Origin of the sequence: Ascidiaceihabitans sp., assembly GCF_039986515.1 — a bacterium.
Lineage (GTDB): Bacteria > Pseudomonadota > Alphaproteobacteria > Rhodobacterales > Rhodobacteraceae > Ascidiaceihabitans.
In genome coordinates this window covers 1-55,861 of the sequence record NZ_JBDWQO010000003.1, presented here as the reverse complement: position 1 = coordinate 55,861, position 55,861 = coordinate 1, and the positions used below count along the sequence as shown (strand labels likewise).

General features: G+C 55.9%; 57 protein-coding genes, 1 tRNA gene and 2 riboswitches (1 of these 60 cut by a window edge). Of the genes, 26 read left to right on the top strand and 32 right to left on the bottom strand.

Annotation, left to right across the window (positions count from 1 at the left end; translation table 11 throughout):
• Positions 1-333, top strand: the end of a protein-coding gene (gene queG / locus ABJL60_RS00645; RefSeq protein ID WP_348373378.1) for a tRNA epoxyqueuosine(34) reductase QueG. Its footprint begins 711 nt before the window's first position; the window shows 333 of its 1,044 coding nt (coding positions 712-1,044); its start codon lies beyond the left edge, outside the window; the stop codon is at positions 331-333.
• Between the two features lie 34 nt (positions 334-367).
• Positions 368-2,371 (top strand): hydantoinase/oxoprolinase family protein, encoded by a 2,004-nt coding sequence (locus tag ABJL60_RS00640; RefSeq protein WP_348373377.1) that lies wholly within the window; start codon positions 368-370, stop codon positions 2,369-2,371.
• Between the two features lie 137 nt (positions 2,372-2,508).
• Here the strand turns inward: ABJL60_RS00640 and msrA are convergent, their stop codons facing one another.
• Together msrA and msrB are read right to left on the bottom strand one after the other, a co-directional pair.
• Entirely contained in the window at positions 2,509-3,015 is a 507-nt protein-coding gene (msrA, locus tag ABJL60_RS00635; RefSeq protein ID WP_348373376.1) for a peptide-methionine (S)-S-oxide reductase MsrA, read from the bottom strand.
• Entirely contained in the window at positions 3,012-3,461 is a 450-nt protein-coding gene (gene msrB / locus ABJL60_RS00630) for a peptide-methionine (R)-S-oxide reductase MsrB (protein WP_348291624.1), read from the bottom strand. Before msrB ends, msrA begins: the two co-directional genes overlap by 4 nt.
• A 114-nt stretch (positions 3,462-3,575) precedes the next feature.
• Between msrB and ABJL60_RS00625 the strand changes: the two genes are divergently transcribed.
• Entirely contained in the window at positions 3,576-4,109 is a 534-nt protein-coding gene (locus tag ABJL60_RS00625) for a glutathione peroxidase (RefSeq protein ID WP_348373375.1), read from the top strand.
• 80 nt (positions 4,110-4,189) lie between these two features.
• Here the strand turns inward: ABJL60_RS00625 and ABJL60_RS00620 are convergent, their stop codons facing one another.
• The 6 genes from ABJL60_RS00620 to ABJL60_RS00595 all read right to left on the bottom strand — a co-directional run bounded on the left by ABJL60_RS00620 (position 4,190) and on the right by ABJL60_RS00595 (position 11,051).
• Entirely contained in the window at positions 4,190-4,444 is a 255-nt protein-coding gene (locus ABJL60_RS00620; RefSeq protein WP_348291620.1) for a hypothetical protein, read from the bottom strand.
• Between the two features lie 127 nt (positions 4,445-4,571).
• Positions 4,572-5,261, bottom strand: a complete 690-nt coding sequence (locus tag ABJL60_RS00615; RefSeq protein WP_348291618.1) for a YjbF family lipoprotein — start codon at positions 5,259-5,261, stop codon at positions 4,572-4,574.
• A complete protein-coding gene (locus ABJL60_RS00610; protein WP_348373374.1) occupies positions 5,258-7,444 on the bottom strand; it encodes a YjbH domain-containing protein in 2,187 nt (728 codons plus the stop codon). Before ABJL60_RS00610 ends, ABJL60_RS00615 begins: the two co-directional genes overlap by 4 nt.
• Before the next feature lie 120 nt (positions 7,445-7,564).
• Entirely contained in the window at positions 7,565-9,523 is a 1,959-nt protein-coding gene (locus ABJL60_RS00605) for a nucleoside-diphosphate sugar epimerase/dehydratase (protein WP_348373373.1), read from the bottom strand.
• A gap of 68 nt (positions 9,524-9,591) precedes the next feature.
• Complete coding sequence (locus tag ABJL60_RS00600) at positions 9,592-10,212, bottom strand: sugar transferase (RefSeq protein WP_348290812.1); 621 nt, start codon at positions 10,210-10,212, stop codon at positions 9,592-9,594.
• Positions 10,209-11,051 (bottom strand): SDR family oxidoreductase, encoded by an 843-nt coding sequence (locus ABJL60_RS00595; protein ID WP_348373372.1) that lies wholly within the window; start codon positions 11,049-11,051, stop codon positions 10,209-10,211. Before ABJL60_RS00595 ends, ABJL60_RS00600 begins: the two co-directional genes overlap by 4 nt.
• Before the next feature lie 118 nt (positions 11,052-11,169).
• Between ABJL60_RS00595 and ABJL60_RS00590 the strand changes: the two genes are divergently transcribed.
• A complete protein-coding gene (locus ABJL60_RS00590) occupies positions 11,170-12,279 on the top strand; it encodes a polysaccharide biosynthesis/export family protein (protein ID WP_348373371.1) in 1,110 nt (369 codons plus the stop codon).
• A 12-nt stretch (positions 12,280-12,291) separates the two neighbouring features.
• Here the strand turns inward: ABJL60_RS00590 and ABJL60_RS00585 are convergent, their stop codons facing one another.
• The 8 genes from ABJL60_RS00585 to ade form a co-directional block, all read right to left on the bottom strand.
• Complete coding sequence (locus ABJL60_RS00585; RefSeq protein WP_348373370.1) at positions 12,292-12,909, bottom strand: glycoside hydrolase family 25 protein; 618 nt, start codon at positions 12,907-12,909, stop codon at positions 12,292-12,294.
• Between the two features lie 64 nt (positions 12,910-12,973).
• Positions 12,974-14,224, bottom strand: a complete 1,251-nt coding sequence (locus ABJL60_RS00580) for a glycosyltransferase family 4 protein (protein WP_348373369.1) — start codon at positions 14,222-14,224, stop codon at positions 12,974-12,976.
• 59 nt (positions 14,225-14,283) lie between these two features.
• Positions 14,284-15,276, bottom strand: coding sequence for a GlxA family transcriptional regulator (locus tag ABJL60_RS00575; RefSeq protein WP_348290822.1), 993 nt, complete (start codon positions 15,274-15,276; stop codon positions 14,284-14,286).
• Complete coding sequence (locus ABJL60_RS00570) at positions 15,266-15,667, bottom strand: thioredoxin family protein (protein WP_348290824.1); 402 nt, start codon at positions 15,665-15,667, stop codon at positions 15,266-15,268. Before ABJL60_RS00570 ends, ABJL60_RS00575 begins: the two co-directional genes overlap by 11 nt.
• A 71-nt stretch (positions 15,668-15,738) precedes the next feature.
• Positions 15,739-16,608 carry a DMT family transporter gene (locus ABJL60_RS00565; RefSeq protein WP_348373368.1) on the bottom strand — a complete coding sequence of 290 codons (870 nt, stop codon included), beginning with the start codon at positions 16,606-16,608 and terminating at the stop codon, positions 15,739-15,741.
• A gap of 214 nt (positions 16,609-16,822) precedes the next feature.
• On the bottom strand, positions 16,823-17,110 hold the full coding sequence (locus tag ABJL60_RS00560; protein ID WP_108826858.1) for an HU family DNA-binding protein: 288 nt from the start codon (positions 17,108-17,110) through the stop codon (positions 16,823-16,825).
• 130 nt (positions 17,111-17,240) lie between these two features.
• Positions 17,241-18,704: an AMP nucleosidase gene (locus ABJL60_RS00555; RefSeq protein WP_348373367.1), complete on the bottom strand. Its 1,464-nt coding sequence runs from the start codon at positions 18,702-18,704 to the stop codon at positions 17,241-17,243.
• Between the two features lie 11 nt (positions 18,705-18,715).
• Positions 18,716-20,515 carry an adenine deaminase gene (gene ade / locus ABJL60_RS00550; RefSeq protein WP_348373366.1) on the bottom strand — a complete coding sequence of 600 codons (1,800 nt, stop codon included), beginning with the start codon at positions 20,513-20,515 and terminating at the stop codon, positions 18,716-18,718.
• Positions 20,516-20,737: 222 nt separating this feature from the next.
• Here ade and ABJL60_RS00545 point away from each other — a divergent pair, with 222 nt between their 5' ends.
• Positions 20,738-21,400, top strand: a complete 663-nt coding sequence (locus ABJL60_RS00545) for a hypothetical protein (protein WP_348373365.1) — start codon at positions 20,738-20,740, stop codon at positions 21,398-21,400.
• Positions 21,401-21,437: 37 nt separating this feature from the next.
• A complete protein-coding gene (locus ABJL60_RS00540) occupies positions 21,438-21,860 on the top strand; it encodes a glyoxalase (protein ID WP_348290836.1) in 423 nt (140 codons plus the stop codon).
• Here ABJL60_RS00540 and ABJL60_RS00535 read toward each other — a convergent pair.
• Complete coding sequence (locus ABJL60_RS00535; protein WP_348373364.1) at positions 21,830-22,711, bottom strand: LysR substrate-binding domain-containing protein; 882 nt, start codon at positions 22,709-22,711, stop codon at positions 21,830-21,832. The genes ABJL60_RS00540 and ABJL60_RS00535 overlap by 31 nt on opposite strands.
• A 102-nt stretch (positions 22,712-22,813) precedes the next feature.
• Between ABJL60_RS00535 and ABJL60_RS00530 the strand changes: the two genes are divergently transcribed.
• The 6 genes from ABJL60_RS00530 to ABJL60_RS00505 all read left to right on the top strand — a co-directional run bounded on the left by ABJL60_RS00530 (position 22,814) and on the right by ABJL60_RS00505 (position 29,955).
• Positions 22,814-23,557, top strand: coding sequence for a class II aldolase and adducin N-terminal domain-containing protein (locus ABJL60_RS00530; protein WP_348290840.1), 744 nt, complete (start codon positions 22,814-22,816; stop codon positions 23,555-23,557).
• On the top strand, positions 23,547-24,530 hold the full coding sequence (locus ABJL60_RS00525; protein ID WP_348373363.1) for a sterol desaturase family protein: 984 nt from the start codon (positions 23,547-23,549) through the stop codon (positions 24,528-24,530). The genes ABJL60_RS00530 and ABJL60_RS00525 overlap by 11 nt, the downstream gene beginning before the upstream one ends.
• The gene (locus ABJL60_RS00520; RefSeq protein ID WP_348373362.1) at positions 24,527-25,894 is read left to right on the top strand and encodes a sulfatase-like hydrolase/transferase; all 1,368 of its coding nucleotides are present in this window, start codon (positions 24,527-24,529) and stop codon (positions 25,892-25,894) included. The genes ABJL60_RS00525 and ABJL60_RS00520 overlap by 4 nt, the downstream gene beginning before the upstream one ends.
• Before the next feature lie 11 nt (positions 25,895-25,905).
• Positions 25,906-27,066, top strand: coding sequence for an acyl-CoA dehydrogenase family protein (locus ABJL60_RS00515; protein ID WP_348373361.1), 1,161 nt, complete (start codon positions 25,906-25,908; stop codon positions 27,064-27,066).
• A 101-nt stretch (positions 27,067-27,167) separates the two neighbouring features.
• Entirely contained in the window at positions 27,168-29,174 is a 2,007-nt protein-coding gene (locus ABJL60_RS00510) for an acetate--CoA ligase family protein (protein ID WP_348373360.1), read from the top strand.
• Between the two features lies 1 nt (position 29,175).
• Positions 29,176-29,955, top strand: coding sequence for a carnitinyl-CoA dehydratase (locus ABJL60_RS00505; RefSeq protein WP_348285893.1), 780 nt, complete (start codon positions 29,176-29,178; stop codon positions 29,953-29,955).
• Here ABJL60_RS00505 and ABJL60_RS00500 read toward each other — a convergent pair.
• Positions 29,952-30,575 carry a class I SAM-dependent methyltransferase gene (locus ABJL60_RS00500; protein ID WP_348373359.1) on the bottom strand — a complete coding sequence of 208 codons (624 nt, stop codon included), beginning with the start codon at positions 30,573-30,575 and terminating at the stop codon, positions 29,952-29,954. The two genes, ABJL60_RS00505 and ABJL60_RS00500, sit on opposite strands and share 4 nt — an antisense overlap.
• Before the next feature lie 74 nt (positions 30,576-30,649).
• Between ABJL60_RS00500 and ABJL60_RS00495 the strand changes: the two genes are divergently transcribed.
• Complete coding sequence (locus ABJL60_RS00495; RefSeq protein ID WP_348373358.1) at positions 30,650-31,504, top strand: SDR family oxidoreductase; 855 nt, start codon at positions 30,650-30,652, stop codon at positions 31,502-31,504.
• Positions 31,505-31,573: 69 nt separating this feature from the next.
• Positions 31,574-32,389 (top strand): ion transporter, encoded by an 816-nt coding sequence (locus ABJL60_RS00490; protein ID WP_348285896.1) that lies wholly within the window; start codon positions 31,574-31,576, stop codon positions 32,387-32,389.
• On the opposite strand, the gene ABJL60_RS00485 is transcribed toward ABJL60_RS00490, so the two are convergent.
• The 7 genes from ABJL60_RS00485 to ABJL60_RS00455 form a co-directional block, all read right to left on the bottom strand.
• Positions 32,339-32,980 (bottom strand): hypothetical protein, encoded by a 642-nt coding sequence (locus ABJL60_RS00485; RefSeq protein ID WP_348373357.1) that lies wholly within the window; start codon positions 32,978-32,980, stop codon positions 32,339-32,341. The genes ABJL60_RS00490 and ABJL60_RS00485 overlap by 51 nt on opposite strands.
• Before the next feature lie 65 nt (positions 32,981-33,045).
• Entirely contained in the window at positions 33,046-34,986 is a 1,941-nt protein-coding gene (gene dxs / locus ABJL60_RS00480) for a 1-deoxy-D-xylulose-5-phosphate synthase (RefSeq protein ID WP_348373356.1), read from the bottom strand.
• A 10-nt stretch (positions 34,987-34,996) separates the two neighbouring features.
• Positions 34,997-35,863 (bottom strand): polyprenyl synthetase family protein, encoded by an 867-nt coding sequence (locus ABJL60_RS00475; protein WP_348373355.1) that lies wholly within the window; start codon positions 35,861-35,863, stop codon positions 34,997-34,999.
• Positions 35,864-35,869: 6 nt separating this feature from the next.
• A complete protein-coding gene (locus ABJL60_RS00470) occupies positions 35,870-36,112 on the bottom strand; it encodes an exodeoxyribonuclease VII small subunit (RefSeq protein ID WP_348373354.1) in 243 nt (80 codons plus the stop codon).
• The gene (locus ABJL60_RS00465) at positions 36,109-37,035 is read right to left on the bottom strand and encodes a histone deacetylase family protein (RefSeq protein ID WP_348373353.1); all 927 of its coding nucleotides are present in this window, start codon (positions 37,033-37,035) and stop codon (positions 36,109-36,111) included. The genes ABJL60_RS00470 and ABJL60_RS00465 overlap by 4 nt, the downstream gene beginning before the upstream one ends.
• A gap of 74 nt (positions 37,036-37,109) precedes the next feature.
• Positions 37,110-37,811, bottom strand: coding sequence for a response regulator (locus ABJL60_RS00460; protein WP_108826877.1), 702 nt, complete (start codon positions 37,809-37,811; stop codon positions 37,110-37,112).
• The gene (locus ABJL60_RS00455) at positions 37,808-38,308 is read right to left on the bottom strand and encodes a MarR family transcriptional regulator (RefSeq protein WP_348285902.1); all 501 of its coding nucleotides are present in this window, start codon (positions 38,306-38,308) and stop codon (positions 37,808-37,810) included. Before ABJL60_RS00455 ends, ABJL60_RS00460 begins: the two co-directional genes overlap by 4 nt.
• A gap of 153 nt (positions 38,309-38,461) precedes the next feature.
• On the opposite strand from ABJL60_RS00455, the gene ABJL60_RS00450 reads away from it, so the two are divergent.
• On the top strand, positions 38,462-39,331 hold the full coding sequence (locus ABJL60_RS00450; RefSeq protein ID WP_348285903.1) for a branched-chain amino acid aminotransferase: 870 nt from the start codon (positions 38,462-38,464) through the stop codon (positions 39,329-39,331).
• Positions 39,332-39,673, top strand: coding sequence for a nuclear transport factor 2 family protein (locus tag ABJL60_RS00445; protein WP_348285904.1), 342 nt, complete (start codon positions 39,332-39,334; stop codon positions 39,671-39,673).
• 36 nt (positions 39,674-39,709) lie between these two features.
• On the opposite strand, the gene ABJL60_RS00440 is transcribed toward ABJL60_RS00445, so the two are convergent.
• The 3 genes from ABJL60_RS00440 to aroC form a co-directional block, all read right to left on the bottom strand.
• Positions 39,710-40,654 (bottom strand): cyclase family protein, encoded by a 945-nt coding sequence (locus tag ABJL60_RS00440; protein WP_348285905.1) that lies wholly within the window; start codon positions 40,652-40,654, stop codon positions 39,710-39,712.
• Positions 40,655-40,735: 81 nt separating this feature from the next.
• Positions 40,736-41,680, bottom strand: a complete 945-nt coding sequence (locus ABJL60_RS00435; protein WP_348285906.1) for a DMT family transporter — start codon at positions 41,678-41,680, stop codon at positions 40,736-40,738.
• 81 nt (positions 41,681-41,761) lie between these two features.
• On the bottom strand, positions 41,762-42,862 hold the full coding sequence (gene aroC, locus ABJL60_RS00430) for a chorismate synthase (protein WP_348373352.1): 1,101 nt from the start codon (positions 42,860-42,862) through the stop codon (positions 41,762-41,764).
• A gap of 89 nt (positions 42,863-42,951) precedes the next feature.
• A riboswitch (TPP riboswitch) is annotated at positions 42,952-43,055 on the top strand.
• A 33-nt stretch (positions 43,056-43,088) separates the two neighbouring features.
• Between aroC and thiB the strand changes: the two genes are divergently transcribed.
• The 3 genes from thiB to ABJL60_RS00415 are packed head-to-tail and all read left to right on the top strand — an operon-like array spanning position 43,089 to position 46,277.
• Positions 43,089-44,066, top strand: coding sequence for a thiamine ABC transporter substrate binding subunit (gene thiB / locus ABJL60_RS00425; RefSeq protein ID WP_348373351.1), 978 nt, complete (start codon positions 43,089-43,091; stop codon positions 44,064-44,066).
• Complete coding sequence (locus tag ABJL60_RS00420; RefSeq protein ID WP_348373350.1) at positions 44,042-45,601, top strand: thiamine/thiamine pyrophosphate ABC transporter permease ThiP; 1,560 nt, start codon at positions 44,042-44,044, stop codon at positions 45,599-45,601. Before thiB ends, ABJL60_RS00420 begins: the two co-directional genes overlap by 25 nt.
• On the top strand, positions 45,585-46,277 hold the full coding sequence (locus tag ABJL60_RS00415; RefSeq protein WP_348373349.1) for an ATP-binding cassette domain-containing protein: 693 nt from the start codon (positions 45,585-45,587) through the stop codon (positions 46,275-46,277). Before ABJL60_RS00420 ends, ABJL60_RS00415 begins: the two co-directional genes overlap by 17 nt.
• Here the strand turns inward: ABJL60_RS00415 and ABJL60_RS00410 are convergent.
• Entirely contained in the window at positions 46,269-46,700 is a 432-nt protein-coding gene (locus ABJL60_RS00410; RefSeq protein ID WP_348373348.1) for a 6,7-dimethyl-8-ribityllumazine synthase, read from the bottom strand. The genes ABJL60_RS00415 and ABJL60_RS00410 overlap by 9 nt on opposite strands.
• Before the next feature lie 76 nt (positions 46,701-46,776).
• Positions 46,777-46,930, bottom strand: a riboswitch (FMN riboswitch).
• 143 nt (positions 46,931-47,073) lie between these two features.
• On the opposite strand from ABJL60_RS00410, the gene ABJL60_RS00405 reads away from it, so the two are divergent.
• From ABJL60_RS00405 to ABJL60_RS00380, 6 genes are all read left to right on the top strand, one after another.
• Positions 47,074-47,700, top strand: a complete 627-nt coding sequence (locus tag ABJL60_RS00405) for an FMN-binding negative transcriptional regulator (protein ID WP_348373524.1) — start codon at positions 47,074-47,076, stop codon at positions 47,698-47,700.
• Positions 47,701-47,787: 87 nt separating this feature from the next.
• On the top strand, positions 47,788-48,399 hold the full coding sequence (locus ABJL60_RS00400) for a glutathione S-transferase (protein ID WP_348285912.1): 612 nt from the start codon (positions 47,788-47,790) through the stop codon (positions 48,397-48,399).
• Between the two features lie 340 nt (positions 48,400-48,739).
• Positions 48,740-49,297 carry a ubiquinol-cytochrome c reductase iron-sulfur subunit gene (petA, locus tag ABJL60_RS00395; protein ID WP_108826889.1) on the top strand — a complete coding sequence of 186 codons (558 nt, stop codon included), beginning with the start codon at positions 48,740-48,742 and terminating at the stop codon, positions 49,295-49,297.
• Between the two features lie 12 nt (positions 49,298-49,309).
• Entirely contained in the window at positions 49,310-50,650 is a 1,341-nt protein-coding gene (petB, locus tag ABJL60_RS00390) for a cytochrome b (protein ID WP_348285913.1), read from the top strand.
• 12 nt (positions 50,651-50,662) lie between these two features.
• Positions 50,663-51,442, top strand: coding sequence for a cytochrome c1 (locus tag ABJL60_RS00385; protein ID WP_348373347.1), 780 nt, complete (start codon positions 50,663-50,665; stop codon positions 51,440-51,442).
• Positions 51,443-51,515: 73 nt separating this feature from the next.
• Positions 51,516-51,845, top strand: a complete 330-nt coding sequence (locus ABJL60_RS00380) for a thiamine-binding protein (RefSeq protein WP_348285915.1) — start codon at positions 51,516-51,518, stop codon at positions 51,843-51,845.
• Between the two features lie 54 nt (positions 51,846-51,899).
• On the opposite strand, the gene ABJL60_RS00375 is transcribed toward ABJL60_RS00380, so the two are convergent.
• From ABJL60_RS00375 to dapF, 3 genes are all read right to left on the bottom strand, one after another.
• Complete coding sequence (locus ABJL60_RS00375; protein ID WP_348373346.1) at positions 51,900-52,616, bottom strand: class I SAM-dependent methyltransferase; 717 nt, start codon at positions 52,614-52,616, stop codon at positions 51,900-51,902.
• 66 nt (positions 52,617-52,682) lie between these two features.
• Positions 52,683-53,936 (bottom strand): tRNA (N(6)-L-threonylcarbamoyladenosine(37)-C(2))-methylthiotransferase MtaB, encoded by a 1,254-nt coding sequence (gene mtaB / locus ABJL60_RS00370; RefSeq protein ID WP_348373345.1) that lies wholly within the window; start codon positions 53,934-53,936, stop codon positions 52,683-52,685.
• Complete coding sequence (dapF, locus tag ABJL60_RS00365) at positions 53,933-54,775, bottom strand: diaminopimelate epimerase (protein WP_348373344.1); 843 nt, start codon at positions 54,773-54,775, stop codon at positions 53,933-53,935. Before dapF ends, mtaB begins: the two co-directional genes overlap by 4 nt.
• A gap of 97 nt (positions 54,776-54,872) precedes the next feature.
• On the opposite strand from dapF, the gene ABJL60_RS00360 reads away from it, so the two are divergent.
• Positions 54,873-54,948, top strand: a tRNA-Lys gene (locus tag ABJL60_RS00360).
• The last annotated feature ends 913 nt before the right edge of the window (positions 54,949-55,861 follow it).

Below are 55,861 nucleotides of genomic sequence, written 5' to 3'. Positions count from 1 at the left end.
GGATGTGATGATTGTCTGGCAGCTTGCCCGTGGAACAAGTTTGCTGTTGCAGCGTCGGACATCCGGTACGCCGCCCGTGATGATTTGGCGGCCCCCGATTTGGCGGATCTTGTTGCTTTGGATGATGCCGCGTTCCGGGCCAAGTTTTCCGGATCACCGGTGAAACGCATCGGGCGGGATCGATTTGTTCGCAATGTTTTATACGCCATCGGAAATTCCGGGGTGTTGACGTTCCGCGATGCGGCACACGCTTTGTGTGAGGACCCCGATGCCACCGTATCTGACGCAGCGCGTTGGGCTGTGACGCAACTGGACAAGACGTGTCGCACTTAACCGTTATGCCGGTTTAAAGAATAAGAGGCAGACCATGGCGATACTTTTGGGCGTAGACACCGGCGGCACATACACTGATGCTGTTTTAATCAGGGATGAGCGCGAGATTATTGCGTCTGCCAAGGCGTTGACCACACGCCATGATTTGGCGATTGGCGTAGGAGGGGCTGTTGGATCGGTTTTGCAGCAATCCGGTGTAGATCCTGCCGACGTGTCCATGGCGTCTTTGTCCACGACTTTAGCCACCAATGCACTGGTGGAAGGCCAGGGTGGCCGAGTTGCCTTGATTTACATCGGCTTTCGCGCTCAGGACCTGGACAAGCATGGTCTGACAGATGCGTTAAAAGGCGATCCTGCGATAGTTTTGGCGGGCGGTCACAATCATGCCGGCGGTGAGGCAGCCGCCCTTGATGAAACTGCGCTTATTGCCTTTGTAGAGACGCATAAAGCGGCCGTCAGCGGCTTTGCAGTTGCAAGTCAATTTGCCACCCGCAACCCCGCGCACGAGTTGAAAGCGGCGGCTCTGATTGCGCAAATGTCAGGTCTGCCTGTATCTTCGTCGCATCAATTGTCGGCCAAATTGAATGGTCCGAAACGCGCTTTGACCGCCTTGCTGAATGCGCGTCTTATCGGAATGATCGAACGGTTGATTGGCCGCGCCGAAGACACATTGAAGGACCTTGGTATTTCGGCACCCATGATGGTTGTGCGTGGTGATGGCGCGTTGATCTCAGCCGTTCAGGCGCGGTCCCGTCCCATTGAAACAATTCTGTCCGGCCCTGCCGCGTCCATCGTGGGTGCACGCTGGATGACGGGCGCAGATCATGCGCTGGTGTCCGACATAGGTGGCACCACCACGGATGTTGCGATTTTGCGAGACGGACGCCCTGCCATTGATCCGGGCGGCGCACGTGTTGGCCCCTACCGCACTATGGTCGAGGCTGTCGCCATGCGTACCACAGGCCTGGGTGGTGACAGCGAAGTGCATTTTCTAAGTGAAGGACTGCAAGGCGGCGTGACCCTTGGACCGCGCCGTGTCGTGCCTGTGTCTTTGATGGCCGTGGATGCACCCGAGGTTGTGCACAAAGCTTTGGATAGCCAATTGCTCAGCACCACGCCGGGTGATCATGACGGGCGTTTTGTCCGCGCCGTTCAGGGACAAAGCGAAGAAGGCATTTCTGATCGTGATGCGACTTTGCTGGCCAGAATAGGCCACGTCGTGCATCCATTGGGCGATGTCTTGAAAAGCCGTGCAGAAACGGCGGCATTGCGGCGTTTGGTTGAGCGCGGGTTGGTGCAGGTGTCTGCCGTAACCCCTTCTGACGCGAGCCATGTTTTGGGCCGCGTGGATGTCTGGGACAAGGATGCCGCCGAAAAAGCGTTGATTGTGTTTGGCCGCAGGCGCACGGGTGCGGGTGACATTCTGGCGAAAGACCCCGCGATCATGGCACGGATGATCGTCGATCAGTTGACCCATCAGACAGGTTTGGCCCTGTTAGAAGCTGCTTTTGCAGAAGAAGCTGAAGAATTTGGGTTGCCTGAGGACGTATTGGCCCGTCACATTTTGACCCAACGTGGTTTACGTGCGCACCGTGGATTGTTGCGGCTTGATGCGGGTCTGAATGTGCCTGTTGTTGGTCTTGGTGCTTCTGCTGCCAGCTATTATCCTGCTGTGGGTGATTTGATGGGCTGCGAGATGATTTTGCCTGCCCATGCCGGTGTTGCGAATGCGATCGGTGCAGTTGTGGGCCGCGTTACGATGCGGGTGAGCGGATCAATTACGTCGCCCAGCGAGGGTTTGTTTCGACTGCATCTGGATACTGGAATTGAGGATTTTGGATCCTCTGAAGTGGCCTTGGCACATCTTGAGGATGTTTTGGGCAAACGTGCGGTGTCAGACGCGCAAGCGGCCGGTGCTGAAGATATTCAATTGCGTGTGGAGCGTGATATTCGCACCGCGCAGGCCGAAGCCCGCGAGGTGTTTGTAGAGGCGTTTTTGACAGTTGAAGCGACTGGACGTCCGAGGGTTGCTGAATAATCGGTTAATGCCGAACGCCGTGTAAATAGGGGGCTGCCCTCAAACAAGGTAACAATGGGGGCCAGCCCCCAAACGAGTATATAATGGGGGCCAGCCCCCAAACCCCCGGGATATTTAAAGCGAAAAGAAAACGGGGATTATTCTGCGGCCCGCTTTGGCAGCACCCACCCTGGGCGGATGAAGTGACAGGTGTAGCCATTTGGTATACGTTCCAGATAGTCTTGGTGTTCTGGTTCGGCTTCCCAGAAGTCTGATACAGCTTCTACTTCTGTCACCACTTTTCCCGGCCACAGCCCCGATGCATCAACATCTTTGATTGTGTCTTCTGCCACGTCTTTCTGGGTTTCACTCACGTAGTAGATGGCAGACCGGTAGCTTAGGCCGCGATCATTGCCTTGCCGGTTTGGAGTGGTTGGGTCGTGGATCTGGAAAAAGAATTCCAAAATTTCACGATAGGTCGTCACCGAAGGGTCGAAGATGATTTCGATCCCTTCTGCGTGTGTTCCATGATCGCGATATGTCGCGTTGGGAACGTCGCCACCTGTGTAGCCGACCCGCGTTGACAGGATTCCAGGGCGCTTGCGGATCAGGTCTTCCATTCCCCAGAAGCATCCGCCTGCTAGTACTGCGCGTTCTTGTGTCATGCTACGTCCTCTACTTGGTTGATGTAGTCGCCATATCCTTCGCCTTCCATGTCGTCGCGGTGCACAAACCGCAAGGAGGCCGAGTTGATGCAATAGCGTAGCCCGCCGCGATCCCGCGGCCCATCCGGAAAGACATGCCCCAGATGGCTGTCGCCGTGTTTGGAGCGGACTTCGGTGCGCACCATGCCAAGTGTGCTGTCGCTGAATTCCTCGACGTAGGCGTCCACGATGGGTTTGGTGAAGCTGGGCCAACCGCAGCCGCTTTCGTATTTGTCGCCGGAGGCGAACAGGGGTTCACCGGATACGATGTCTACGTAAATGCCGGGTTCCTTGTTGTTCAACAGCTTTCCGGTGCCGGGCCGTTCTGTGCCGCTTTCTTGTGTCACATAGAACTCTTCTGGCGAGAGGGTCGCAATGACGTCGGGGTTTTTGGTGTATTGGGTCATGGCGCAATGTCCTTTTCTTGGCTTGTTCTATTAGATGGTGCGTTTGCGCAGAAATCAAAGGGTGATCTGTCACAGAGTGGTCCACGTATCATTCACATAATAGGGAGCGATCACATGCTGAAACAGGGACTTGTCGCAAGTATCATTGCATTGGGCACTACAGCGCAGGCCGATATGCCAGCCGTGTCGTTTGCGTCGATTGATGGCGGGATGTTGCATTTCCAAGATTGGGCCGGTCAGCCTGTTCTGGTGGTGAACACGGCATCGCAATGCGGGTTCACCTATCAATACGATGGGGTTCAGGGGTTGTATGATCGCTATAAAGATCAGGGCTTGATTGTGTTGGCTGTCCCTTCGGATGATTTTAATCAGGAACTGAAAAGCGCAGCGGATGTGAAAGAGTTCTGTGATCTGAACTTTGCGCTGGATGTGCCCATGGCGGACATCACACATGTAAAAGGGTCAGATGCCCATGCGTTTTACAAATACGTAAACGCGCAAACAGGTTTTGTGCCGAACTGGAACTTCAACAAAGTGTTGTTGGACGGGGAGGGCAATGTGGTGGGGACTTGGCGGTCCAGTACCAAACCGCAATCCGCTAAAGTCACGGATGCTGTCGAGAAGGCGCTGAGCCAGGCCGCAGGGTAGAAACGGTTGTGGCATAAGAAACGGGCGCATCTGGATAGATACGCCCGTTTAAATAACTCAGTGCAACAGCGCTGTAGCGTTCAGGTTGGTGCTGTCGTTGTCACGACCACTTCGTCACCGTCGTCTGTTACGATTGTTACGAACAAAACGGTACCGACGATTGCAACGGCTGTTACCGTGCCTGTCAGGCCGAAGGCCGCTGCTGTGATGGCTTGACCGTCAAGGTTCACGTCGCCCTGGCCGCCGGAAACGGTGTTGTTTGTTGGCAATTGCTGGGCTGCGACTGGCGCTGCCAACAGGGCCAAAACCGCCGTCAATGCATATGCTTTTTTCATTTGAATTCCTCAGATCTGATGAGTCGAGATTAATCTTGTATGTTCGATAACACAACTAAATAGGATTTTGCAGGTGAAAATCACACTCTCTATACAAAATTGAGTGTTTTTTTTGCCGCAAAGCGTCCTATTTCAGCAACCGAATTTTAAGGTATCCAAGATCCGGTCCCGCCCATTGCCGTGATTGCAGGACTTTGCCGGACTGATTCACCCAGTAGTCGTTGCGCACAGTTCCCAATGTTGACTGGCAGGTTTCGCGCAGATGCAGGGTCTGAAATCGCAATTCGATGATGTCGATGCTTTCATTTCCAACGACAGCCGTTTCACATTGCAGCAACAGATCGAATGCGCCGTTAACGTCGTTGCGCACTTGCATACGTCGTTCACCGCCGCCGTTCCCGCGTGCTTTGATTGCGCGAAGGGATGCGGATGCGTCGCTTGAGGCCAAATCACGGCCCAGTCCGCGCGTCGAGATCAGAACACCGTCACGCAACACCACGTTTTCGCCAGTAATTGTCCGCCACACTGCGATCTTGCCGGGCAAGTGATCTGTCCGAAACGCGCCGGGAATAAGATAGGCGGTTTGATTGGTGGATTCGACTGTGACTTCTAGTGAGCCTACCGTTTGTAGGTCCAAAATTGCCCGCGTTATCTGGAATTTGGTTGCGGGTGCTTTGCGCGACTTGCGGTTTTCTTTTACAACCGTGCGCAGTTCTTTCAGAACGGCGGTTTGGCTGTTTGAGCTGTCTTCCCCACCGGAACATGCCGCCAGTAGGCCAAGACAAAGGCCTGCGCAGATTTTTGTCAGATGCTTCATTCCCAGACCCTCGCCCAATCGCTGGATAAGGCCTTTTTCTGAGCGCCCCGTACCTGTTCATACAATCGTCCCGGCACGATCAACCGTGCGCCGCCGTCGCGTTGGATCGGGCGGATGGTGGTTGAAATTGTGCGCTGCGTCGGTTTGCCAAGGAACCAGTTTACTGGAATGGTCAGGTTGATCCCCTTGTCGAATGACCCTTCCCCGAAATCGGCTGATGAAACGTCCGTCAACGTAAAGAACCCCCCCACGGCCCAACCGTTTCGAAATTCGCGTGTAAGCGTTACAGTGCCACCGATGTCACCCGCAAGATAGCGTCCCACATCCAATTGACCGTGATAGCCGTTGCCGAATTCATAGTAGGCCGACACGTGCCCTGTCGCGACAGTATAATCCAAAAGCCCGAAAGCCCCGTCAAAGTCACGTTGTTTCACATAGTTGGCTTCAACCCCAAGCGCCAAGCGGCTTGCGGATGGTTTCCAAAGTAATTCACCGGAAACGCCCGCAAACATCTGCTCTAGATAGCCTGCTGTCACCCTTGCATAGGTGCTGTTGCCCGGTTTCCACTGTTTGGACAGGTACAGCTGGCTTAGGCGTGTCGTAGAGCCTTGAGAATACAGTAGCCCGTTGGTGCGCACCCGTGGCAAAACTGAGTTCGAAGTGCGTGTGCTGTCGCCGATGTTGCCGATCAAGCGATGTTTGATAGAGCCTGCCAATTTCCAGCCCGGCGCAAACTTGTAGCTGGCTGCGGCGCGAATACCTGCGTCAGCCCGCACGGGTTTGTCGGGGTCAAAATAGCTTGGATCGACATATGGCCCGATCGAGTAGCTGAATTTCGGTGTTGCGTCTTCGGGGCGTACTTCGCCCACCAATTGGGGCGTTGCGTCTCCGAATCCGGTCACGGCAAACAGGGCATCGGCGGCATCGGGTTGAAATTCCAATGCTTCAAGGTCGGACCGGCGAATGGTGACCAAAGACACAGGCAGATCGTTCTGCACAATCACCAGTTTGAACGTCTCAACCGAAGGCGGCAAAATCCGTGCCAAGCTGCGTGCGGCACGGCCAACCGCGATGGAATCGGATTGATAGCGTTGATTGATGAACCGCAGTTCCGCAGAGGATGCGGTAACAGACAGCGCATAAAGCTTTAGCCCTTGATTTTGCAGTTCAGGCATCAACAGGTCGCGCAATTGCGTGGGCGCTGATGCACTTTGCGCCCAGTCTGTGCGCCATGCTTCAGGGTTGGCTTTGCGTGTGGGGCGCACGACAACCGCACGTGGCGCCGATACGCGCAACGGGTTCAGGGCGCGGCGTGGGTTCAGCTGGATTTGGGCGTTGATCCCGAACTCAGATCCGTAAAGATAGTAGGCACCTAAACGCACGCGTTCTGAATATTGGTATTCCGCACCGAAGTTTACGTTGGATTTACGTTCCAACACGCCTTGGCGCACTTCGCGGTCATAGGTGTCGGATGAATATTCAAGCTTCAGCCCCAAGCGGTCGTTGACCTGCCATTCGATGCCTGCAAAGGGCGATGCTTTGCCGCGAAACCACGTGTCATAGCTGGGGCTGCCGCCGTTGGAGCCGCTGGTGCCGCCGGTAAAGCGCGGACGCGCTGGATCAAACACACCACCATCTGCCAATCGGCCCCACCCCACCCCAGCGGTCACTTTGATGGTGCCCGGCAGGCTGAGCGGATTGTTGAATGTCTTGGTGGCGACCACGTATTCGCCTGAATAGATGCCGGTGCCTGCAAAGTCCTGCAAGCCCACAGCCAATGCTGGCATGTACCGTTTTTCGCGCACGGCCAGATAACGGATATCAAAGCTGCGGTCGCGGTAATCGACAAAACCGCCGATGTTGAAGTCTTTAGTGCCTGCGTAGCGGAAGCTTGCGGTCAGGCGCGGCGTCGCTTGGAATGTGATCGTGTTGCGGCTGATGCCTGCGAAATAGGACAGTGTTACGGCAAATTGCCCGTCTGGCAATGCCTCGGCCGAAGGCATATCGATCAGGCCAGGCAAGCCGTAGAAGTTCTGCGAGGGTTGGTTTTTATGCAAAAGCCGCGTCGATTTTTCATCGGCGCTGGCCAACTGCCCCGTCATGGCAATCGCAGCACACATCACGGCGATCCGTTTGGCTGTCTTTAGTGTGAAAGCCTGAAATGTCGTGCGGTGAAGCGGCATAAATGACCTCTGTCGAATAGCATTATTTGCCCACGCTTACATCACGGTACGCGGGTTCAATCAATTGTTTGTGCGCCTGATCCCTGCGACAGGGGGCAGACCGGGGCAATCAAGTGACTATTAAGTAACGGGGGTGATCGTCGTGTATCCCGAAAAAGGGGGAATTGCGGGGGTGCTGCCGTAGCCCTCGACCCAGCGTCGGGCCACATCACGGGCTGCGTCTTCGTCGCCGTTGACCATGGCTTGGCGGAGTGCGCGCGTGGCGGTGGCCACTTCGATTTCGGACAATTGTGCTTCGTCTGAATAGAAAATTTTGCAGTGACCTGTGCCTAGAAGATTGCCGGACAGCGTCAGTTCTTCCATCATCTTTTCACCGGGCCTTAGTCCAGTGAACGCAATTTCAATATCGCCATCGGGATTGGCTTTGTCGCGCACAGTGTACCCGCCGCTTTCAATGATTTGGCGCGCAAGGCGTTCGATCGGAACCGGTTTGCCCATATCAAGCACAAAGACTTCGCCACCCTCGGCCATGGCACCGGCCCGCAACACCAGCGTTACGGCCTCTTGTACCGTCATGAAAAAGCGCGCCACATTCGGGTGTGTGACTGTTAGCGGTCCACCACGGCGCAGCTGGTCCTGAAACAGGGGCACCACAGATCCCGAAGACCCAAGAACGTTCCCGAAACGGACCATAGACAAAACTGTGCCCGCGTTGCCTGCGCTGGGCGGATTGGCCCGTGTTGCCAGGTCCTGAACCACAAGTTCGGCAAGGCGTTTAGAAGCCCCCATCACATTGGTGGGGCGCACGGCTTTGTCGGATGAAATCAACATAAAGCGTTCTACGCCGGCGGCCACGGCCTCTTGGGCGATTGTTTGCGTGCCAAGCACGTTGTTGGCCAGCCCGGACAGCGGGTTGGCTTCGACCAACGGCACATGTTTGTAGGCGGCGGCATGCAACACAACCTGAATGTCGTGATCTTGCAACAACTTGCGTACTTGCCGGGCGTCGGTGACGGACCCAAGTATTGGCACGATGGTGATCTGCGCCTTTTCAACGATCTGCGCCAATTCCATGTCGATGCGAAACAGCGCCAGTTCCGACAATTCGAACAGCACCAGTTTTGCGGGGCGACATTCCAGAATTTGACGGCAAAGTTCTGATCCAATGGACCCGCCGGCGCCTGTTACCAGCACGTTCCGGTCTGTGTAGTTTGACCGTGAATCGTCGAAGGTCTCCGACATTTCGTCACGGTTCAGAAACGCGTTCGGCTCAAGCGATGTCAGCTGGTCGATCAGGGTATCTTCGCCAATCAATTGCGCGAACGATGGTACGGCTTGCACTTCAAGCCCTTGTTCTTGCAGGCGATGTGCAATTTGCATCTGACGTGGCTGACTGAGTGACGGCATCGCCAGCAGCACCCGGTCGATCCGCATTTTTTCAACGATATGGTGCAGGCGGACTGGCGAATGGACGGGCAGGTGGGACAAGGTCATGCCATGCATCGCCGCGTTGTCGTCCAGAAATGCGACGGGCATGATGGATTTGTGATTGCGCAGCGCTGATACCAGTTGCGTGCCAGTGGCACCCGCCCCGTAAATCAAAACGCGGATGGCGTCCTTGGATCTGCGATACGCCGCTTGCACGACTTTCAGCATCAAGGCCCGAACCACAACCGAAAGCACCAGAAAGCTAAGGGCAAACACAACATGTGTGCCAAAGGGCAAAGCAGGCCCGAACAGGCTGGACAATCCAAAGGAAGCGGCCCCCAGAATGCTTGCAAAAATCGCAGTGGTGCCGATGGATGTCGCATCATAGGCGCTCAGCTGAATGGCGCAGACCCCAAGCCAGATTGACACCAAAACCGAAACAACCAGCAGGGCCGCCAACACGGGCATGTTTTGCAACGCAACTTGTTGTGCCATCATCGGCGACACCTGCAAGCTGAACGCAAAAACCATGGCGACAGGCACCAAGATCAGGTCCACCGCCAGCATAATGTTGCGCTTTTGTGCGCGGCTCAGCGCTTTGATGAAATTCAATAGATGCACAAGATTACCTAAAACTGTTCCTGCCGACATTACCTATAGTTGCTGAAGTGGGCCACTGATTTGAGGGGAAAACCCTTAAAAGCAACGCATTAGGCGTTTTAACGCTTGTTTTTCCGCCGAAACAGGTTCCCGATGGTCTGAAAAACCAGATCAAAATCGTAACACGTTGATTGATTGCGCTGATAAATCAGGTCCAGCCGTGCTTTGCGCGGCACACAGATTCGGGTGTAGATGTCATCGGTTTGCGCTGCCGTTTCGCACCGCGCCAGCAGCACGTCTTCGTGTTTGTGAAAACGGATGGTGGCAAGCCCCGTCACGCCGGGCCGCGATTTCAACACGTCTTTGTAAATCCGGGGGAAACGGTCGACATATTCGCGCAAGGGCGGGCGCGGCCCCACAAAGCTAAGGTCGCCTTTCAGGATATTCCAAAGCTGTGGGAATTCATCCAGACGTTTCGACCGCAGTTTTGCGCCAATGGGGGTTATGCGTGCCGTTTTGTCTCCGCCTGACACGCCCGCGTCGGTGTCGACCACCGTCATGGTGCGGAACTTCCACAGCCCGAATGATTGATCCGGTGTTTTCATCCGCTCTGCCACATAAAACAAAGGCCGTCCCTGTTTGATCAGGATGTAGATACACAACACGGCAATCACAGGCCCAAGGATCACAACCAAAAGGCTGGCGAAAAACAGATCGAATATGCGTTTGCGCCACGTCATTGGATGTCCTGACTGCGCCGCCATTGGGCCACCATTGTTTCGGGTGCGCTGTCTTCCGGCATCAGTTTGACGTGGTTTTGCAGTCTTTTGGTGCATAGGTTCACACAGCCAATCACCCCTGTTGCGGGTGTGCGGTAGACATAGGCCAAGCCCGCAGCATCCAGCAAACTGTCCATGCCAACGGGACCCGGGGTCGCGACATTCAGGCGGTTGGGCAAATCGCTTTGCCGCATCAAACCCATCAAAACACGCGCCAAAGTTTCCAACCCCATGTAGCTGCGTCGCGGTGCGCGGCCGTCTTCAAGCTGGTCCAATGCCATTCCCGGTGTCCACCCTGCCAGAATGGCATCGGCACCCGCGATATTGCCAATACGCAATGCGGTATAGGGGTGCGCATGCGCTTGTGCCATGTGTTCCATGTCCAGTTTGGCGCGGCCATAATCGCTTTGGGGTATGGCGGGCCCGTCTTCGGTCAATATACCTGTGGTCGCGCCATAAACCGCCGCGGACGAGGCAAGAAAAACGCGTCCTGCGGCAGTGTCTCGTGCCGCGTCCAGAACAGCACGTGCCAGATCGACGTTCAGCGCCATATTCGCATTTGGTTTGTAGGTTTCACCGGCCAGACACAGCACGGCATCCGCACCATTGATCAGCTGCCGCATGCCTTTAGGATCGTTCAATATGTCAACGGTCTCAAAGCCGTGTTCTACACGTCTGGATTGCCACAAAACGGGCAAATCTTTCCAATGCGGACGGATGCATTTCCCCAACCGACCCGTTGCCCCGATGACAACGATTTTGGATAATGCGTGCGCGTGTGAGGCATCTATTGACGACATGCTTTCAGGCAGTATCCTGCGCACAACAAATTTCCAATACTCTCGGGTGCCATTGGGCGGGAAACAACCGAAAAAGTCATTGGTGCGTAGGCGCAAATCGATAAAGGGCAGAGTTGCTATGCTGTTGAATATTAAGCGAACCTTGGGGTTTTGCTTGGCTTTGGGTCTTGCAGGATGTTCGACTTTGCCGCGTGGCGCTGCCGTCGATAACGAGATTTTGCGCGAAGCCGATGACGAGAATGCAGGCTTTGCGATTTACCCCGTGACCAAGGCATTCTTGCCCAGTGTCGCCACGTGGCCCGCCACCAACACCAAATCCTACAACTGGATCAAGCACAGCCATGGTGCTGCGACCAATATTATTCGCGCAGGCGATGTGGTCAATCTGCGGGTCTGGGACAGCGATGCCAATTCGCTTTTGACAGGCCCGTCAGAGCCTGCTGCGGACTTGGGCGATTCAGTCGTCAGCCCCGCGGGGTCTATCTTTGTGCCTTATGTCGGCAAGGTGAACATCGCAGGACGCAGCCCCGATGCAGCACGGTCCGTTATCCAGCGGTCGCTTGAATCTATTTCGCCCTCTGCGCAGGTTCAGTTGTCGCTGGCGGCCGGCCGTGGCAATTCGGTTGATCTGGTGGGCGGCGTCAGCACACCGGGCAATTATCCGATGCCCAACAATGACTTTTCGGTCCTAAGCTTGATCGCTGCTGGCGGCGGTGTCCCCAAAGATATGCGCAACCCGCAGGTGCGTTTGCAGCGTGGTCATACGGTTTACGGCACGTCCATTGATCATTTGTACGAAAACCCGTCGTTGGACACGCGCTTGCGTGGTGGTGACAAAGTTATTGTTGAAGAAGACGACCGTTATTTCTTGTCCCTCGGGGCTGCTGGTTCAGAGGCACAGTTTCGCTTCGATCAGGCGCAAGTGTCTGCCTTGGACGCGGTGTCTATTATTGGCGGTGTGAACGACACCCGCGCTGATCCCAAAGGCATTCTGATCTTGCGTGAATATTCCGACGCTGCTGTGCGTCCGGGTGTGCGCGGCCCGCGCCAGACGCGGGTTGTGTTTACGCTTGATCTGACATCGTCGGATGGCTTGTTCTCGGCACGCAATTTCCCGATCCATCACAAGGATCTGGTGTTGGCCACGGAAAGCCCCGTGACCAATGCGCGGACGATCCTGCAATTGATCGGTGCGTCCTTTGGTGTGGTCAGTGCGGCCACGAATTAAGCGGTACTGACCCTAGACGCGAAAGACCTCAAGGGTGCTGCGCGGCCCGTTGAAGCTGTCCATATCCACGTTGCCGGACACGCCGTTACATGACCCTGACTGGGAATGCTGCCAGATCGTGTAAATCTTCCAGCCCTGCGGCATGTGTGGCTTTGACACGCCGTAATTGGCCACCCAAAGCGGGTAATCTTCGAAACCCGACGGGTTGCCGATCCCTGCAAAGAAGCTGGCTGTGGTGTATAGGAATGGCTTTTTGCCCACGGCTTTTTCCACAGCACTTAGCCATGCCAAAGCTTCCTCGACGATCACGCTGGCACTGGCGCCGTTGGTGTCTTCCAGATCCAGCATTGGCAACAGATCACCGGGTTTTGGTTTTGCCACGCTTAGAAAATAGTCGGCTTGGGCTTTTCCATCATCGCCACCGGTAAAGAAGTGATACCCGCCCGAGATCAGGCCAGCCTCGCGCGCCCCTTCAATATTGTCTGAGTAATAGCTGGCGGCAGAATAGCCGCTTTGCCCTTGGGTCGCTTTGATGCTGACAAAGCTTTGCCCGCCTGCTGCAACCTTGTTCCAATCCACGTCGCCTTGAAAATGTGAAACATCAATCCCTTGCGGGTTTCCATCGGCCATAATTGCCTCCTGTTAAATCTATCAATGCAGTGATTAACGCAGAGGTTGTGTTTTGAAACAAGCTTTATGGCAGCGCCATGCGCTTTGCTTCAGGCACCAGATCGTTGATTTGCCGAATGTGTTCGGGCAGGCATACGGTATGGAAGTCGTAGGTTTTCACCACATGGTCCCGTGCGGCTGGCCCAATATGGGCGTAGGTTTCGGGATTTTGCAGAACGTCAACAACTTGGGCAGCAATCGCATCCGGATCAAAGAAATCCACGATCAAACCGGTTTCACCGTGGGTGATCGCCTCGCGGACAGGCGCCACATCGGACGCGACAATCGTGGCCCCCATCGACATGCTTTCAAGGCAGGACCATGACAGCACGAAGGGCATCGACAGATACAGGTGGCATTTGCTGATCTGGATGATCTTCTGGTAATCCTCGAAAGGGACTTGGCCCAGAAAATGCACGCGGGACCAATCGACGCGGTCGCCCACCTCGGCCTCCATCTGGCCGCGCAATCCACCGGGATGTTTGGACTTGCCGCCATAGGACGTGTCGTTGCCGCCAATCACCAGAACGCGGGCATTGGGATGGCCGGCCTGAATGCCGGGCAGGGCGCGCATGAACTGGTGAAAGCCGCGCGTGGTTTCCAGATTGCGCGCCATGTAGGTGACAATGTCGTCGTCGGCACGGGTCAGCGCACGGTCCACGCGGCCCAACGTCAGTTCGACGTCTGGGTCGGGCAACAGCGTGTCGGTGCGGATGCCGTCATGACAAACATAGCATTTGTCGTGGAAGCTTTCGGGAAAGCGGTCGCGTTGCCAATAGGTCGGGCAATGCCCCAAATCGACAACTTCAATGTTTACCAAAGGCACAGCGTTGTTGGCGGCCAGAATATAGGGGGAATGTGCGGACACTGGGCTTTCCGGATCAAAGCCTACCGGTCCGCCGTGGGCGCTGTAATAGTATTCGAAGAAGCCGATGATGGGTGTGTTTGGATACACCTCTTTCATAAAGGTCAGTTCGCCCCAGCCCACATGGCCAATAATGATGTCGGGGGTAAATCCGGTATCTTTCAATTTGCTGGCTGCTTGGGCCGCCCCGAAACCGGACCCTGTGGCGTTTTCCCACGTCCGTGACAGCCCGTAGGCGTCGTCTTTGGCGACGTTGTGTGGTTTGTAAACAATGGTACGCACCCCGTCGATTTTGGGGGCGTTTTTGCGCTGGGTCAAAAAGACAATGTTATGGACACCGCGCCCAACCAGCCATTGCACGAATTCGCGGTATTGGCCGGGCATATTTTGGTGCACAAACATGATATTCATTAAATAAATCCGTTCTGAATTTGGCTTAGGTCACTGCATAGCGTCCACATGGTTAAGGATCAATGCGGGTCCCAAGCCAACACATGGCCACGCTTTTCCTGACCGGGGCTTATGCCGTAGGCGGTGCGGTAGCTTTTGGAAAAATGGGACAGGGACTGAAAGCCACAGGTCACGCAAACGTCTGTGACAGACATAGCGGTTTGGCGAAGCAACTCGCGGCTTCGTTTTAGGCGTAGACGCAAGTAATACCGCTTGGGGGAGGTGTTGATGTACTTCGCAAACAGGCGTTCAAGCTGCCGTGTGCTAAGTTGAATGACATTGGCGATTTCGTCCGGGCTTAAGGGGTCTTCGATGTTGTTTTCCATGATTTGTATCGCCAGCGCGAGCTTGCTGTTGCGGGCTTCGGGACGGTTCTGGGCCGACATGCGCTGGGCCGCGGTGGGCTGGCGGGGGGTCGTGTAAATCATCTGGTCTGCGACCCATGTCGCCAGGTCAGTGCCGTGGTCTGCGTGGATGCGTGCCAGCATCATGTCCATGGACGCGGCCCCGCCTGCACTGGTGAAAATACGGCCATCTATAGAAAAAAGACTGTCTTCGATGACCACATCCGGTAGCATTTCAGTCAGGGCACCGTGATATTCCCAATGGGTGGTCACGCGCTTGCCGGCAAGCAATCCCGCCAAGGCCAACGTATATGTGCCCGAGGATAAAGCCCCGATATCCATCCCTTTGCGGGACTCGCGGCGCAACCAGCTTAACACGCGTTTGGTGCTGCCTTCGCCAACGTTTTCGCCGGCACACACAACGATGGTTTCATGGCGGTCCAGATCGGGCAGGGCGCAGTCCACTTGAAATGTGACGCCATTGTAGGCCGGTACTGGCGCCCCCGTTTCGCTGATCAAACGCCATTTGTAAAAGGGGGTGCGTGACGGATGGTGGTTGGACAGGCTAAGCGCTTCGATGGCACAGGAAAATCCAAGAGGCGAGAAACCAGGAAGCAACAAAAACGCATATTTGCGTGGATGGTCACCCGGCTTCGCGTCAGGCTGCAAGAGCCTGATCCAAGAATGCGCGCATTTTGCGCTCATAGGGTTCGTTGACGATGCGTGCGACTTCCTGTCCGCCTTTCATCACAACCAAAGTGGACCGGCGGGTCACCTTCATCCGCTGCGTCATTTGTGATTGTCCGAAAGTGTCCCAATCAATGTCCACAAAAGTCAGTTGGCCGTAGCCCGGATTTTCGGCAATCAGCTTGGCAATCATTTCAAGTTTGATCTGACAGGTCAGTGACCATTTGGCCCGAAAATTTAAAACAAGCGTTTGATCCGATTTGCGCAATTCAGACCATTCATCGGCGCGGAATGTGACGGAAGAATACGCCATTGCTGTATGGGGCAAAGCAAGTGCCGAAACAGACAGCAAGCAAAAGGCACGGCGGTTCATAAACGCACTCCAAAACGTGTTAAATTCCGCAAGACGTTAACGCGAAAATAGGGCCCTGATAAGGCGCAAAATCAGGTTTTCTGCTGTCGCGATACCTGAACAGCCAAAATCCCAAGCGCAATGATTGCAACTCCGATCATGTCGCGTGCTGTCAGTTGTTCACCAAGCAGAAGGGCCGCGATGGCGACCCCGAAAAAGGGATTGAGAAAGTGAAAGGTTGCCGCCCGCACTGCCCCGATCCGGGCCACCAGCGCAAACCAGATCCAGGTGGCCAACAGGCCGGGGGCCAGCGTGGTGTAAATGAAAGCTGCCACAAGTTCCGGGGTTACGTTCACGGTGATGTTTTCGGTGACGGCAGACGCGCCCGCCAGAACCCCTGCACCCACAAACATCTGAAGCCCGACCACCATCATCAAATTTCCACCGGATGACGCGCCACGCATCGACAAGGTGGCCACTGTCAAAGCTGCGGCTGCAATGACACATAACGATAGCCCGAAGACGTCAACGCCGCCCGACAGTCTGGCGCCCATAATCAAGACCACGCCGACCACGCCCAAGACCAAACCCGCGATACCCAAAAGTGGCAGGGTTTCGCGAAACAATACCCATCCGGCCAGCGCGACCATCAATGGCATGGTCGATGCGATGATCGACGCCAAAGAGGCTTCGATGGTTTGCATGGCCACAAAGTTAAGCCCAAGGTAGATGGCGTTCTGGCACAGCCCGAAAATAAACGTGGCGCGCCATTGATCCCGGGTCAGATGCCACGTTTGCCCAAGGGCGCGTGCGATGGCGACGCCGATCAATCCGGATATGAAAAAGCGCAAGGACAGGGATGCCAAAGGTGAGGCGTCGGCCACAATTATGCGTGCGGACGAGAAGGCAGAAGACCAAATCAGGGCAAACAAAAGCCCCATGCCGATCGCGCGAATGTCCATGCCTGCAGTCCTTTGTATTTTGCGCGATCTTTTCCCAAAATGCAGGCCTGCGCAAGCCGCAGTTGAATTTGGCGAAACGTGGTAGATTAAAGGATCGTAAGGACTGTTTTTATCAAACGGATGCGATCCGGGGTAAGGTGCACTTCAGTGCATCCGCCGAAAAAAAAGGGCCGCCCGAAGACGACCCTTTTCGATACTAAAGACGCTGTCAGGCTTAGCCGTTGACGCTGTCTTTCAAAGCTTTCGCAATGGTCATTTTGACCACTTTGTCTGCTTCTTTTTTGAACTGTTCACCTGTCGCAGGGTTGCGAACCATACGCTCTGGACGCTCGCGGCAATAGATTTTGCCAACGCCTGGCAAAGTCACTGCACCGCCGCCGGACACTTCGCGTGTGATCAGGCCGCACATTGCGTCCAGTGCTGCGCCCGCTGCTTTTTTGTCTGTCCCCATGTCCTCGGCCAATGCGGCGACGAGTTGGGTTTTTGTCATTGGTTTTGCCATTGTTATGGTCTCCTTCGTCCGCCCGATTTTGGGCCTCTGCCGCAGAATGTAACGGAATGTTGTGTCTGAACACAACGAATTGTGTTCAAAAAAACCCTCAATATATACGTTTTTTGCGTTTTTTTAGGTGTCAGAGGAAGGCCGTTTCTTCAAATGACCGCAATTTCCGGCTTTGGATGCGTTCCAGCGGCATTTCGCGCAGATGCTCCATCGCCCGTATCCCGATCATCAGATGGCTGGCTACCTGCGTTTTGTAAAAGTCTGACGCCATCCCGGGCAGCTTCAATTCCCCGTGCAGTGGTTTGTCTGAAACACACAACAGCGTGCCGTAAGGCACCCGAAACCGGTAACCATTGGCCGCAATTGTGGCGCTTTCCATGTCCAGTGCCACCGCTCGGCTTTGGCTTAGGCGTTGCACGGGTCCGGATTGGTCGCGCAATTCCCAGTTGCGGTTGTCGATTGTTGCCACTGTGCCGGTGCGCATCACCCGCTTTAGTTCATAGCCCTCTAACTTTGTGACTTGTGCCACGGCCTGTTCCAGCGCGATCTGTATTTCAGCCAACGCGGGGATTGGCACCCACACAGGCAGGTCGTCGTCCAGCACATGATCTTCACGCAGATAGGCATGGGCTAGCACAAAGTCACCCAAGGCCTGAGAGTTCCGCAGCCCAGCACAATGCCCCACCATCAACCACGCATGCGGACGCAGAACAGCAATGTGGTCTGTTGCAGTTTTCGCATTGGACGGCCCCACCCCGATGTTGACCAGCGTGATCCCGGACCCATCCACCCGCGTCAGGTGATAAGTCGGCATTTGCGGCATTTTCTCAGAAGCCTCCAACGCCTGATCGCCTTTGGTGATTGTCGCGTTGTTGGTGGACACAAAACTTGTGTAGCCGCTGTTTGGGTCGTCCAGCATCTTACGGGCGTAGTTTTCAAATTCTGATACGTAGAACTGGTAGTTTGTGAACAACACGTGACTCTGGAAATGCCGGGCGTCGGTGGCCGTATAATGTGACAGCCGCGCCAAGGAATAGTCGACGCGCTGCGCGGTGAAAGGCGCCAAGGGTTGCGTGTCATCCGGCGACACGTAGGTGCCATTCACAATGTCATCATTTGTGGTGCTCAGGTCTGGCACGTCAAACACATCGCGCAATGTAAAATCGGCGGCCCCTTCTTGGGGCACAGTAATAGAGGCATCATTCGCAACAGCAAAATGCACAGGAATTGGCGTGTCGGACGCCCCGACACTGACGCCACAGCCATGATGTTCCAACAGCAAGCCGATTTGCTGGATAAGATAGTGGCGAAACAGGTCCGGGCGCGTGATCGTGGCAGCATAGGTGCCCGGAGACGACACATGCCCAAAGGAAAGCCGCGTGTCGATTTTGGCGTAGCTTGTCGTGGTGATCCGCACCTCTGGGTAAAAGGCACGCATGCGGCCCTCAGGGGCGCCTTCGGTCAGGGCAGCCGCGAATGTTTTGCATAGGAATTCTGTGGCCTGTGTGTACAGCGCCTCCAACCGATCAACTGCCGCTGCGGCATCGGTGAAGCGTTCTGGTTTTGGTGTGTTTGGTGTTTTTATTATTGTCATTCTTTTCTCTTTCATACGTCGTCGAATATCGGGATAAATTCAAAGGAACGCACATCGACCAATCCCAAGTCGGATATGCGCAGTTCCGGTATGACCACGAGGGCCAAAAGGGAATGTTGCATGTAAGCGTTGTTCAGCGTGCAGCCGCAATCGACCATCGCCGCGATCAGCTTGTCTGCCTTTGCGGCGACCTCTGTGGCTGGTCTGTCGGACATAAGGCCAGCAATGGGCAATTCGACCAAAGCCTGTTCAGTGCCGTCCTTAAATAACGTGATGCCGCCGCCGACTTCTGCGAGCCGATTTGCCGCCAGCGCCATGTTTTCGCGGTCGGTGCCCACCACAATCATGTGATGGCTGTCATGCGCCACGGTCGAGGCCATCGCCATTGGCCCCTTGTAGCCAAAGCCCGACACAAAGGCGTTCACCACGCCCCCCGTCGCGCGGTGCCGTTCCACAAGCGCGATCTGGCACACGTCGCCTTCGCTTTGCACAAGCCCGTCGCGCACAGGCAAGTCCGCTTTCAGCGCTTTGGTGGGCGCTTGGTTTTCGACCACGCCGATCACGTTTGCGGTGACGGAATTCGCTCCGCTGGGCGCTGCGATTTCAAAGTCCGTGCCGCTAAGCGTTTTGCCCATATGCACGGTGTTGCGTGCGTTTTCCGGCCAGTCCAGATGCGGGCAGTCCACTTGGATTTTGCCTTGAATAGAGACTGTTTTCCCTCGTGCAATCACATGTTCGATGGGCAGTGTTTTCAAATCAGAGGTCAGGATCACATCTGCCCGCCGCCCCGGCGTCAACGATCCGATTTCGCGTTCCAGACCAAAGTGGGTCGCCGTGTTTATCGTCGCCATTTGCAAAGCCACCAGCGGGTCACAACCACACTCAATCGCATGACGCACCGCGCGGTTCATATGCCCGTCATTGACCAAAGTGCCTGAATGGCAATCGTCCGTGCACAGGATCATGTTGCGTGAATCCAGCCCCTTTTCGGTGATGGCTGTGATCTGCGTTTCCACATCATACCAAGCACTGCCCAACCTGATCATCGATCGCATCCCTTGGCGCATCCGTGCGATCGCGTCGGCCTCGCACGTCCCTTCGTGATCGTCGGCCGGACCGCCTGCGACATAAGCCGCAAAGGCGGGGCCAAGGTCAGGGGATGCGTAGTGGCCCCCTACGGTTTTGCCCGCGTTTTGTGTTGCTGCGATTTCTGCCAGCATTTTGGGATCGGCGTTGCTGACGCCGGGGAAATTCATCATCTCGCCCAGACCGATAATGCCGGGCCATGTCATGGCTTCGGCGACATCTTCGGCGCTGATTTCGTATCCTGTGGTTTCCATCCCCGGCGCGGACGGCGCACAGGACGGCATTTGCGTAAATACATTGATGGGTTGGATCAGTGCCTCGTCGTGCATCAAACGCACGCCTTCAAGGCCCAGAACATTCGCGATCTCATGCGGGTCTGTGAACATGGACGTGGTGCCATGGGGGATCACGGCGCGGGCAAATTCTGCAGGCGTCAACATGCCCGATTCGATGTGCATATGCCCATCGCATAGGCCCGGGATCATGTAGCGTCCATTGGCCTCGATGATTTCCGTGTCAGGACCAATGCAATGGGAGGCGTCCGGCACCACACAGGCGATCCGCCCATGTGTGATGGCGATATCATGGTCGGGCAAAGCCTCACGGGTGTGCACATTTACCCAGATCCCGCCGCGAATGACGGTCTGTGCGGGCGCACGGCCAGCAGCAACTTCGATAAGATAGGGGGCGGTGTCGGGCCAGCTTGGGAAAGTCTTGTGTTCCATGTACCGAGTATTCTGAGAATACGGGCAAGCGCAAGTGGGGGCGTGTGCGTTTCTTGAAACTGGTACATCCATTGGCCTTTTGCAGCCCGTGGATAGTGTCATACATCACTTCGCTGAATGCGGAATACCAACCCGTACGCCGCAAATTACGCGTGATGCTGATAGTGATCCGGTGACTACGGATTAAGGGAACCAAAGGGCGGGGTATGGCGTTTGTCATTTATGCAGACAGATTTGCCAGACACCTTGACGTGGTCCCCAGACACACACCCCGGCATCACCCGACGCAAAGCGGGCAGCAGCTGGAGCTACCGCACACCTGACCACACGCGCATCGAACAAGCGACAGAGCGAAAGCGCATAGATGCTTTGGCCGTGCCACCTGCCTATGAAAAGGTCTGGATCAGCCCCCGTCCCAACGGGCATTTGCAGGCCACGGGTTACGACGCCCGAACCCGCAAGCAATATCGTTATCATACGGACTTCAGCGCGTTCAGATCGCAGACCAAGTTCGATGACTTGGCGCGGTTTGGTGCGGCTTTGCCTGCGATCAGACGTGAAATTGCCAGCGGCATCGCGCGTGACGATCTAAGCGAAGACTTCACAGTAGCCGTTGTTTTGCGCCTGATGGATCGCGCGTCGCTGCGTGTGGGAACGCCGGACTATGCCGCCGAGAACAAGACGTTCGGGGCAACCACATTACGCGGGCGCCATGTGGATTTTGACACAGGCCGCAACCGATTGCCTGCACAACACGCCAACCATCGCACGCAACAGTTATGTGCCCCAAAGGTCATTGCCCTGCACGATTCGCCCCCGCCTGACATTCCAGACGGGCCGCAAGGGTTGCGCCAAGCAGAGCGGGCTTTGTTGTCTTTGTTATAATGCTTGCCATACGCAACGTTCGACGTAACAATTTCGCATGGATTACGAAAACGTCAGCGCCGAGGACTTCGGCAAATCACTGCGCGGCATTGGTGTGAACATTCTGGTTCGCAGCGTGGGGCGCGAGGCCTCTTTTCTGGCTGGGGCATTTCAGGCCGAGATGTTTCAAGTCAGCAAAGATTTCGCCATTGCAAAAATCGGCGACCAAGTGTTGCAGTTGCACAGTGACGCCACCTATCACAGCAACCCCTTGCTGGATCTTCTACCGGAAAACCCACCGCGTGGGGCAGGCGTAGAGATCAGATTGTATGATGTTGACCCTGACGATGCATACCTGCGGGCGCATGGCATGGCGGATGTCACGATTTTGCAAGAACCCACAGACAAGCCGCACGGCCTGCGCGAGGCATATATCTTGTGTGAAAACGGTTATGCTTGGGTGCCTTCGAGACCTTTGTAGATATCAATTTCATCTCTAATCCAGCCAATAAATGCATCTGCCTGGGTGTTGCCATCCGCTTTGGGGTGCAGCTTTAGGTAATAGGCTTCTTGCATCACAACAGAGTGTTCAAAGGGTTTGATCAGCCGCCCCTGATCCAAAAGGTTTGCCACCGCGCTGTCGTGGGCCATGGTCAGGCCTGCGCCGGCTTGTGCTGCAGCCAAAGCAGTCTCTAACACTTGGCAATGGGTGATTTTTGGCGTGCCCACGTCCAACCCTTCGGCCCAACTGTCCCATGTTGTCAGCATGGCTGTGGTATAGAACATCCGGTGCCGGGATATGGTGTCCAAAGTCACAGCGTATTGTGGTGCGCACACCGGATAAAAGTGATCCCATGTGACCCTTTCGGCCTGTGGGTCGGCGTCTTGGGACATGAGAAATCGAAATTCTACATCCGCTTCTTCGACGCGTTCCATCTGGTCCCATATGGACGTTGTTATGTGCAGGTGCATTTCGGGGTGCTTTGCGTACAGGCGGGGCAGGCGGGGGGCGAGCCATTGGGTGGTGAAGGTCACGTTGGATTCGATATGCAACGCCTTTTGGGTGCCACCATCCATCAACATCCGTGTGCCGCGACTAAGGGTTTGAAACGCTTCGCGCACCACGGGCACATAGTTCAAACCCATCACCGTCAGCTCCAAAGCGCGGGGGCGCCGGTAAAACAAGGGTTGCCCAAGGTGCGTTTCAAGCGACTTGATCTGCTGGCTTACGGCACTTTGGGTCATGTTCAATTCAGCTGCAGCGGCGGTGAAAGACAGGTGCCGTGCGGCGGCTTCAAAGGCACGAAGTTGGTTCAGTGGAGGTAAGCTCATAAGATGAGCATTAGCTTAACTTATGGATCATGAGAAGTTTTTTCGTTGGTCTGGGTTTTATGTGCTGTGCATTGTGCATCAAAACAACGGGAAAGGCGCGGTATGACACGGGCGAATATGGATCATTGGCAAGAGCGTGTGGATTTGGCAGCAGCCTTTCGGTGGACGGCACGCCTGAATATGCACGAAGCGGTGGCGAACCACTTTTCCTTTGCGATCAACGACGATGGCACACGGTTCTTGATGAACCCCAACCAGATGCATTTTTCCCGCATCAAAGCCAGTGATCTGATCGAGGTCGACGCGAATGATCCAGCGTCCATGGAAGGGCCAGATGCGCCTGATCCGACCGCTTGGGGGTTACACGGTGGCATGCACCGTCACTGCGCGCATGCCCGTTGCGCTATGCATGTGCATTCGCCTTATGCCACGGCGTTGGCCGCTTTGGCCGACAGCCGTTTGCCGCCGGTGGATCAGAACGCTTGCACGTTTTTCAACCGCTATGTGATCGACGAAAGCTACGGTGGTTTGGCCTTTGAGGAAGAAGGGATACGCTGCGCGAAACTGTTTGATGACCCCAAGAAGAAGGTCATGATTATGGGCAACCATGGCATCATGATTGTGGGCGATACGGTCGCAGATACCTTTAATAGGCTCTACTATTTCGAACGCGCCTGCATGACCTACATCATGGCGTTGCAGACGGGGCAGCCATTGCGGGTATTGTCCGATGAGGTGGCTGAAAAGACCGCGCAGGAATTGGAAACCTATCCCGAACAGGACGCGCGGCATCTGGCGGAACTGAAGGCGATTTTGGACGACGAGGGGGCCAACTATGCCAGCTGATGACAAAGACTATGGCGTCTGGAATTATCACCCTGATCTGCCGCTAAAGGACCCTTCGATCTTCGCCAAAGGCACCAACCCGCGCTATATCGCTGGCTGGTTCCGCCGCAATTGGTTGGCCCTGAGCGAGCGGATGATTTTGCTGATCCTTGCGGTGGTGGCTTACGCGTTTTTCTATCCTACGCTTGAAGCCGCGCAAAGCTTTGCCATGGGTTGGGTGATCCAAACCTATCTGGTGAACCTTGGCTTTGTGACGGCGATTGCCGGGGGGCTGCATTGGTATTTCTACATGCGCAAGGGCCAAGGCAAAACGCTGAAGTTTGACGGGCGCGATCAAGCCAAAGGCAACCGCGCGTTTCTGTTTTCCGATCAGGTCAAAGACAACATGTTCTGGACGTTGACCAGCGGTGTCGCGCAACTGACAACCTTTCAGGTGGGCACCATGTGGCTGATGGCGAACGGTTATGCGCCCACGATCACGCTGGCGTCGAACCCCGTTTGGTTTGTGCTGTGGATTGTGTTGCTGCCGGTTTGGTCGGCGTTTCATTTCTATTGGGTGCATCGCCTGCTGCATGTGCCGTTCTTCTACACACGCTACCATTCGCTGCATCATCGCAACATCAATATCGGGCCGTGGTCGGGGTTTTCGATGCACCCGGTGGAACACTTGATTTACCTATCGTCGCTGTGCGTGCATTGGGTTGTGGCGTCGCATCCGGTCCACCTGATCTTTCATGTTTTGTATCAGGGGCCAGGCGCCGCGATGACGCACACAGGCTATGAGGATTTGCTAATCAAAGACAAACGGTCACTGGCCTTGGGCACATTTTATCACACGCTGCATCACCGTTATTTCGAATGCAATTACGGCAATCAGGAAATGCCATGGGACCGCTGGTTTGGGACATTCCATGATGGCAGCGAAGACGGCACAACCGAAACGCGGGCACGCAAAAAGAAGATGTATTCGTGACCAACGTTTTGTTCATGATGGCGGACGAGCTGTCTTGGTGGGCGCTGGAACGTGCGCAGATGCCGAACTTGGTGCGTTTGCGCGATCGGGGCACCAATTTTACCAATGCCTACACGCCGTCGCCAATTTGTGTGCCGACACGCGCCGCGATCGCGACAGGCAAAGAGGTGCACGAGATCGGGTGTTGGTCCTCGGCAGAGGCGTATGACGGAACCGGGCGGTCGTGGGGGCATGCCTTGCAGGACGCGGGGGTGGCCCCTGTGTCGATTGGTAAGCTGCATTATCGTTCTGGTGCGGATGACACCGGATTTGTCGAGCAGATTGAGCCGGTGCATATTTTGAATGGCGAAGGCTGGGTGCAGGCTTTGTTGCGTAATCCAACGGCGCCCTATCCAACGGCCCACACGCTGGCGCGCGACATCGGGCCGGGCAACAGCAACTACATCGATTTTGATAGGCGCGTTACGGCGGAAGCGGTTGCATGGCTAAATGACCCAATCCGCAAAGCCGCCCCTTGGTGTAGTTTTGTGTCGTGGTTGGCCCCGCATTTTCCTTTGATTGCGCCGCCTGCGGATTTCGCGCTTTACGATCCGGCGGATTATGAAGCCGGACCGCAGACGGTGCCGGATCATCCTGTGTTGCAGGGTCTGGTCGATTTCTTCTCACATGATGTGCATTTCACCCCCGAAACCCGTGGCGTAGCGGCGGCGTCGTATCATGGTTTGTGTACGTTTTTGGATCGGCAAGTGGGCCAAGTCTTGGACGCTTTGGAGGCCAGCGGTCAGGCAGAGGATACATTGATCATATTCACCTCGGATCATGGCGAGATGCTGGGCGAGAAAGGCTATTGGACGAAGTCGGTGATGTATGACAGTGCCGCGCGTGTGCCGTTGTTTGTGGCGGGGCCGGGTTTTGAACAGGGCGTCGTCGACAGCCCCGTCAGCTTGATCGACATCGCGCCCACGATTTGCGCTGTGATGGGGGCCTCATGCGAAGGGTTCTCTGGTGTCGATTTGCGTGGGCCTGATCCAGATCGCGCAGTCTTGTCAGAATATCACGATGGCGGCGCGATCACAGGCATGACGATGGTGCGCTGGGATCGATGGAAGCTTGTGCATTACGCCAATGGGTTTGCGCCGCAGCTGTTTGACATGGTGGATGACCCGCAGGAATTAGACGATCTGGCCCAGACACGCGCCAATGTTTTGGCGGAAGGTTTGCGCAGATTATACGCGCTTATGGACCCTGACGCAGCAAGCGCTCAGGCCTTTGCAGATCAAGCCAAACGTGTCGCGGCCCAAGGCGGGGCAGAGGCCATTTTGGCGAAAGAAATGTTTGATTACACCCCGGCAGACAGTCGGTAACGGAGAGACAGATGATTTACGGCCAAACCGACGAACAATTGATGATCGCAGACACAGTTCGGTCCTTTGTGGAGAAAGAGATTTACCCCCATGAAGAGTTGGTGGAGCGCACGGGCGAAGTGCCCGCCGAGATTGCGCAAGACATCAAGCAAAAGACCATTGATCTGGGGTTTTATGCCTGCAACTTTCCCGAAAGCGTCGGGTGTGCTGGGTTGAACCATGTTGAATTTGCGCTGGTGGAGCGGGAATTGGGGCGCGGGTCCATGGCGTTGAACCATTTCTTTGGCCGTCCGCAAAACATCTTGATGGCCTGTGAAGGGGATCAGGTGGAACGCTATTTGATGCCTGCTGTGCGTGGTGAACGCATGGACGCGTTGGCGATGACTGAACCCGGGGCGGGGTCCGATGTGCGCGGCATGAAATGCACAGCGGTGCGCGATGGTGGCGACTGGGTTGTGAACGGCACCAAGCATTTCATTTCAGGCGCGGAGCATGCGGATTTCATTATCGTGTTTATTGCCACCGGCGAGGATCAAACCCCCAAAGGCCCCAAAAAGCGCATCACCGCATTTTTGGTGGATCGCGGCACGCCAGGCTTTGTCATTCGTGACGGTTACAAGTCTGTCAGCCATCGCGGCTACAAAAACATGATTTTGGAATTTGACGATTGCCGTTTGCCAGACGCGCAGGTTCTGGGTGAAGTGGACAGTGGCTTTGAGGTGATGAACACATGGCTTTATGCCACCCGCATCACCGTGGCTACAATGTCGGTTGGACGGGCGCGCCGTGCGTTTGATTATGCTTTGGATTATGCGGCGCAACGTGAGCAGTTCGGCCAACCCATCGGGAAGTTTCAGGGTGTAAGTTTCCAACTGGCAGACATGATCACTGAAATTGACGCCGCCGATCTGCTGACGTTGGCTGCGGCGGATCGTCTGGACAAAGGGTTGCCTGCGAACCGCGAAATTGCGTCGGCTAAACTCTACGCTTCAGAGATGTTGGCCCGTGTCACGGACGCTGCCATCCAGTTACATGGCGGTATGGGTTTGATGGATGACTACCCGTTGGAGCGCTTTTGGCGTGATGCCCGTGTTGAGCGGATCTGGGACGGAACTTCCGAGATACAGCGTCACATCATCAGTCGTGATTTGTTGCGGCCTTTGGGCGCGTAAGGTGTTTTATTGCATATGTGCGTTGACTAAGGCAGGGGGCCAGCCCCCCGTCGCTTACGCGCCTCCCCCCGGGATATTTACAGCGAAAAGAAGAACGATCCATGTCTGATGTTTCGCGGTTGCTGCGCCCCAAGTCTATTGCTGTTGTTGGTGGTGGTGCTTGGTGCGCCCAGATTGTTTTGCAATGCCAACAGATGGGGTTTTCTGGTGACATCTGGGTTGTGCACCCCAAGGGCATGGAGGTGCATGGTATCCGCGCCGTGCCGTCTTTGGATGACTTGCCTGGATGTCCGGACGCAGTGTTTCTGGGTGTGAACAGATTTCTGACCATTGATCTGGTTGCCCAACTGGCGGGTATGGGTGCAGGTGGTGCTGTCTGTTTTGCGTCCGGTTTTTCCGAGGCTTTGGCAGAGGATGAAGCAGGCGCAGATTTACAGGCACGTTTGGTAGAGGCCGCCGGCGCGATGCCGATTCTCGGACCCAATTGCTATGGCTTTATAAACGCGGTGGATCAGGCCCTTTTGTGGCCAGACCAACATGGGTGTGTGCCGGTTGATCGTGGCGTGGCAGTGCTGACGCAATCCTCCAATATCGCCATCAATTTGACCATGCAGCAGCGTGCCTTGCCGATTGCTTACATGGTGGCATGCGGAAACATGGCGCAAACGTCTCAAGCGCAGATTGCGATGGCCCTTTTGGATGATCCGCGCGTGACCGTGATCGGGCTGCACATCGAAGGGTTTGGTGACACAGCGGAATGGCACGCCCTTGCGCTGAAGGCCGCGTCCAAAGGCATTCCTTTGCTGGCGTTGAAAGTGGGGAAATCCGAGCAAGCCCAAAGCGCTACGGTTTCACACACGGCATCCTTGGCTGGAAGCGATGCGGGTGCGGATGCGCTGTTGCGCCGGTTCGGGATAGGCCGTGTGCACGATGTTCCGACCTTTCTAGAGACATTAAAACTGTTACATGTGGCTGGTCCTTTGGATGCCCCTACGCTGTCGTCGATCAGTTGTTCTGGTGGTGAAGCCAGTCTGGCTGCTGACACGGCACACGGAACGTCTTTGTCCTTTCCTGCTTTGCAGGACGCTCAAAAGCAGGCTCTACGTAACGCATTAGGCCCTATGGTCGCCTTGTCTAATCCGCTGGATTACAACACCTACGTATGGCGCGATACGGATGCCATGACGGCGGCTTGGTTGCCGATGGCTGCAGACCACATCGGGTTGACGTTGCTGATTGTGGATTATCCGCACACGGATGCCACCGATTGGGTCTGCGCCACGGACGCGGCAATTGCAGTGCGTGAGACAAGCGGTCGCCCCGTGGCTGTTGTGGCCACATTGCCGGAATTGATGCCGCAGGATGTGGCCGCGCAATTGATGGCGGCTGGCGTCGTGCCCATGAACGGTCTGACAGAGGCCATCGCCGCAGCACAGGTCGCCGCCGCCTTGACAGACATTGTTCATGAAGCGCCATTGCCTGCCGGCGTTGATCGTGATGGCGCACTGCTGTCCGAACGAGATGCCAAAACCATGCTGCAAAGCTATGGTGTGTCTGTTCCGCAGGTGTTTGATGCCGCCATCGGACCTGAGGAACACAGCGGCCCGTTTGTGGTCAAAGGTGTCGGTTTTGCCCATAAGTCGGAAATGGATGCGGTGCGCTTGAATGTCGCCAAAGCGGATCTGGACGCTGTCGCTGCAGATATGCCGGGTGACGACGTTTTGGTTGAAGCGATGATAACAGGCGCGGTCGCGGAGCTGTTGGTTGGCGTGGTCCGGGACTCTGCCCATGGGTTTGTTTTAACGGTGGGTGCGGGCGGCGTCATGACAGAGATTTTGCAAGATACGCAGTCGCTGCTGATCCCAAGCGATGCAGGCACAGTCAAAACGGCTTTGTCGCGCCTAAAGACCTTTCCCTTGCTGACAGGGTTTCGGGGTAAACCGACCGCCGACCTTGATGCAATCGTTGCGGCAATTATGGGGGTTCAGGCCTTTGTGGTTGCCCGTCATGACAGAATTGAAGAGGTTGAAATAAACCCGTTGATGTGTACGCCCCGTGCCGCAATCGCGGCTGATGCTTTGATAAGAATTGCCCCTGAAAGGACCTGAAATGTCACCGATCAAAACCAAGCGCGAGGGCGCGATTTTGGAAGTCACGCTGGACCGCCCCAAAGCCAATGCCATTGACCTTGAGACCAGCGTTGTCATGGGGAGGGTCTTTGCAGATTTCCGCGATGATCCGGAACTGCGTGTCGCGATTGTCACGGGGGGCGGTGATAAGTTTTTCTGCCCCGGTTGGGATTTGAAAGCGGCTGCTGACGGGGATGAGGTCGACGGGGATTACGGTGTTGGCGGTTTCGGTGGCTTGCAGGAATTGCGCGACTTGAACAAGCCGGTCATTGCTGCAGTGAACGGAATTTGCTGCGGAGGCGGGTTGGAACTGGCGCTGAGTGCGGACATGATTTTGGCCGCCGACCATGCAAGCTTTGCTTTGCCCGAAATTCGGTCTGGCACCGTAGCCGACGCCGCCAGCGTGAAATTGCCTAAGCGTATCCCCTACCACATCGCCATGGAGTTGCTTTTGACGGGCCGTTGGTTTGATCCCGAAGAAGCCAACCGATGGGGCATCGTCAACGAAATCTTGCCGGGGGATCAATTGATGGACCGTGCCTGGGAGCTGGCGCGCCTTCTCGCTTCTGGGCCGCCGCTTGTCTATGCCGCAATCAAGGAGATTGTGCGCGACGCCGAAGACAGCAAATTCCAAGACACGATGAACCGCATTACCAAACGCCAACTGCGATCGGTTGATGCGCTTTATGCCTCAGAGGATCAGTTGGAAGGCGCGAAGGCGTTTGCAGAAAAACGTGACCCCGTCTGGAAGGGACGCTAGGTTTTCCGGATCAAGGTCACAAAGGCTGTGTCGCTGGCGTGTTCGCCGGCGCCATCTTTGTAAATTGGCACCTCCACTTTGGAAATCTCACGGCACATAGGCTCTAATCCTGCCAGTTTAGCCTCGAATCCATGGGCGGCAAAGTGTTCTGTGTTGATCGAAATACAGATCACACCGCCAGACCGTACAACACGCAGCAGTTCGTCCAGTGCCTCTGGACCGACATGTCCGTGGGTAAATGTGCCGGAACTGACAGCACCGGCGTAAGCCCCGTCCGCCACATCAAGACCGGCTAGAATGTCGCCAACAAACAACGTCTGATACACCCCTTTGGCCTCTGCCACTTTCAACATGTCGGCTGAAATATCTGTAGCGTCAACGGCATCCAAACCCCTGTCGCGCAACGCTTGACCGCACAATCCTGTGCCCGCGCCCATATCCAGAACCGGCTGATAGCCGCCCGCGTTCACATAGGCCCGTGCCACATGAGCATGCAGCACATAGCCGTGCTCATCCGCAAAATCGGTGTCGTAGGTGTTTGCCCATTCGGCATACAGGTCTATCGAATCTTGCGGTGTCTTGAGGTTATAGGCCCCATCCAAAGAAGGTGGTTTTGTCATGGCGCAAGTGAACCCCAAGTCACATCTTTGCGCAAGGGCTTGCGAAGCAGCGCACCAATTGTCACCTATGGGAAATGACACACACTTTGCTTTCATTCGGGCACGGCTATTCTGCCCGCGCACTGACATCTTTGTTGCAGCCGCAAGGGTGGCGCATCATCGCGACCACGCGCAGCGCTGAAAAGGCACAAGCGTTGGCGGCAACGGGTGTGGAGGCTTTGATCTGGCCGGGCACCGACATGACTGAAGCCATCCAAAGCGCGGACCACATCCTGATTTCAGCGGGACCAGATGGGGATGGCGATCCGGTTTTAACGCAATGGCGCGACGTGATCGCAAAACACGCCGCGCAGCTGCGGTGGGTGGGTTATCTGTCCACGACGGGTGTTTACGGCGATCATGGCGGGGATTGGGTCGATGAAAACACGCCGCTTCAACCCTCAACCAGGCGCGGGCAGTACCGAAAAGACGCAGAAGAAGGGTGGGGCGCCATTCCTGATCTGCCACTGCACATCTTCCGGTTGGCTGGAATTTACGGCCCCGGCCGTGGCCCGTTTGCCAAAGTGCGCAATGGCACCGCCCGCCGCATCATCAAAAAAGATCAGGTGTTTTCGCGGACCCATGTGGAAGACATCGCGCAAATTTTGGCTGCATCTATTGCGCAGCCCAATCCGGGGGCGGCCTATAATGTGTGCGACAATGACCCCGCCCCGCCTCAGGACGTGATTGGTCACGCGGCAGAGTTGCTTGGATTGCCGATCCCCGAAGCGGTTCCCTTTGAGACGGCAGAGATGTCCCCGATGGCGCGCAGCTTCTACGCGGAAAACAAGAAAGTGCGCAACGATCGGATCAAAGATGAACTTGGCGTTGTGCTTAAATATCCGACGTACCGCGAAGGCTTGGCTGCTCTGTTGGCACTTGATCCTTAAAACTGGGCACAGTCCCTTGTTCGTATGTCCGGCGCATCGCATATAAGCGCAAACCGCAAGAGGTGTGCGATGACGTTGCAAGACAAAACCAAAGCCTTTCTGGCCCGTCCCGGGGTCAGCAACTTTATTGTTGGGGTGATCCTGTTCAATGCGGTCATTCTGGGGCTTGAGACTTCCAAGCCGGTTATGGCGGTTGCGGGTGATTTCATTCTGCTGCTGGATAAAATCTGCCTGTCGATTTTTGTGTTGGAACTTTTGGCCAAGCTTTTCGCCTATCGCCTTTCGTTTTTCCGCAATGGTTGGAATGTCTTCGATTTTGTCATCGTAGGCATTTCGCTGGCCCCCGTTGGCGAAGGGTTCTCGGCGTTGCGCGCGTTGCGCATTTTGCGGGCTTTGCGTGTCATATCCGCAGCCCCCCGCCTGCGCCGCGTTGTCGAAGGCTTCATCACGGCTTTGCCCGGCATGGGGTCGGTATTTTTGTTGATGGCGCTGATCTTCTACATTGCGTCTGTGATCGCGACCAAGATGTTTGGCGAAGTGTTTCCGGAATGGTTTGGCAGCCTTGGCCAGTCCGCCTATTCGTTGTTCCAGATCATGACATTGGAAAGCTGGTCCATGGGGATCGTGCGTCCCGTCATGGAAGTGTATGAATACGCTTGGGTCTTCTTTGTGCCGTTCATCATGGTCACGACATTTGCGGTTGTGAACCTGTTGGTGGGTTTGATCGTAAACTCGATGCAGGACGCCCATGCCGAAGAATCCAACGCCGAAACCGGGGCATACCGCGAAGAAATGATTGCCCGCCTTGCATCACTTGAGGCGAAACTGGATGCTTTAGCGTCCGTGTCGCAGGACCCAACCGACAAGTCCAAAAACCACCAGTAGTGCCAGGGCGACACCAGCGTTAAGACCGTAAAACGCGGCGCGTTCAGCCAGTTCCAAGTTGTTCAGGAAGGGATAAGGCAAACCTGACGTGATTGAACCAGGCGAGCTGTCGCTTAGGCGCTGCACCACCAGTTCGGTCCAAGCGACATAGGCGGCAATGATCCCAAGAAGCGGCAGTGCTGCCCGCCACGTGCGCCTGAAGACCCGGCCAATGAACAGTGAGTCGATGATTTGCAACGCTGGTCCAAGCGCGTGCAAATAGTATTCCTGATGCCAGATGACCGGCCCGTTGTTGTTTACCAACGCCGGATCTGTGAACCACAGTTTCCAATAAAGGTAACACACCATCACATTCAGAACGGCCGCAGTTTGGCCTGTGACCTCATGTTTGCGCGTTATCCTGTCTTGGGACAGTGCCAGCATCCGAGAGGCGGCAAAGAACGATGCAAACAGCGCCCAGATTGTGAGGAACCGGAACGGCCCGCCAAAGTGGTCGTAACTGGCGGTAAATGTCTGATAAAGACAGTATCCTGCAGCCAAAAGGAACACGGTCCAACGATAGGTCAGGATTGGTTTGCTGTGGATGTCCATGATGCCCCCTCAAGTTCTCGCAAACTGTGGGGGCAAGATGGTGTTGCGTAAAGGGCGACCTTGGGTCAGGCCCGTGCTTCGCCAATCGTTGCAACGCCCAAAGTGTGTAGGACTTTCGCTTCGATATCTGACGCGTTCAGCTTGGCTTCGGCGTACATGTCGGCGGGGTTTGCATGGTCGATGAACGTGTCTGGCAGGACCATAGAACGATATTTTAGTCCTGTGTCGAACACGCCTTCTTCGGCCAACAGCTGCGCGACATGGCTGCCGAACCCGCCAACTGCACCTTCTTCGATGGTGATGAGTGCTTCGTGGTTTGCCGCCAATTCAAGGATCAGGTCGCGGTCCAATGGCTTTGCAAATCGCGCGTCGGCAATTGTGGGTGTGATGCCTTTTGCGGTCAGTGCTTCGGCTGCTTTTTCGACCTCGGCCAGCCGTGTGCCAAAGGACAGCAAAGCCACCTGTTTGCCGTGTCGGATCATACGGCCCTTGCCAATTTCCAACGGTGTGCCGCGTTCGGGCATGTCGACGCCATTGCCTTCACCGCGTGGGAAGCGGAAGGCAATCGGGCCGTCATCGTGGGCTGCGGCAGTCGCAACCATATGGGCCAGTTCTGCCTCGTCAGCGGCAGCCATCACCACAAAGCCGGGCAGGTTCGTCAGATATGCGACGTCAAATGCACCTGCGTGCGTCGCGCCGTCTGCGCCCACCAGTCCGGCGCGGTCGATGGCAAAGCGCACGGGCAAACGCTGGATCGCAACGTCATGCACAACTTGATCGTAGCCGCGTTGCAAAAAGGTGGAGTACATCGCGCAAAACGGTTTCATCCCGCCCGCGGCAAGGGCCGCTGCAAATGTCACACCGTGTTGCTCTGCGATGCCCACATCGAAACAACGGGACGGGTAGCGTTCAGCAAACAGGTTCAGCCCAGTGCCATCGGGCATGGCTGCGGTGACAGCGCAAATTTTGTCGTCGTCTGCCGCTTCTTTCAGCAGGTGTTCTGCAAATACTTTGGTGTAGCTGGGCGCGTTGGACGGCGCCTTTTTCTGCTCGCCAGTGATCACGTTGAACTTGGACACACCGTGGCCTTTGTCGCGGGCTTCTTCGGCGGGGGCATACCCCTTGCCTTTTTTGGTGATGACATGGATCAGGATCGGGCCGGTGGCGCGGTCTTTGACAGTGCGCAGGACGGGCAGCAGTTGGTTCATGTCGTGGCCGTCGATGGGGCCAAGATATGAAAACCCGAGTTGTTCGAACAGTGTCCCGCCCACGGTCATGCCTTTGAGCATGTCCTTGGCGCGTTTTGCGCCTTCGCGGAAGGGTTCGGGCAGGAAGCTGATCGCACCTTTTGCGGCAGCTTTCAGGTCTTGGAACGGCTCTTCCGCGTAAAGACGGCTGAGGTAGCTGGACATGGCACCCACAGGCGGGGCGATGGACATTTCGTTGTCGTTCAAGATCACAATCATGCGTTTTTTAAGGTGGCCTGCGTTGTTTAACGCCTCATAGGCCATGCCTGCGCTCATGGATCCGTCACCGATCACGGCAATCGCGTCGCCCAAGCCTTCGGGCACGTTGCCGCCCAAATCGCGCGCAACAGCAAAGCCCAACGCGGCAGAGATCGACGTTGACGAATGTGCGGCCCCGAATGGATCGTATGGGGATTCAGAGCGTTTGGTGAAGCCGCTTAGCCCGTCTTTTTGGCGCAATGTGCGGATGCGGTTGCGGCGTTCAGTCAGGATTTTATGGGGATAGCACTGGTGGCCCACGTCCCAGATAATCTTGTCTTTGGGGGTGTTGAACACAGCGTGCAAAGCGACGGTCAGTTCGACCACCCCAAGGCCGGCACCCAAGTGCCCCCCCGTAACAGAAACCGCAGATACCGTTTCAGAACGCACTTCTTGGGCAATTTTGATCAGCTCTGCATCAGAGAACCGTTTCAGGTCTGCGGGTCGTTGGACGGTGTCCAGCAGCGGGGTGTTCGGGCGATCATTTTTCAGCTCGGTCATAGCCGTTTTCCTAGCTTTTGCGTGCGACGACGAATTGGGCGGCTTGGCGCAGCACTTCGGCATCCTCACCGTATACACTTAAGGCATCCGAGGCCGATTCCACCAACTCATTGGCGCGGCGTTTCGCCTCGTCTATCCCCAGCAAGGACACGAATGTGGCTTTGCCTGCATCTGCATCTTTGCCGGTTGCCTTACCCACGGTTTCCGCGTCGCCTTCCACGTCAAGAATGTCATCTACAATTTGAAAGGCGAGGCCAAGGGCATGGGAATAGTCCCGCAAGGCTGTGGTATCTGCCTGAGCGAGACGCGCACCCGCCATAGCAGACCATGCGATCAACGCACCGGTCTTGCCTTGTTGCAGGTGGGTGATTTGGTTCAGTGTTAACGGGGTCTCGGCGGTTTCGGCGGCTATATCCAGCGCTTGCCCCAAAACCATGCCTTGTGCGCCGCTGGCGATGGCAAGGCTTTGCGCCAGATCCGCACGCACATCACCGGTGCCAGCCCGGGGGTCGGTGACAAGTTCAAAGGCCAGCGTTTGCAAGGCGTCACCGGCCAGAACCGCCGTCGCTTCGTCCCATTTTTTGTGCACTGTGGGTTGGCCGCGGCGCAAATCATCATCGTCCATGCAGGGCAAGTCGTCGTGGACCAGTGAATAGGCGTGTAGCGCTTCTATGGCTGATGCGGCCCAAATCGATGTGGCGTCAGGAATGTTGTGCAGTCGTGCACTTTCCATCACCAGAAAACCGCGCAGCCGCTTGCCGCCGTTGGTGGCGTGGCCCATGGCCTGAACGACTGGAAGGTCATCGAGACGTCCCAAAACAGTATCGAAATGCGCTTGCACTGCAGCGGCGCACACCTTGAGGCGCGTTTGAAACATAAGCGTTTACAGCCCTTCGACGGGTTTCAAACCTGTGGGGTTGCCGTCGCTGTCTGTCGTGATCGCAGCCACCTTTTCCTCGGCCTCTTTCAGTTTTGTCTCACACCGCTTTTTCAAAAGCGCGCCACGTTCGTAAAGCGCAATAGATTCGTCCAGCGCCACATCTCCGCGTTCCAGCTGGCCCAGAACCTGTTCCAGTTCGGCCATAGCCTGCTCAAAGCTCATCTCGTTGACGTCTGTATCGCTCATGTCGCGGCCTTTATCAGTTCTTGCACATGTACGCGTGCCGAAGCGGCCAGCGCATCCAGATCATAGCCGCCTTCCAACACCGATACCACCCGGCCTTTGCATAGGTTTTGTGCAGATTGCAGGATCATTTTCGTCATGGTGCGGAAGTCTTCGGTGGACCAATTGAGGTTGGCAAGCGGGTCGTCTTGGTGCGCGTCAAAACCAGCGGAGATCAGGATCAGCTCGGGTTGGTGTTTGGCAAACGCGGGCAGGACTTTGGATTTGTAGACCTCGATGGCATGCGCCCCATCTGATGCTGGCGGCAAGGGCAGGTTAAGCACGGTGCCATGGGGACCGCGTTCGGATGCCTCGCCTGTGCCCGGCCAAAGCGGCATTTGCTGCGAAGTCACGACCAAGGCGCGGGGGTCATCTTGGAGCAGGGCTTGGGTGCCGTTGCCGTGGTGGACGTCGAAATCCACGACAGCCACGCGGCTAAGGCCGTGGTGATCAAGCGCATGTTTGGCGGCGATGGCGACATTGCCGAACAAGCAGAAGCCCATGGGTGTGGTTTGTTCTGCGTGATGCCCCGGTGGGCGTGTCGCGACAAAGGCGTTTTGTACCTCACCGCCCAAAACCATATCGACGGCTTTTACAGCGCCACCTGCCGCGCGGTAGGCGGCGTTCAGTGATCCCGGTGACACAGAGGTGTCTGCATCAAGGGCGGTGTAACCGTCTGCCGGAATGCTGTTTCGAATGTGGTCGAGGTGCGATTGCGGATGGCAGCGCAACAGGTCTGCATCCGTGGCCATGGGGGCATCGACGCGGTGCAGATCGAGGTCTTCGAGCGCGCGCAGAATATAGTGCAGGCGCGCGACCTGTTCCGGTGCGCCGGGTGGGTTCACGTGGGACAGGCAGTCAGTGTGGGACAGAAGGGCAGTGGTCATGACAAAGGCTTTCGTCTGGGTAAGCGCAGTGTTTGAAACACTGCGGTGCGTTTTCTTTCAAAGAAAACGACGCGCTAGTCCGGCGCCAGCATATAGCCTGCACCGCGTACCGTTTGCAGGTAGCGTGGCTGTTTCGGGTTGGCTTCGATCTTGCGACGCAGCCGGGTGATTTGCACGTCAACCGCGCGTTCCTGCGCCTGACCACGATCGCGGCCCAGATCTTCGACCAGTTGCGCACGACTGATGGGCTCTCCGGGTTTGGCGGAAAACAGCTTCATCAATTGCATTTCTGTGGCTGTCAGGCGCACGAGGTCTTCGCCCTGCCACATCTCTCCGCGCTCCATGTCGTAGCGGATATCGCCCAGATGCAAAATCTTAGGCACAGTGTCTTCAGCGGGGGTCTCAGGCATGCGCCTCAGTACGGCGTTGATGCGCAACAACAGCTCTTTGGGTTCAAACGGTTTAGGCAGGTAATCATCTGCACCTGCTTCAAGCCCTTCGATGCGGTTGTCGGTTTCGCCTTTGGCGGTCAGCAGCATGATCGGTGTTGCATTGGTTTCGCGGATTGATTTGCACAGCGAAATCCCGTCTTCCCCTGGCATCATCACATCTAAAATCATCATGTCGAAATCAAGCCCCGACAAGATGCGCCTTGCATGGGCGGCATCGCGGGCGGCGGTCACCAGAAATCCGTTTTTCATCAGAAACTTCTGCAACAGAACCCGAATGCGTTCATCGTCATCCACAATCAGCAGGTGGGCGTCTAATTCGCTCATTGGCCGCTCTCTTTCAGACGTGTGTAGGCACGTCGCATTTCAGGGTCCATCATGGCTTCGAGCACGGTGCGAAATCCTGCAACTGCGTCCGGACCAGCGTCACGAAACGCTGCACGCATACGGGCGCGTTGCGCGTCCGATAGGGTCTGCTCCAATTGCTTTCCTTCCTCGGTAAGATGTAGGTGGCGTTCGCGTTTGTCCGATTTGCCCACGGTGCTTTCGACAAGACCATCGGCAATCAACGTCCGCAACACACGATTGAGCGATTGTTTCGTCACCCCAAGGATAAGCAACAAGTTGTTTACCGTGGTGCCTGGGGCGCGATTGATAAAGTGGATAGCGCGGTGGTGGGCCCGGCCGTACGCCATATCGCCCAAAATCCGGTCGGGATCGGCGGTGAACCCACGATAGGCGAAAAACATCGCCTCGATTCCTTGCCGTAATTGTTCATCGGTGAGGAACAAAAGGTTCTCGCCCCGGTACGCTCCGTCTGACATCACTTCGTCCCTCTTCACGCCATTTGTTACAGCATACGTCAGTGTTGTTGACATTCCAACATCAAAGGCCTAGCTAATCACAGGTTTTGCGTAATTTTATGTCCGAACCGGACGCAATGGCGCAATTAATGCAAAATAGGAAAGGGCTTGGCTATGGCTGGCGGATATGATGATCGCGACGGTAAAATCTGGATGGACGGCCAATTGGTCGAATGGCGGGACGCAAATGTCCACATTCTGACCCATGCCATGCACTACGCGTCCTCTGTCTTTGAGGGCGAGCGTTGCTATTCCGGCAAAATCTTCAAGTCGCGTGAACATTCGGAGCGTCTGATCACATCTGGCAAGCTGATCGACTTTGATATTCCTTATTCCGCCGATGAAATCGAAGCAGCCAAGCAAGCGGCTTTGGACGCAAACGGTCTGACAGACGCTTATGTGCGTGCGGTTGCTTGGCGCGGGGCAGGCGAGGACATGGGCGTCGCGTCGGCCCGCAACCCCGTCCATATGGCCGTGGCCGTTTGGGAATGGGGCAATTATTACGGTGATGCCAAAATGAAAGGCGCCAAGTTGGACATCGCCAAATGGAAGCGCCCCAGCCCGGAAACCGCACCGTCCCAAGCCAAGGCCGCTGGTCTTTACATGATCGCAACCATGTCCAAACACGCAGCCGAAGCCAAAGGCTGTTCCGACGCGATGATGTTCGATTATCGCGGTTACGTGGCCGAAGCGACCGGTGCCAACATCTTCTTTGTGAAAGACGGTGAAGTGCATACGCCGAAGGCTGACGCCTTCCTGAATGGCATCACCCGCCAGACCGTGATCGGGATGCTGAAAGACAAAGGTATCACCGTACATGAGCGTGTGATCATGCCGGAAGAGCTGGAAGGCTTTGAACAGTGCTGGCTGACAGGCACCGCGGCTGAAGTGACGCCTGTGGGCCAAATTGGTGACTACAACTTTGAAGTTGGTGCACTGACCCGCGATATTTCTGAAAGCTATGAAAAGCTGGTCCGCGTTTAAGTGGACTTCGCGGCCTTCGCGATCGAATGGGAGGCCGCTTGGAACTCCCATTCCCTCGACCGCATCCTCGCGCATTACAACAAGGATGTGGTCTTTCGATCCCACAAAGCGATGCGGTTGGTGGGCACCGGGGAATTGCGTGGCAAAGACGCCCTGCGCGATTATTGGAGCCGCGCGTTAGAGGCGCAGCCAGACCTGTCCTTCGTGGTGGTTGATGTGATGCATGGCCACGGCATGTGCGTGATCACTTACCGCAACCATCGCAATGCGTTAGCGGCTGAAACGCTGCGGTTTGGTGCGGATGGGTTGGTGGTTGAAGCGTCGGCGTGTCACGCGAAGTGATATGTGCGGCGAGGCTTCCCGCCGCACATGGATGTCTTAGTACAATGCCACAGGATTGATCATCGCCTGCACTGATCCTTTGATGCGGGCCTGACCCAGAACGAACATAAACTCATTCACTCCGTCGCGCAGGACGGGGCCTGTGTTCATGGTTTCCAGAATGTAGATGCCGTTGTCCTTTAGAAGGGTGACATGGCCGTAAAACAGCTTGTCGCCTTCGGCGGGTGGCACGGATTCGACGCCCCAGGTGTCAGCACCCACGGCCATCGGGTTGAGTGACGCCAGATAGACCGCGCCCTCGTTGTTCAGGCCGGGTTCCGCGCCACCCCATGCGGCAGGTTCGCTTTCGAATTTGTTGTCGGTCCAGCCTGTGTGGAACAGGATGATATCCCCTTCGCCCATCGTCACGTTCTGCGCTTCGGCGGCGGCTTTGATGTCGGCCTCACCAAAGTGTTGACCGGCTTCCATCGTTTCGACGCCAAAGTGTTTGGCCATGTCCACGATCACGGCGCGACCCACCAATGGCGGCACGTCGTGGGTGCCCAGTTTGGTAAGGCCTGTGATGACAGAAATCTCTTTTTCATCGAGGCAATTGTAGTATTTGCCGTTCTCGCCAAGGTGGCCAAGGCCGTCCAGTTGCGAGCCGATCCCGATCCACGTTTGCAGGACGTCATCGTTGTAATTGCCTTCATATCCAAAGCCGCTCAGCTTTTGGCCGCCTTGCTGGTTGGGTTGTACCACTTGCAGGTTCAAGGACCGTGGTGGGAAGGCGGGTGTGTCGGAACCGATGGTGATCCCAAGCGGCATAGATTTGCCCTGTTTGATCAGTTTCGACGCCATCAACGTGCGTTCGGCCGTCACCAGATTGGCCGACCCTATGGTGTCATCGGCCCCCCATTTTGATGGGCTACATTCAGCCAAAGCGGCCCCTGCTGTCAGTGCCAATGCACATGTCAGTCCGGATAAGTATTTGATGTTCATAAAGTTCCTCCCAGAAATTTGGCAGGGACCCCGGTTTGCCGGGTGATTCCCTGCGGTGGGATTACTCTAGCACAGGTTGCGCTATTCGCCTTTCGGTGCCGTTGCGGCACGGGATTTGGCGCGGTCCATGCCAAGCTGGCGTTCGCGCCAAATAATCAGCACACCACCTGCCACGACCAAACCTGCGCCCAATAGCATATTGGAGGTCGGCGTTTCCGAGAACAGAAAATAGCCGAGGATGCTGGCGAAGATTAGCGATGAATAGTCGAAGGGCGCAAGCATCGACGCCGCGCCGAAGCGGTATGAGCTTGTGACGAGAATTTGGGCGACGCCACCGACAAGACCTGCACCGATAAGCAGTATGAGCGAATTTTGTGAGGGCCAGACCCACCCAAACGGGATCGAAAGCAGTGACAGTGTTGTGGCAGTGAGGGAAAAGTAAAATACGATGGCCGCGGTGTGTTCGGTCGACACCATTTTGCGCACGTGGATCTGCACAAGTGCACGCAAAAGCGCCGCGCCGAGCGTCAATATGGCCCCCAATGTGGCCCCCGTGGTGAGTGTTTCCGCATCCAAAGACAGGCGCGGCGCCATGACAATCATCACACCGAGCAGGCCCAAACCGACCGCAGACAGTCGAAAGATCCGTACCCGTTCGCCAAGGAAAACGGCGGCGAGAATCACGGTAAACATAGGCGTGGCATAGCCTATGGCCGTCGCTTCGGGCAGCGAGATCAGTTTTAGTCCGCCAAACGTCAACACCATCGCCGATGCACCAAACACGCCACGATAAATGTGCCCCATCAGGTTGTTCGGAATCAGCCCCTCGCGGATTTCACCGCGTTGCCACAACCACAGCCCGATCACGGGAATCGCAAAGAGGGAACGAAAGAAAACGGCTTGGCCAGGGGGGACTTCTTGGGTCGCCTCTTTGATCATCGCGGCCATGCACATGAACAGGAACACAGCTGTTAGTTTCAGCGCAATCGCGCGGCCGGGGCGGTGTTCTGTGTGGGGTTTGTCCATGGTTGACGTGGTGCCTTTTGGTGGGGTTCGATTGGGGCGCTGCCCCAAACCCCGAGGTTTATTTGGCGAGATGAAGGGGGATTAGCCGATTGAGCCCTGGTTTTGTCCTTGCTGGCCGCGGTGCATCAGGATGTGGTCCAGGATCACGCAGGCCATCATCGCTTCGCCGACTGGAACGGCGCGGATGCCGACGCAAGGGTCGTGGCGGCCTTTGGTGATAATGTCAGTTTCCTCGCCCGCTTTGGTGATCGTTTTGCGCGGTGTTGTGATGGACGATGTGGGTTTTACGGCGAACCTGACAACGACGTCTTGGCCTGTTGAGATGCCGCCGAGGATGCCGCCTGCGTGGTTGTCGGAGAAGATTGGGCCATCTGGCCCCATGCGGATTTCGTCTGCGTTTTCTGTGCCCATGAGCGTTGCCGCAGCCATGCCTTCGCCGATTTCCACGCCTTTGACGGCGTTGATCGACATCATGGCGGCTGCGAGATCCGTGTCGAGTTTTGCGTAGACTGGTGCGCCGAGCCCTGGGGGGACGTTGCGCGCGGTGACTTCGATCACGGCGCCAACCGAGTTTTGTGATTTGCGGATGCCGTCGAGGTAGCTGTCCCATTCTTTGGCGGCCTCAAAGCTTGGCACCCAGAACGGGTTCTGGTCGATGGCATCCCAGTCAAAGGTGCTGCGGTCGATGTGTTTTTCGCCCATTTGCACCATGTAGCCGGTGATTTTCAGGTCAGGGGCCAGAAGCTTGATCGCTTCACGTGCGATGCCGCCTGCCGCCACGCGCGACGCGGTTTCACGGGCAGACGATCGCCCGCCGCCGCGGTAGTCGCGGATGCCGTATTTCATCCAGTAGGAGATGTCGGCGTGACCGGGGCGGAACTTTTCCACGATGTCGCCGTAGTCCTTACTGCGCTGGTCGGTGTTTTCGATCAGCAGTTGGATCGGCGTACCTGTCGTTTTGCCCTCAAACACGCCAGACAGGATTTTCACCGCGTCCGCCTCTTTGCGCTGCGTCACGTTCTTGCCGGTGCCGGGTTTGCGCATGTCGAGCCAGTGTTGCAGCATTTCGGGCGTCACGGGCACGTTCGGCGGGCAACCATCCACGGTCGCCCCAATAGCTGGTCCGTGGCTTTCACCCCAAGTGGTGACGCGAAACATATGACCGAAGGTGTTGTATGACATGGAGCTTCCCCTTTACCCGTTCTGTAACTGCGTGTGCGCAGGCCCTCAAGGGGTTTTGCCTTGCGCGTCTTTGCACGACCTCCTATGCAAGCAGTACCTCGGGGGGCTTTTTCGAAAGCTGAGATTGCAATTCTGCTGACCCGTTGAACCTGAACCGGCTAACACCGGCGGAGGGAAGGTAACGGCAACAGCCCCCTTTTCCCTATCGCCGCAAAAGGAGGATGCCATGAAGTATCTTGCATTTGCAGCGGGCGTTTTGACTGCAACCTCGGCCTTTGCCGAGACGCCTGAATTGACTGTTTACACCTACGACAGCTTTGTGTCGGATTGGGGCCCCGGCCCTGCCGTGAAGGCGGCGTTTGAGGCAGAGTGTGCCTGCACGCTGAACTTTGTTGGGGCAGGTGACGGTGCGGCGTTGTTGGCGCGGATCAAGCTGGAAGGTGCGCGCACTGAAGCGGATGTTGTGTTGGGGTTGGATACAAACCTGACAGCTGCGGCAAAGGAAACCGGCCTGTTTGCGACGCATTCGGTTGAGGCAGACTATGCGCTGCCAGTTGAATGGGCGGACGACACGTTTGCGCCCTACGACTGGGGTTACTTTGCTTTTGTGCACAACGCGGATGAGGCGGCCCCGACGAACTTCAAAGCGCTGGGCGCCAGCGATAAAAAGATCGTTATCCAGGATCCGCGATCCTCGACCCCCGGCCTTGGATTGTTGATGTGGGTGAAAGCGGCTTATGGCGATGAAGCTGGTGCCGTTTGGGCAGAACTGGCCGACAACGTGGTTACCGTGACCCCCGGTTGGTCCGAAGCCTATGGCCTGTTCTTGGAAGGTGAGGCGGACATGGTTCTGTCTTATACGACGTCTCCCGCGTACCACTTGATCGCTGAAGAAGACGCGACCAAAGCGGCGGTGGCTTTCGATGAGGGGCATTATTTGCAGGTGGAAGTTGCGGGTAAATTGAAAGGTTCTGACCAACAGAAACTGGCGGATCAATTCCTGCAATTCATGGTGTCGGATGCGTTCCAGACGATCATCCCCACAACGAATTGGATGTATCCAGCGGTGACACCTGCGGGTGGTTTGCCTGAGGGGTTCGAGACGCTGATTTCGCCGGACAAGGCGTTGTTGATCCCAGCGGATAAGGCGGATGCTTTGCGTGATGTAGCGTTGCCCGAATGGCAGAACGCGCTTTCCAAATAAGCCATAGGCTTGGGATCAGCGCTGCGGTCTTTATCGCGGCGCTGATCTTGTCTGCGCTGGTCGCTGTGGCGATGCGTGCAGAGGGTGAATTTACCATGACGCCTGGCGATTGGGCGGCGCTTAGGTTCACGATATGGCAGGCTATCTTGTCTGCATTCTTTTCCTGTTTGTTTGCCATTCCTGTCGCTCGTGCCTTGGCGCGGCGCCGCTTTGTGGGGCGGTCGTTGTTGATCACGTTGTTGGGTGCGCCCTTTATCCTGCCTGTGATCGTGGCGGTTTTGGGCTTGCTTGCGATCTTCGGGCGCTCTGGCCTTTTGAACGACGCATTGCGTGCGTTTGGCTTTGAAACAGTGTCTGTGTACGGGCTTTTGGGTGTCGTTCTGGCGCATGTGTTTTTCAACTTGCCGCTGGCCACGCGCCTGATGCTGCAAGGCTGGCAAAGCGTGCCCGCCGAGAGGTTTCGCCTGATCGCACAGTTGGGCATGCCGCCGCGCATGGTTTTTCGCCTGATCGAATGGCCTTTGATTTTGCGCATTGTGCCGGGGGCCTTTGCGTTGGTGTTTGTTATTTGCCTGACCAGTTTTGCGGTGGCGTTAACGCTGGGCGGCGGGCCGCGTGCGACGACGATTGAATTGGCGATTTACCAGGCGTTTCGTTTTGATTTTGACCTTGGTCGTGCGGCTGTCTTGTCTTTGCTACAGATTGTGGTGGCAGGGGGCGCTGCTGTTCTGGCGCTTTGGTTGATACCGCAGGTCAGCTTTGGGGGTGGTTTGGACCGGATGCAAGCGCGATGGGATGTGCGCGGGGGGCTTCAGCGCGGCATTGATGCCGGTTTCATTGGTGCGGCGGCATTGTTTCTGATTTTGCCTTTGGCGGCGATCACGCTGTCGGGTTTGCGTGGATTGGGTGATGTGCCTTTGCATGTTTGGGGAACGGCATGGACATCGCTGTGGGTTGCATTGGTTTCTGTTCTTGCCTTGCTGGTCCTTGCTTTGCCGTTGGCGGGTTGGATTGCCACAACGCGGCGCGCATCGGTGGAAACGGTGGGCCTGTTGGGCTTGGCGGCATCTCCGCTGATGATCGGGACAGGGTGGTTCATAATCATCTTCCCGTTTGCGGACCCCGCCGATTGGGCCTTGGGTGTGACAATCGTGGTCAACGCATTGATGGCTTTGCCTTTTGCCTTGCGTATTCTGGTGCCGGTGATGCGCGAAACGGTGCAAAGTTATAGCCGTTTGACGCAAGCGCTGGGATTGCAGGGTGTGCGGTTGTGGATGTGGATTTTGTTGCCGCGATTGCGCCCGCAGATCGGGTTCGCGGCTGGTTTGACGGGGGCCTTGTCGGTGGGCGATCTTGGCGTTATCGCGCTGTTCGCGGACCCAGACCGCGCGACGCTGCCACTGCAGATGTACCGTTTGATGGGCAGTTACCGGTCTGAGGCGGCGGCAGGCGCGGCCTTGGTTTTGCTGGTTCTGGCTTTTGGGTTGTTCTGGATTTTAGACGCTTGGGGGCGCCGCCATGCTATCGCTGAATAAAGTTCTGATGTGTCAGGGTGCGTTTTCGCTTCGCGCCAATTTGACGATTGAAGCTGGCTGTAAAGTCGCTGTGATCGGGCCGTCCGGTGCGGGGAAATCGACACTGGTGAATGCGATTTGCGGCTTTGTGGCTGTGGCCGAGGGGCAGGTGCAACTGGACGGGCGCGACATTACCCAAGCTTTACCATCCAAGCGCGATATGGCGATCCTGTTTCAAGACAACAACTTGTTCCCACACCTCAGCATTGCGCAGAATGTCGGGCTGGGAATACGGCCAGCAATGCGCCTGTCACAGGCCGAAACCGCACAAATTTCCATGGCTTTGGATCGCGTAGGGCTGGCGGGATTCGAGGACCGTAAACCCGGCGCTTTGTCCGGTGGCCAGCAAAGTCGCGCAGCTTTGGCGCGGGCCTTGGTGCAAGGTAAACCGTGGATGGTGCTGGATGAGCCGTTTGCGGCTTTGGGGCCGGCCTTGCGGGCAGAAATGCTTGATCTGGTTGCGAGTGTCGCGCTGGAAACCGGGGCAGGGGTCTTGATGGTCACACACAGCCCCGACGACGCGCGGCGATTGGCCGATCAGGTCATCTTTGTGGCGGATGGCGTGGCAAACCCGCCAGTAGTGACGGCGGAATTGTTGGACAACCCGCCGCCTGCCTTGAAAGCGTATTTAGGCTAGCGCTTTGTGCGCCTCTACAATTTGCAACGCAGCCGCCGCGGCCTCTCGGCCTTTTTGCACAAAGTGTTCGCGGTAGATTGTGTTGTGATGATCCGTTTCCTGATAGTGGTGCGGCGTCAAGGAAACCGACAGCACAGGCACGCCGGTATCCATTCCTGCCCGCATCAGGCCATCGACCACAGCAGAGGCCACAAAATCGTGCCGATAAATCCCGCCATCGACCACGAAAGCCGCGCAAATCACAGCATCATATTTGCCTGATTTTGCGAGCGTTTGCGCCATAAGCGGCATTTCAAACGCGCCGGGCACATCGAAGGTGTCGATTTGATCCATGGGGATGGTTTCTGAAAACCCGTCAAGGCTACGGTCCACAATATCTGCGTGCCATGCAGCTTTGACAAAGGCGTATCGGGTGTGTGTCATGATAGTTCTCCTTTAGGTTCGACACGTCACCCAAGGCGATTACATGCAATGAGATCCCCCAAGAGGGAGGTCACACGCACATTCTCTTTCATCCGGACTATGACCGTCGGCTCAGGCATCTCACCTGATCTGCTTGACCCTCGAAAGTTATACAAACGAGGCGCTCGCGGGCTCATGGGGCAAACCCATATACCGCCGGTGGGGAATTTCACCCCGCCCTGAGAATAGGATTAAGTTGCAGAAGTTGTGCGTCCTCTGCAATAGAGAAAACGACCTGTGACGAAGCGTTCAAGACGCTTCGGTCAAAGTGAAATTTTGTATGAAATGTCGAACGTCGGCGATCGCCGCCGCGCAAAAATGGTGGACCAATCAAATGCATCCCAATCCGATCTTTCATACCGAAGATGCACAACGCAATCTTGCCTACGCCCGCGAAAGAGCATTTGGCGTTCTAGCTGTGAATGCCCCGGATGGCCCACACATCAGCCATATCCCGTTTTTGTTGTCCGAGGACGGGCGAACCGCGGAACTTCATCTTGTGCGTTCCAACCCGATTGCACGCGCCTTAAAGACGCCTTTGCGTTGCAAGATTGCGGTATCTGGTCCTGATAGCTACATCTCGCCGGACTGGTACGAGGTGCCCGATCAAGTGCCCACATGGAACTATGTGGCTGTGCATCTGAGCGGTGAATTGACGTTGCAACCCCAAGACAACATGCATGACCTGCTGGACCGGCAATCTGCGTTCTTTGAAGATCAACTGCTGCCCAAGCCCCCGTGGCTTACGCGCAAAATGACCCCTGACGTTTTGCACAAGATGATGCGACAGATTGTGCCGTGTCGTCTGGATGTCACGGGCGTAGACGGGACGTGGAAGCTAAGCCAGAACAAGCCTGATGATGTGCGAATGCGGGCTGCTGACGGGGTTGATGCCTATGGAATCGGAACCGATCCGCGCGTGCTGGCCGCTTTGATGCGTGGAGTCTCGGGTGCGAAATGATGGTCGCGCGACTTCGGAAATGACCGTGTTGTAAGTTCCAGCACCTCTGGCAATAGTGTGTGTGACGCTTGCAAAAGGAGCCCTGCGATGAAGCTTTATTACAGTCCGACCTCACCCTATGTTCGCAAAGTCATAATTTTACTTAGCGAAACAGGACAAACAGACGACGTTGAACTGGTGTCGTCCTCAACATCGCCCATCAATCCGGTTGACGGGCTACAGGCGAAAAACCCGCTCAATAAAATTCCTGCGCTTGAGCGTCCGGATGGCCCGACGTTGTACGACAGCCGTGTGATTTGCCAGTATCTGGATGATCGCGCAGGCGGGAGATTGTACCCGACAGGTGCGCGGCGCTGGGACACGTTGACGCTTGAGGCGACGGCGGATGGCATTCTGGATGCGGCTTTGTTGGTCACCTATGAAGGACGTATGCGTCCGGCTGACAAGCAATGGGATGAGTGGTCTGACGCGCAGTGGGGTAAAATTGTGAGCGGATGTGCCGCTTTGACCACACGTTGGATGAGCCATCTGAACGGCCCGTTGGATATGGGACAGATCGCGGTGGCATGTGCGCTGGGCTATGTCGATTTCCGACATGACGCCCGCAACTGGCGCAAAGGAAATGACGCTTTGGCGGACTGGTATGCCAAGTTTGCAGAACGCGACGATATGAAAGCGACGGTGCCGCCTGCGGGGTAAGTACGGACGCCTGAACCTGCCGGGCTTTACCGAATGTGTTCCGCTTTTTCAGGACCCGATGTGGTATTTTTCAGATTTGGATGCGAACCCAGTCTGAAAACCTGCTCCGATTCGGTGTAAATTTGCGTAAGACGCCTGACGCACCTTGAAAATTGCAGCGCAAATACACTTAAAAATACCTGTTTTCTTAAACTTAACCTCTACCTGCGACCAGATGCGTCAATGATGTGTCTGGACGGGTGCGCTTCACCAAGCTAGATACCGCCTCAGCACGGCTGCGTTTTGACGCCGCCCTTACGCCCAATGGCCTGGTTTGGCCTTGAATAAATGGAGAACCCACGTGTCCGATCACGAAGAACACGAAGGCACCCGCCGGGACTTTCTGTACTACGCCACAGCTGGCGCTGGTGCGGTCGCGACAGGCGCTGCGGTTTGGCCCCTGGTCAACCAGATGAACCCCTCAGCAGATGTGCGCGCCTTGGCGTCGATCCGCGTGGACGTGGCCGATGTTGAGCCGGGCACGCAAATCACGGTGAAGTGGTTGGGCAAGCCTGTCTTTATCCGTCGCCGTACAGACGAAGAAATTGAAGCGGCACGGGCCGTTGATCTGGCTGATTTGCCGGATCAGGGCGCCGAAAACGCGAACCTTGGCGACGTGGACGCATCTGATGCGAACCGCGCCTTGTCGGAAGACGGCGAATGGCTGGTGATGATGGGCGTTTGCACGCACTTGGGCTGTGTGCCTTTGGGTGACGCGGGCGACTTTGGCGGCTGGTTCTGCCCGTGCCATGGTTCGCACTACGACACAGCTGGTCGTATTCGCAAAGGCCCGGCGCCTACGAACCTGCCGGTTCCCCCTGCAGAATTCGTGGATGAAACCACGATCAAACTCGGTTAAGGAGAAAGACCTATGGCTGGAATTCCTCACGACCATTATGAGCCCAAAACCGGCGGCGAAAAGTGGCTTCACTCGCGCCTGCCTGTTGTTGGTTTGCTTTACGACACATTGATGATCCCAACACCCAAGAACCTGAACTGGATGTGGATCTGGGGCATTGTTCTGACGTTCTGTCTGGCACTGCAAATCATCACCGGTATCGTTTTGGCGATGCATTACACGCCGCATGTCGACAACGCCTTTGCGTCCGTTGAACACATCATGCGCAACGTGAACGGCGGCTATATGCTGCGGTATTTGCATGCAAACGGTGCGTCCTTGTTCTTTATTGCCGTGTACGCCCACATCTTCCGTGGTTTGTATTACGGATCATACAAAGCGCCGCGCGAAATCACATGGATCATTGGTATGCTTATCTATCTGATGATGATGGGCACCGCGTTTATGGGTTACGTTTTGCCATGGGGACAAATGTCCTTCTGGGGTGCGACCGTGATCACCGGCCTGTTTGGTGCGATCCCGTTTGTGGGTGAAGCGTTGCAGACATGGCTTTTGGGTGGACCAGCGGTGGACAACGCCACGCTGAACCGTTTCTTCAGCTTGCACTACTTGCTGCCGTTCGTGATTGCCGGTCTTGTGATCGTGCACATCTGGGCGTTCCACACCACCGGTAACAACAACCCGACAGGCGTTGAAGTGCGTCGTGGGTCCAAGGAAGAAGCACAAAAAGACACGCTTCCATTCTGGCCTTACTTCGTGATCAAGGACTTGTTCGCATTGGCAGTGATCCTGGCGGTATTTTTCGCAGTGGTTGGCTTTATGCCGAACTATCTGGGACACCCGGACAACTACATCGAAGCGAACCCACTGGCGACGCCTGCGCACATTGTTCCTGAATGGTACTTCTTGCCGTTCTATGCCATTTTGCGTGCCTTCACATCCGAAGTTTGGGTGGTCCAAATCGCGTCCTTCGTGACCGGTGGAATCATCGATGCGAAGTTCTTTGGTGTTCTGGCGATGTTCGGTGCGATTGCGGTTATGGCGCTTGCGCCGTGGCTGGACACGTCAAGCGTTCGGTCCGGTCGTTACCGTCCAATGTTCAAGTGGTGGTTTGCGCTGCTGGTTGTCGATTTCTTTGCCCTGATGTGGCTGGGTGCGATGCCTGCGGAAGAACCATACGCAACATTGTCTTTGATCGCCTCGGCCTATTGGTTCGGGTACTTCCTGGTCATCCTGCCATTGCTTGGCGTGATCGAGAAACCGGACACACCGCCTGCGACAATCGAAGATGACTTTAACGCACACTACGGTGGCGATGCGGCTGCGGGCTCTGCCCAGCAACCAGCCGAATAAGAGGATATGCGTATGTTCAAGAAACTCGCAATCAATGCTGTGGCGGCCCTAGGGCTGGCCACAGGTGCCTTCGCCGCTGGCGGTGCCGGGCACGTCGAAAACTTCGAATACTCCTTTGAAGGGCTCTTCGGCAAATATGACCAAAACCAGCTGCAACGTGGTTTGCAGGTGTACACCGAAGTTTGCTCTGCGTGTCACGGCCTGAAGTTTGTGCCGATCCGCACGTTGTCCGACGAAGGTGGTCCGCATATGGATGAGGATCAGATCCGCGCCTATGCCGCGCAGTTCGATATCTTTGATCCCGAGCTGGACGACGATCGTCCCCGCGGCCCTGCCGATTTCTTCCCGGAATCCGGTTTGGAAAACGCGCCCGACTTGTCCATGATGGCCAAAGCGCGTGCAGGGTTCCACGGCCCCTACGGTTTGGGCATCAACCAGTTCTTCAAAGGCATGGGCGGTCCTGAATACATCGCATCCCTGTTGACCGGCTACACCGGTGAAGAAAAAGAACAGGCCGGTGTTACGTTCTATGAAAACACGGCTTTCCCGGGCGGTTGGATTTCGATGGCGCCTCCGTTGTACGGTGAGGATGTTGAATATGCTGACGGTCATGCGAACGACCTGCATCACATCGCCGAAGACGTATCTGCGTTCCTGATGTGGACGGCTGAGCCGAAAATGATGGCGCGTAAGCAAGCCGGATTTGTGGGCGTGTTGTTTTTGACGATCCTGTCGGTTCTGTTGTACTTGACCAACAAGCGTCTTTGGGCACCGCACAAGCGTAAGCACTAAACGCATCCAAAGGTTTGAAAGGCCCCGCGCGAACCATCGTGCGGGGCCTTTTGCATTTCACAGGAGATGAAAGATGGAACCAAACACCAAAACTATGCTGGCGTTTCAGGTGATTCCCCGTTTGAGGGAAGGCAACAACTTCGAAGTCGTGGACCGCGCGATTGCTGTGGTTCAGGCGGCGGGCGTACCGTTTCAAGTGGGTGCGATGGAAACCACAATGCAGGGTGATCTAGATCATTTACTGACAATTGTGAAAGCCGCCGAACAGGCGTGTTTGGACGCGGGTGCTGTTGAGGTCATCACAAACATCAAAATCCACACAACGACACCTGATGCCACAGACACGTTTTGCACATACGATCGCGGTGTGACGCCAGCCAACCATATGTTTGTCGGGACATAGGCTCAGGACCCATTAATCCTGTAGCGCTGGTTTGATGGGTCCTGAGCCTAAGCGTTACGTGTCGCCCTTTGGTCTTAAAAAGCAAGTGGCGCGGCGCATGTTGGTTTTTCGGTAATAGTCTGCGACCCCGCCACGCCTGCCCCGTGGAATATCGCTGACATCGTTCCATTCCAGATCAAAACCGGCGCTGTCCGCCATCAATTCCATCGCACGAAAGGACGGCACGCCTTTGACGGCGATCTCGTGCCCTTCGTATTCCGGTATAGCGTTTAGAATTTGGTCTGTGCGTTCTTGCACCAGCTGAATGATCGGATTGTCGCGTGTTGAAAATTCACTGTCGATAATGACAAGTTTGGGTTTCACGGCGCGAATTTGTTTCAACAGACGCTGGTGATCCATGATGTGGTAGTAGATGCCCAGCACCCCGACCACGTCAAACCGTTCGCCTTCGGCAATCGCTGCATCCAGGCCGTCAAAGATATCGGTGCAGTGCAATTGTACCTTGTTCCGCAGCTCTTCATCGGGGAAATCGGGAAACGAATCTATCAATTCCTGTCGCCCTTCAAACCCGATCACTTCGCGTGCGCCAGCCGCCGCAAAGGCATAACACCACCGCCCGTCATGGGACGCCAGATCAAGTACGCGGGCGTTCTTGAAATAGGGTTTCACGGGGCCGATGATAAACCTGCGTCGCAAGTTCAGACGGTTGGCTTGGGGACGGTCAATCGAAGCGTAACGGGGTAAAGTATCGATAAAATCAAAGAATGGCATAGAGGGAACTTTTGTTAAGACTGTCGGACCTTACCCCATCTGGTGGAAAAAGCTATCACATCTGCATCACGCGGTCAGCTGTTGTCCTTGCGTGCCTTTAATCTGCGCGTGGACGATAGCGCCTTCGGTCTGCGGAACCTCAAAAACAACTTCTGAAAACTGTGGGGTGCGCCCCATCGTGGCGTTCTCCATCAGGACGTTGTGATGCTGCCCCACTTGCTGTGACAGATGCTCTTTGACTTGCGCGTCGCCTGCCGCCCGCAATGCCGCCGCGCGTAGCTTGATGTCGGCACCGTTCACAGCCGGCATTCTGGCTGCTGGCGTGCCTTTGCGCGCCGAATAGGGAAAGACGTGCAACCACGTCAGATCGCAGTCCTGAACCAGCTTTAATGAATTTTGAAACATTGCGTCGGTTTCGGTGGGAAACCCCGCAATAATATCGGCACCAAATGTCATGTCTGGCCGCAGTGCTTTTGCGTCTTGCGTGAAGCGGATCGCATCGTCGCGCAGGTGCCGCCGCTTCATCCGTTTCAAAATCATGTCGTCGCCATGCTGAAGCGATAGGTGCAAATGCGGCATAAGACGTGGTTCAGTGGCAATGGCTTGCATCAGGTTGTCGTCGACTTCGATGCTGTCGATGGAGCTGATCCGCAGTCTCGGTAAATCGGGGATCAACTTCAGGATACGCATCACCAGATCGCCCAGTTTTGGTTCGCCCGGTAAATCAGCCCCCCAGCTGGTCAAATCCACACCCGTCAGCACGACCTCGTTAAAGCCTTTGTCCACCAAGCGTTTGATTTGGTCTACAACCACCCCCGCCGGTACAGATCGGGAATTTCCACGGCCATAAGGAATAATGCAAAATGTGCAGCGGTGATCGCAGCCGTTTTGCACCTGTACGTAAGCGCGGCTTCGTGTGCCAAACCCGTCAATCAAATGACCCGCCGTTTCAGTGACCGACATAATGTCGTCCACTTGCACCGCTTCCGTTTCACCGATGAAATCCGCAGCCAGCCCTTGCCACGTGCCGCCCTGCATCTTTTCGGTGTTGCCGATCACCGCATCGACTTCTTCCATGCTGGTGAAGGTTTCAGGCTCCGTTTGCGCGGCGCACCCTGTCACGATCAAACGCGCCTCCGGGTTGGCACGACGCAGTTTGCGGATGTCCTGACGCGCTTTGCGTACCGCTTCGGCTGTGACGGCGCAGGTGTTTACGATGACTGCATTTTGCAATCCGGCGTCTTGGGCCAATTCGCGCATGGCTTCGGTTTCATAGGCGTTCAAGCGGCAACCGTGGTTGGAAAACTTGGGTGCGCTCATGTCAGGCTGTCCAAAAAGCTTGGTGTGAGGGTTCCGGAAAATACATGCATCGTCTTCCCCGTCATCCAGACGCCATCTTCGCGCCAATCAATATGTAATGTCCCCCCGTCAAGGTCGATCTGCACCTGACGCCCTGTAAGCCCCCTACGGGCTGCAGCTACAGCCGTGGCGCAACTTGATGACCCCGAGGCCAGTGTAATGCCGACACCACGTTCCCAAACCCGCATACGGATGTGGTCTGGCCCAATGATTTGCGCAAACTGAACATTCGTGCGTTCGGGATAAAGAGGGTGATGTTCCATCTTGGCGCCTTGGGCGGCCAAATCTACAGCCTCGACGTCATCGACGAAAAACGTGCAATGCGGATTGCCCATGCCTGTCGCTGTTGGTGCCCCTGCTATGGGCAGTTCCAGCGTATCCATGGCTTGCCCCAAAGGCACATCCGCCCAATCCAACTGCGGATGTCCCATATTCACCGAAGTTACACCAGCGCCTTGGTCGGTGGCGTGAAGTGTGCCGCGATCGGTCGTCAACCTAAGCGCCGTTTCCCCGGAGCCGTCCATCAGGTAACGTGCGATACACCGCGTGGCATTGCCGCAAGCCGCAGATGTTGATCCATCAGCATTGTAAAAAGTCAGATGCGCGTCCGCTTGCCCGTTTTCTATGACAGCAAGCTGATCGAATCCCACACCTTTATGACGATCTGCCAAACCCTTGGCCAACGCAGTGGTAATGTCCGCCCCGGTTGTACGGGCGTCAATAACGACAAAGTCGTTGCCTAGCCCGTGCATTTTCATAAAGGGCAGTTCATATGCAGAATCTATAGCCATGGCGGGCATATAACCCCGTGTTTCGATCTAATCCAGTATGTCGCACAGAAAGATGAAAATGAGGGCTTGACCAATCATGCGACTCTTTCTAGTTACCCACCTCGTGGGGCCGTTAGCTCAGTTGGTAGAGCAGCTGACTTTTAATCAGCGGGTCGCAGGTTCGAATCCTGCACGGCTCACCACTTTACCTTTAATGTACGTGAAACGTGTAGTTGCCTGTTACGGGCATCGGCTACGGGCACCGGCTTGCGTAGCTGCCTATCTGTCACGTTTTCAACATTACTGCGCTACAATTGGGTCAAAGCCAAACTCTCGATAAAACCACTGATTTTGAAGCCGCGCACCTTTGGCTCGCGCTTTACTATCTTGGCTGACGTTAACTTTGTGTCGTTCAGGGTGCATCGCCCGCTGTGTTGGGTGAAATTCCGTTTCTGCACATGTCCCTTCTTCACCCCTTTATCTGTCTTGCTGACTATGACTGCCGGGGCGTGCCGAGTTGGGTCATGACTGACGGTCCGGACTGACTTGTTAAAGTCCATGCCAGGCACCGCGTACGATATGCCGTGCGGGGTTCATCGGTGTAAACGCGCTGTGAAGGTTTCATGCTATGCCGGAAAGCTGCAGTGTTCGGTTTCAACGGATTTACCGGGCTATGGTCAGGGTGTTCCTTCAAGGGGGCTACATTGCCCTAGTGCAGATCGTTCAAAAATAGGCAGTCGGAAAAGAAATTCAAAAAAAATCACATTAATCGAAAAAAGGGGTTGTGGGTTCTGAGAGCTGTCTTTATAGACACATTTCTCAGCAGGGAGCAACGAGCCACCCACTGAGGCGCCAGAGACAACAAAGCAGCAATGCAGCAGGGTCCGAGGCGATACGAAATACGGATACGATTGATGCTAGCGCGTCGTTTAGTTAGGGCGCTGTTGGTTTGATTTTGTCTGCGGGATCTGATCCCACGTTGTTTGAAAATTGAATATCTGAAGAGATATGTGGGCGGTTTGGTTCATTCGATGGATCAACCTTCTGTATATCAACGCCGGTAGAGAGACGCATTTATGTGTTGATCGATGACCGGTGTCAGCTTCACTGTTTGTA

Coding starts and splice junctions, on each gene's coding strand:
- ABJL60_RS00540 (WP_348290836.1), top strand. CDS start 21,438: ATGGATTACGAAAACGTCAGCGCCGAGGACTTCGGCAAATCACTGCGC.
- ABJL60_RS00405 (WP_348373524.1), top strand. CDS start 47,074: ATGCATCCCAATCCGATCTTTCATACCGAAGATGCACAACGCAATCTT.
- ABJL60_RS00420 (WP_348373350.1), top strand. CDS start 44,042: ATGGCAGAACGCGCTTTCCAAATAAGCCATAGGCTTGGGATCAGCGCT.
- ABJL60_RS00555 (WP_348373367.1), bottom strand. CDS start 18,704: ATGACAATAATAAAAACACCAAACACACCAAAACCAGAACGCTTCACC.
- ABJL60_RS00565 (WP_348373368.1), bottom strand. CDS start 16,608: ATGGACATTCGCGCGATCGGCATGGGGCTTTTGTTTGCCCTGATTTGG.
- ABJL60_RS00590 (WP_348373371.1), top strand. CDS start 11,170: ATGCTGTTGAATATTAAGCGAACCTTGGGGTTTTGCTTGGCTTTGGGT.
- petB (WP_348285913.1), top strand. CDS start 49,310: ATGGCTGGAATTCCTCACGACCATTATGAGCCCAAAACCGGCGGCGAA.
- msrA (WP_348373376.1), bottom strand. CDS start 3,015: ATGACACAAGAACGCGCAGTACTAGCAGGCGGATGCTTCTGGGGAATG.
- ABJL60_RS00455 (WP_348285902.1), bottom strand. CDS start 38,308: ATGTCAGACGGAGCGTACCGGGGCGAGAACCTTTTGTTCCTCACCGAT.
- ABJL60_RS00500 (WP_348373359.1), bottom strand. CDS start 30,575: ATGACAAAACCACCTTCTTTGGATGGGGCCTATAACCTCAAGACACCG.
- thiB (WP_348373351.1), top strand. CDS start 43,089: ATGAAGTATCTTGCATTTGCAGCGGGCGTTTTGACTGCAACCTCGGCC.
- msrB (WP_348291624.1), bottom strand. CDS start 3,461: ATGACCCAATACACCAAAAACCCCGACGTCATTGCGACCCTCTCGCCA.
- ABJL60_RS00510 (WP_348373360.1), top strand. CDS start 27,168: ATGTCTGATGTTTCGCGGTTGCTGCGCCCCAAGTCTATTGCTGTTGTT.
- ABJL60_RS00615 (WP_348291618.1), bottom strand. CDS start 5,261: ATGAAGCATCTGACAAAAATCTGCGCAGGCCTTTGTCTTGGCCTACTG.
- ABJL60_RS00620 (WP_348291620.1), bottom strand. CDS start 4,444: ATGAAAAAAGCATATGCATTGACGGCGGTTTTGGCCCTGTTGGCAGCG.
- ABJL60_RS00585 (WP_348373370.1), bottom strand. CDS start 12,909: ATGGCCGATGGAAACCCGCAAGGGATTGATGTTTCACATTTTCAAGGC.
- ABJL60_RS00570 (WP_348290824.1), bottom strand. CDS start 15,667: ATGAACCGCCGTGCCTTTTGCTTGCTGTCTGTTTCGGCACTTGCTTTG.
- ade (WP_348373366.1), bottom strand. CDS start 20,515: ATGGAACACAAGACTTTCCCAAGCTGGCCCGACACCGCCCCCTATCTT.
- ABJL60_RS00485 (WP_348373357.1), bottom strand. CDS start 32,980: ATGGACATCCACAGCAAACCAATCCTGACCTATCGTTGGACCGTGTTC.
- ABJL60_RS00470 (WP_348373354.1), bottom strand. CDS start 36,112: ATGAGCGATACAGACGTCAACGAGATGAGCTTTGAGCAGGCTATGGCC.
- ABJL60_RS00460 (WP_108826877.1), bottom strand. CDS start 37,811: ATGAGCGAATTAGACGCCCACCTGCTGATTGTGGATGACGATGAACGC.
- ABJL60_RS00385 (WP_348373347.1), top strand. CDS start 50,663: ATGTTCAAGAAACTCGCAATCAATGCTGTGGCGGCCCTAGGGCTGGCC.
- ABJL60_RS00625 (WP_348373375.1), top strand. CDS start 3,576: ATGCTGAAACAGGGACTTGTCGCAAGTATCATTGCATTGGGCACTACA.
- ABJL60_RS00640 (WP_348373377.1), top strand. CDS start 368: ATGGCGATACTTTTGGGCGTAGACACCGGCGGCACATACACTGATGCT.
- ABJL60_RS00375 (WP_348373346.1), bottom strand. CDS start 52,616: ATGCCATTCTTTGATTTTATCGATACTTTACCCCGTTACGCTTCGATT.
- ABJL60_RS00530 (WP_348290840.1), top strand. CDS start 22,814: ATGACACGGGCGAATATGGATCATTGGCAAGAGCGTGTGGATTTGGCA.
- ABJL60_RS00380 (WP_348285915.1), top strand. CDS start 51,516: ATGGAACCAAACACCAAAACTATGCTGGCGTTTCAGGTGATTCCCCGT.
- dapF (WP_348373344.1), bottom strand. CDS start 54,775: ATGCCCGCCATGGCTATAGATTCTGCATATGAACTGCCCTTTATGAAA.
- ABJL60_RS00465 (WP_348373353.1), bottom strand. CDS start 37,035: ATGACCACTGCCCTTCTGTCCCACACTGACTGCCTGTCCCACGTGAAC.
- ABJL60_RS00410 (WP_348373348.1), bottom strand. CDS start 46,700: ATGACACACACCCGATACGCCTTTGTCAAAGCTGCATGGCACGCAGAT.
- ABJL60_RS00435 (WP_348285906.1), bottom strand. CDS start 41,680: ATGGACAAACCCCACACAGAACACCGCCCCGGCCGCGCGATTGCGCTG.
- ABJL60_RS00495 (WP_348373358.1), top strand. CDS start 30,650: ATGACACACACTTTGCTTTCATTCGGGCACGGCTATTCTGCCCGCGCA.
- ABJL60_RS00415 (WP_348373349.1), top strand. CDS start 45,585: ATGCTATCGCTGAATAAAGTTCTGATGTGTCAGGGTGCGTTTTCGCTT.
- ABJL60_RS00605 (WP_348373373.1), bottom strand. CDS start 9,523: ATGTCGGCAGGAACAGTTTTAGGTAATCTTGTGCATCTATTGAATTTC.
- ABJL60_RS00610 (WP_348373374.1), bottom strand. CDS start 7,444: ATGCCGCTTCACCGCACGACATTTCAGGCTTTCACACTAAAGACAGCC.
- ABJL60_RS00545 (WP_348373365.1), top strand. CDS start 20,738: ATGCAGACAGATTTGCCAGACACCTTGACGTGGTCCCCAGACACACAC.
- ABJL60_RS00535 (WP_348373364.1), bottom strand. CDS start 22,711: ATGAGCTTACCTCCACTGAACCAACTTCGTGCCTTTGAAGCCGCCGCA.
- ABJL60_RS00560 (WP_108826858.1), bottom strand. CDS start 17,110: ATGGCAAAACCAATGACAAAAACCCAACTCGTCGCCGCATTGGCCGAG.
- aroC (WP_348373352.1), bottom strand. CDS start 42,862: ATGTCATACAACACCTTCGGTCATATGTTTCGCGTCACCACTTGGGGT.
- ABJL60_RS00450 (WP_348285903.1), top strand. CDS start 38,462: ATGGCTGGCGGATATGATGATCGCGACGGTAAAATCTGGATGGACGGC.
- ABJL60_RS00505 (WP_348285893.1), top strand. CDS start 29,176: ATGTCACCGATCAAAACCAAGCGCGAGGGCGCGATTTTGGAAGTCACG.
- ABJL60_RS00525 (WP_348373363.1), top strand. CDS start 23,547: ATGCCAGCTGATGACAAAGACTATGGCGTCTGGAATTATCACCCTGAT.
- ABJL60_RS00595 (WP_348373372.1), bottom strand. CDS start 11,051: ATGTCGTCAATAGATGCCTCACACGCGCACGCATTATCCAAAATCGTT.
- ABJL60_RS00600 (WP_348290812.1), bottom strand. CDS start 10,212: ATGACGTGGCGCAAACGCATATTCGATCTGTTTTTCGCCAGCCTTTTG.
- mtaB (WP_348373345.1), bottom strand. CDS start 53,936: ATGAGCGCACCCAAGTTTTCCAACCACGGTTGCCGCTTGAACGCCTAT.
- ABJL60_RS00400 (WP_348285912.1), top strand. CDS start 47,788: ATGAAGCTTTATTACAGTCCGACCTCACCCTATGTTCGCAAAGTCATA.
- ABJL60_RS00490 (WP_348285896.1), top strand. CDS start 31,574: ATGACGTTGCAAGACAAAACCAAAGCCTTTCTGGCCCGTCCCGGGGTC.
- ABJL60_RS00475 (WP_348373355.1), bottom strand. CDS start 35,863: ATGTTTCAAACGCGCCTCAAGGTGTGCGCCGCTGCAGTGCAAGCGCAT.
- dxs (WP_348373356.1), bottom strand. CDS start 34,986: ATGACCGAGCTGAAAAATGATCGCCCGAACACCCCGCTGCTGGACACC.
- ABJL60_RS00580 (WP_348373369.1), bottom strand. CDS start 14,224: ATGAATATCATGTTTGTGCACCAAAATATGCCCGGCCAATACCGCGAA.
- ABJL60_RS00440 (WP_348285905.1), bottom strand. CDS start 40,654: ATGAACATCAAATACTTATCCGGACTGACATGTGCATTGGCACTGACA.
- ABJL60_RS00515 (WP_348373361.1), top strand. CDS start 25,906: ATGATTTACGGCCAAACCGACGAACAATTGATGATCGCAGACACAGTT.